A 57,061-nucleotide genomic window follows, 5' to 3' on the forward strand; every position below is an offset into this window, starting at 1 on the left:
GAGCGCCGAGGCCAGCGACCGCACCGTGTGCGGCTGGGGCCGGGTCCGCCGCCCCCGTTCCAACGCGCTGACCGCCTCGACGGAGAGTCCCGCGGCGGAGGCCAGCTCCTGCTGGGTCAGCGACCGGGCTTCCCGCAGGCCGCGCAGCATGGCCGCGAAGCTGGTCGTCTTCGGCCCCGGCCAGTCGTTCATGACTTCGATTATGCCTGTCAGGGCCGGGACGCCGTCCGGGCAGTGTCCGGGCGGTGTCAGGTCGCCCGGCGGCACCCCGGACCTCCATGCTCGACGGTGACAGAGCGAACCAGAACTAGGAGATCGCCGCATGCTCCCCCAGGCCCTCCACGCACTACGCGAAGCGATCAACTCCCACGTGCCGGAGCGGATCGCCGACTGCTTCACCGACGACTACGTGGCCGAACGACCGCTGCGACCGGCCGAGGGATTCGTCGGCTCCGACCAGGTCGCCGCGAACTGGACGAAGATCCTGGCCGGCTTGCCCGACATACGGGCCGAGGTCCTGCGCCATGCGCAGAACGGCGACGAATCGTGGTCGGAATGGGAGATGCGGGGCACCGCCCCGACCGGGGCGACGGTCGTACTGCGCGGCCCGGTAATCCTCACCGTCCGCGACGGACGGATCGCATGGGCCCGGTTCTACCCGGACCCGGTCACCACGGACGGCGGTCCGACCCACACCACCGTCTCCCGCGTGCTGCACGCCCCGGCCGAACAGATCTTCGCGGTGCTGCGCGACCCCCGGCGCCACGTCGAATTCGACGCCACCGGCCGCCTCAGGCACGCCGAAACCTCCCGCCCGGTGGACGCCGTCGGTGACACTTTCGTCATGGCCATGCACAGCGAGCTCGGTGACTACCGGACCGAGAACCACGTCGTGGCCTTCACCGAGGACCGTGTCATCGCCTGGGCGCCCGGCCACCCGGGGCAGCGCCCGCAAGGTCACCGCTTCACCTGGAAGCTCGCCCCGACCGGCGAGGGCCACACCGAGGTGACCCAGACCTACGACTGGGCAGCGGTCACCGACCCGGCAGTGGTGCCCCGCCTGCCGATGGTCTCCGCCGACGAGCTCGAGGGGTCGTTGACCCGCCTGGCCGCGGTCGTCCCACCCGCGCGCGACGTCGCGTCATAGCCGTATTCCGAGACCCGCGACTCAGTCTCGACGGCGACGTCATCACAGCGGCCATCGGACCCGCGGATCACCCCGCCGACCTGCCGTTCCTCGGTGGTTCGTGATCCGCGGGGTCCGATGGCCAGGTGGCGGGATCTCACGTGCCCGAGAAGGCGCGATCGCCAGTCTCAGGACGGAAAGCGAAGGCCAAACATGACATCTCATCGGTTGGCCCTGCCGGTCTTGTTGACCGGAACCTTCATGGGATTCCTGGACTCTTTCATCGTGATCGTCGGTGTTCCGTCGATCGCCGAGGACCTGAAAGCCTCGATTGCCGACACGCAGCTCGTTCTCTCGATCTACGTCGTGACCTACGGAGCCGCGCTGGTGATCGGCGGACGGCTGGGAGACCGGTTCGGCCGGCGCCTGATGTTCGGCATCGGGATGGCGGCCTTCACGCTCTTCTCCCTGGGCTGCGCACTCGCTCCCAGCCTCCTGGTGCTCGTCGCCATGCGCGCGTTTCAAGGCTTCGCGGCCGCGGTGATGCTGGCCCAGGTGCTCGCCACGATCCAGGCGGTGTACGAGGGCGAGCCGCGTCGCCGTGCGGTGCTGGCCTATACGACGGTGCTCGGCGCTGCCGCGACGCTCGGTCAGCTGATCGGCGGCGGGCTGCTGGCCGTGGACATCGCCGGCGTGGGCTGGCGTGCGCTCTTCGCGATCAATGTGCCGATCGGCCTTGCCGCGCTGCTTCTCGTCACCAGGGCGATCCCGGAGACGCGCGCGCCCGAGCCTGTGCCGGTCGACGTGCTCGGCGGCGGCGTACTGGCCGGCGCATTGATCCCGTTGCTGCTGGGCCTCGGCCTCGGGCCCGACCACGGCTGGCCCTGGATCGCGTGGGTGCTGCTCGGCGCGGGTGCCGTGATCGCGACGGCGATGCCCGGAGTTGAGCGCCGGGCCGCCGCTCCGCTGCTGTCGAGGCGGCTCCTGCGACAGAGGTCGATCCGGCTCGGGCTCGTCGCCACCGTGGCGTTCTACGTGGGCAACAGCGCGACTTTGCTGGGAATGACCTTGTACCTGCAGGAGGGGCTCGGGATCGGCGCGCTCGGAGCGGGGCTGGCGTACCTTCCGCTCGGCGTGGCGTACATGGCGACGACTCTCGCGGCCCGTCGGCCCGGTGCCCCCACCGGTCCCCCGGCGATGCTGTGGGGCTCACTGGTCATGTTCGCCAGCCTCGTCGCCGCGATCTGCGCCGCGCTTGCCGGAGCGGGAGCGGTCGTCATCGCGCTGATGACGGCGGGCTTCGGCGCGGGGATGGGCTTCGCCTACCCGGCGATCATCGCCTCCGTACTCGCCCGTGTACGGGAAGGGGACGAGGGCGCCGCGTCGGGTGTCCTGCTCACCACCACGCAGGTGGCCAACGCGGTGGGTTTCGCGCTCGTCAGCGCCGCCTGGAAGGCCACCGGCTCCCTGGCCGCGTCCCTGTCCATCGCGGCCGTTCTCCTGACCGGTGTCGCCGCGGTCGGGCTCCGGCTGCGCTCCGGGGACACCGGCAAGCAGCCTTCGTCCCGCCTTGAGCCGAGCGAGACGTCGTGACCCCGCGAGGAACCGCAACATCCATCAGAGAAGGAGCAACGATGCTTTTCCCTTCGAACGAGACGAACCTCCTTCACCACACGTTCGCCCACCTGATCGACGGCGAGCTGGTGCCCGGAGCCGCCGCCTCGCAGATCATCGACCCCGGGAACGGGGAGGTGATCGCCACCGCCGCGGCCGCCGACGAGGACCAGCTCGAGCTCGCGGTCAAGGCCGCGAAGACCGCCTTCCCGGCCTGGCGCGCGACGCCGTTCGCCGAACGCGCCGAGGTCGTACGGAGGATCGCCGACGCGGTCGAGGAGCACTACGACGAATTCTTGCGCATCCTGGCGCTCGAACTGGGCAAGCCCCTGCCGATGCTGCGTGAGCTGGATCTGGACTGGACGCTCAGGTGGGTCCGTCACTTCGCCGAACTCGACCTCTCGCCCGACGTGGTGCACTCGGACGCGCAATGGAGGGTGGAGCGCCACTACCAGCCGATCGGTGTCGTCGCCGCGATCGTCCCGTGGAACATGCCGCTCTTCCAGAGCCTGTACAAGGTCGTGCCGGCCATCCTCGCGGGCAACACGGCCGTCCTCAAGACCGCGCCGACCTCGCCTCTGCACGCCCTGTACCTGGGCGAGTTGCTGCGGGAGATCGTGCCTGCGGGTGTCGTGAACATCCTCGGCGACAACAGCCCCGACAAGAGCGTCGGCCCCGCGCTGGCCAACCACCCGGACGTCGGCATGGTGTCGTTCACGGGCTCGACAGCGGCCGGGCGCAAGGTCCTGGAAGCCTCGGCCACGACGATCAAACGAGTGGTGCTGGAGCTCGGCGGAAACGACTCGGCGATCATCATGCCCGACTCCGACGTGGAGAAGGTGGCACCCGAGATCTTCACCTGGACGTTCTCCTACGCCGGGCAACTGTGCGTGGGCATCAAGCGGATCTTCGTCCCCGACGCGATGTACGAGCGGTTCGCCGAGATCTTCGCGGAGCTCGCGACGTCCAAGGAGCTGCGTCACAGCCTCGACCCCGAGGCCGATCCCGCGTTCGGTCCCGTGCAGAACGCCGCCCAGTTCGAGCGGGTCAAGGAATATCTCGAACTGGCCCACAAGGACGGCACGGTCATCGCCGGCGGGGCCGTGGACCCGCGCCCCGGCTACTTCGTCCCGCCGACCGTGGTCCGCGACATCAGCGATGACAGCCCCCTGGTGCGGGACGAGACCTTCGGCCCGGTGCGCGCGCTTCTGCGCTACGCCGATCTCGACGAGGCGGTGGCCCGGGCCAACGACACCGGCTACGGGCTCGGCAACTCCGTCTGGGGACCGGACATCGAGGCCGCGGCCGAGGTCGCCGCGAGGCTCGACAGCGGCACCGTGTGGATCAACACCCACGTCGGGGGCTTTCCCGACGTGCCCTTCGGCGGGATCAAGGAATCCGGTATCGGTGCGGAGTTCGGGATCGAGGGGCTGAAGGAGTTCGTCGAGAACAAGGTCGTCTACGTCCCCGTGTCGTGACGCGTGGGTCCGCCCAGCTGCCCCCGCGGCTGGGCGGACCGGCGTCGGCACGCCCGGCGACTGCGGCTGTTCGGTCGCGCACGTCACCCGCGACCGCGTCAGGCCCGTCGGGACGGCGGCGAACATCCGGTCCGGGACGCGTGTGACGACGAGGGCGGCGCGGTAGGTCAGCCGAAGCGGCCGTTGACGTAGTCGGCGGTGCGGGTGTCCTGGGGGTTGGCGAACATCGCCTCGGTGGGGCCGTGTTCGACGATGCCGCCGGGAGTGCCCTGTTCGGCGAGGAAGAAGGCGGTGTTCTGGGAGACGCGGGCGGCCTGCTGCATGTTGTGGGTGACGATGACGACGGTGACCTCATCGGCCAGTTCCCTGATGGTCTCCTCGACGCGGCGCGTGGACGTCGGGTCGAGGGCGGAGCAGGGCTCGTCCATCAGGAGCACGCGGGGGCGGATCGCCAGCGAGCGGGCGATGCACAGCCGTTGCTGCTGGCCGCCGGACAGGGCGCCGCCGGGCTGCCGCAGCCGGTCCCTGACCTCCTTCCACAGGCCCGCGCGCGACAGGCACTCCTCGACCAGCAGGTCCTTGGTCTGCCGCGAGGCGCGGGTGCCGGTCAGCCGCAGTCCGGCCAGCACGTTGTCGTAGATGCTCATGGCGGGGAACGGGTTCGGCTTCTGGAACACCATGCCGATGTGCCGCCGGGCCTCGGTGAGCGGGCGGCCCGCCGCGTAGATGTCGTCGCCGTCGAGCAGGACCTCGCCGCCCATGGCGGCGCCGGGGATCATCTCGTGCATCCGGTTCAGGGTCCGCAGGAAGGTGGACTTTCCGCAGCCGGACGGGCCGATCAGGGCGGTCACGCGGCCGGCGGGCATGGTCAGCGAGACCCGGTCGAGGACCTTGTGCGTGCCGAACCATGCGGAGATGCCCCGCGCGTCCAGGGTGGCGGCGCCCGGTCCGCGCGGCACGGCGGTCTCGGGCGGGACGGTCGCGGGCAGGGCGACGGTGGTCTCTTCGGGGGTGGCGATGTCGGTCACGGCGGGCACCTCGGGCAGTACGGGGCGGACGGTGGGCGGGTCAGAGGAGGTTGGGGAGCAGGCCGGTGACCTGGTCGGCGACCTGGAAGCCGACGACGGCGGTCAGCGGCAGGAAGACGATCCACGTCTGGTGGCGGCCCCAGCGGTGCCAGGCCCACACGGCCGCGACGGACGCCGCGAGCAGCGCCTGGAGCCACATCACGAGCTTCCACAACTCGCTGGTGGAGGTGCCCATCGGCTGCTCGTCGGCCGGGACGGAGCCGGGCCGGATGACGGCGTCGGGGGTGTCGGCGGTCTTCGACACCAGGTCGGCGTCCACGCGCAGCACACCGCTGGGCAGATACGCGGGGCCGTCGGCGGTGACCAGCACCAGCCGGCCGCCTCCCGCGGCGGGCTGCGCCGGGGCCGGGTCGCCCGCGCGGCGGGCGTCGAGCACCCGGAACCGGTGGCGGCCCTGTCCTGTGGTGACGGTGAAGGTGTCGCCCGGCCGCAGCCGGTCGAGCGCGCCGAACGGTCCGCCGTACGCCGCCGCCCTGCCCATCAGCACGCTGCTGCCGGACTGGCCGGGCAGCGGGGTGTCGCGGCGGTGGCCGACGCCGCCGGTGAGCACGTCGGCCGAGGTTCCCTCCGCCACCACCTCGCGCAGGTGCAGCCGGGGGATCTCCAGCAGCGCGAGCGGTGTGCCGGGCGCGAGCAGCCGGCCCCGCTCGTCGGTCTGGCCGACCGGCACGGTGCCTTCGGCGAGGCTGGCGCGCAGCGCGTCGAACCGGTCCTGCTGCGCGGACCTGTGCTGCAACCCGCTGAGTACGACGAGGTTGGCGGCCAGGCCGAGCAGCAGCACGGCGAGCGCGAGCAGCGCGCCTGCGGCGAGCTGACGGGCGGCGGGCCGCCGGGGCCGGGGGGCCGGGGCGGCGACCGCGGCGGGCTCCTCGGCGGGCGCGCCGCCGGGCGTCTCGGCCCGCGTCACCTCCTCGGGCTGCTCGGCCGGTGCCTCGGCGGAACGCGCCGCCCGCGGCGGAGTCTGGTCGGTGACCGTCACGGCGGCCTGCCTCCTCGGGATGTCCAGGGCTGGATGGGGGTGTACGGGGCTGGATGGGGGCGTGCGCAGCGGATGGGAGCGTGCGGGGCTGGACGGTGGTGTGCGGGGCGAAAGGTCCATGAGGTCACGGCGGTTCACGCGACAGGGGCGCACCGGGCGATACCGGAAGCGGGCGGCGGCCACCCGTGCGCGAGGCACCCGTGCGCGGGTCTCCCGCCCCGGCGGACGGGTGCCGTCCGCCGGGGCGGGAGCCGGGGTCACTTCGCGGTGACGGCGAACGACTTGCTGCCGGTGTTCACGGTGGCCGAACCCGAGTACCGCAGCGTCAGGACGTGCTTGCCCTTCTTGGTGAGCTTGGCCAGCGTGACGACGGCCTTGCCGTTCTTCAGGGTGGCGGTGCCGACGACCTTCTTGCCGTCGTAGATCCGGACGAAGCCGGTGGGGGTGACGCCGTTGGCGGTGACGGCGACGGTCACCTTGCCGCGGGCCGAGGTCTTGACGCCGGCCGGGGCCTTCGTCGCGATGCGCGGCGCGGCCTTGACGACCGTGACCTTGTAGGTGGCGGCGGCGGTGTTGAGGCGGCTGTCACCGCCGTAGGACAGGGACAGGGTGTGCGTGCCGACCTTCAGCGTCCTGGGCAGCGTCAGCCACGCGCGGCCGGTCTTGTCCAGGCCGACCGTGCCGAGCGTGGTCTTGCCGTCCTTGACGACGACCTTGCCGGTGGCGGTGGCCGGGCCGGTCACGGCGACGGAGAGCCGGCCGGAGGTGCCGTAGGCCGGCTTCGCCGGGGAGACGCCGACGGCGACGCGGGCGGCGGCCTTGGTCACGGTGACCTTGGCGGTGGCGGCGGAGGCGTTGAGCCTGCTGTCACCGGCGTAGGACAGGGACAGGGTGTGGGCGCCGACCGCGAGGGTCTTGGGGAGCGTCAGCGACGCCTTCCCCGCCGCGTCCAGGGTCAGCGTGCCGAGGGTGGCCGCGCCGTCCTTGACGGTGACCTTGCCGGTGGCGGCGGACGGGCCGCTGACGGCGACGGCGAGCTTGGCGGCGGTGCCGTACGGGACGCTCGCCGGGGAGACGGCGGGGGTGATCTTCGAGGCGCCCTTCGGGACCTCGCTGACCGTGCCGGCCACCGTCACGCTCGGGCCGTCGCCGACCAGGTTGGAGGCGTAGACCTCGGCGGTGTACGCGCCGGGGGCCAGGGTCGCGGTCACCGAGGTGGCCGGGGCCTTGAGGTCGGTGCTGAAGGCGACGTCGCCCGCGCTGTCGGTGATCCGCACGCGGTAGTCGGTGACCGGCAGCGCCGGGTCGGCGGGCGCGGTCCAGCTCAGCGTGAGCTGGCGCGGGGCCGGGGCGGTGGCGGCCAGCGCGCCGACCGCGGCGGGCTTGATCAGCGAGGAGCTGTTGGTCTCCAGGCCGCCCGCCTTGGCGTGGCCGCGGACGGAGGTGTCGATGCTGCCGTTGTAGGGCTCGTTCTGGAAGCCGAACGCGGCGATGGTCTTCTCGGCCACGTCGGACGCGATGGCCGCCTTGTGCGCGCCGGCGCTCACGAAGGTGTCGTACAGGCCCTTGTCGAAGAAGGCGCTGGAGGTGTCGATGGCGCGGGTGGGCACCACGTTGTAGACGTCGCGGCCGAAGGTCGGGTCGTCGTAGTAGCCGCCGAACGGGGACAGCTTGTCGTCCGCGCCCTTGACGACGGGGCTGACCGGGGTGCCCGCGCCGAGGTCGAGGGCGCCGATGAAGGCGCCGTTCTGCGCGGCGGCGGTGCTGCGGTCGGGGGCGGTGTGGTTGTTCTGCGCGATCCAGCTCGCGGCGGAGAAGGGGACGAGGTCGCCGTCCTTGAGGATGACGCCGTTGGCCTGGTTCTCCTCGACCGTCTTGCCGTTGTCGTCGGTGCCCTTGACGTTGCTGCCGAGGTTGACGACGCCGATGGCGCTCAGGAAGAACTTCCGCGTGCCGGAGCTCGACTGCGGGATGAACGGCCGCACGGGGTGTCCCGCGACCGTGGTGACCGTGCCGGAGTAGATCTCGTTGAGCTGGGTGCGCGTCAGGTTCTTCAGGAAGTCGCCCTTGGCGACGTAACCGACCGCGTCCCGGCCGAACGGGATGTACGTGAGGGTGGTGCCCGCGGTGGAGGGGGCGCCGGAGGAGCGCGCGAAGTCCACCTGGCCCGCGATGTTCACGGTGCCGCCCGGGTCGGTGTCCCCGATCAGCGAGGCGCTGAGCGCCTTCTGTCCCGCGCCCGAGCCGTTCGGACGGGTGAAGGTCACGCCGTTCGCACGGGTCTTGATGGTGGCCGAGCCCGTGGCGTCGTACGACGCGACGTCCGGCAGCGCCGTGCCGGCCAGCGCGTTCAGCACGTCCTGCGTCGTGTCGGAGCCGACGCCCACGTACGTGCCGAAGGTGCCGGGCGCGGGGTCGGCGAAGGCCGGTGCGGCGACCGTGAGGGTACCGGCCGCGATGGCCGCGGTCATGACCGCCGCGATCGTGGCGATGGGGCGCTTGGTGCGCATATCTCTGTCTCCTGATCGGGGACTCGTACTGCGTGACGGGTGGGGACCCGCCGGAGCCGGATGGCCGGTCTGGCAGGGTGGAGCCCGTCGTTCGCCCCGACTGAGACTCGGGGCGAACGACGTGTCTGGTGGGTGGCCCGGCGCGCGGGCCGGTTCAGCCGCCCGGTCGCCGACGTGGCGGGCGCAAGCCGCGCAGCCGGGCGGGGACGGTCGGCCGCGGGATGGTGAGGGAGCGTCCGCCGGGCAGGCTCAGCCGCAGCGGCAGCCGGGTACCGGCGGCGAAGGGCGCTCCCAGCGCGGCGAGCAGCCCGATGCCGGCCCCGATCGGCACCGCGAAGCGCAGCGCGGAACCGGGGTCGGAGGGCGTGATGCCGCCCGCGACCGGCACGGTCGCCGGGGAACCGGTCGCGGCGGTGGGGCTGGGCGACGCGCCGGGCTTGCCGCCGGGGGCGGTGTGGCCGCCGGTGCCGCCGTCCGCGCTCCCGCTCCCGCCGTCGGAGCCGCCGGCCGTACCGCTGCCGCCGCCGTCACCGCCCGTGCCGCCGCCGGAGCCGGTGCCGCCGTCCGCGGCGCCCGGTTCGGTCTGCGGGGCGCCGGAGCCGCCGGGGCCGGGGGCCGGCTTCCAGGTCTCCAGGGCGGTCGCGGCCGTGGCCGCCTCGGCCCGCAGCGCGGACGGCAGCGGCGCGTAGCCGACCGGCAGCGTGCCGGGGGCGGTGCCGGGCACCTGGCCGCCGCCCGAGGCGTACCGCAGCAGGTCCGCGTACTGCTTGCGGGCGGTGGGCGCCAGTTCGGCCGGGCGGACTGCGCCGTAGACCAGCATGCTCAGCGGGTAGACGCCCTTGGCGTTCGCGGTCGGGTCGATCCGCCGTACGCCGTCGGCGGCCTTCGCCTTGTCGGCGGCGGCCACCAGGGCGGCCCTGGTCGGTGCGGTGAACTCGCCCGCGGGGTTGCGCAGCCGGGCGGTCTGGAGGCCGAAGCGGGCGGCGGAGGCCGCGTCGGTGATGGTCAGCATGAAGCGCTGCCCGGCGACCTGCGGGCCCGGCGTCTTCCAGACCGGCGGGGTGGCCAGCGGGTCCCAGTTGGACTTCCAGAGCTGGTCGCCGCGGCGGGTGCGCAGCGCGCCGGTGTAGAGGTCGTCCACGTACGGGTGGAAGTCCGTCATCTTCTGCTTCTGGCTGTCCGGGGCGCCGCTGCCGGGCGGGACGGTCTCCCAGTTGTCGTTCTTGGGGAAGTCGTCGCGGTCGGCGGAGAAGGCGTAACCGGTGGGGTTGAGGTCGCCGTTGGAGCTGAAGAAGGGGTTGACGCGCATCCCCCAGTCGTCCGGCACTCCCGCGAGGAACTGCCGGGCCTGCCGGTCGGCCAGCACCCACGTCCACACCTGCCTGGCCAGGTCGCTGTGGCCGAAGGCGGTGATCAGGTCGGTGTCGGTACTCGGGTTGGAGGCGACCGACAGGTCCGCGAACTCCTTGTTGTACGCGAGGAATTCGGGGTCGGTGAGCAGTCCGCCCGGATTGTGCAGCGCCCAGTCGTAGCCCTTGGCCGCGGTCAGCCGGGGTCCGCCGTCGTCGTATGTCGTACGGACCGCGCCCCAGGGCGAGTTGCGGTACGACTCGGTGAGCAGTTTGGCGACCAGCCGCGGGGTGAGGTCGAGTGAGCCGACCCGGGTGCCCGCGCGTTTCCTGACGTCGGCGGGCGCGTCGGAGCGGGGCTGGCGCTCGATGCTGAAGCCGATCACGGCGGCGGACAGCGCGACCGGCGCGTAAGTGATGGTGTCGGCGGGCCGGGTCTCGCCGGTGACCGGCAGGGTGGTGAAGACCAGGCTGTCGCCGGAGTCGGTGAGCTGGCCGCGCGCCTCGGAGTCGCCGACGGTGGTGTAGCCGAAGACCGTGCCGGTGCCGCAGAGCTTGGCCTGCCAGCTCCCCATCGCGTCGGAGACCAACTCGCTGCCGGTGGTGTCGACTTCCCGCGCGCCCATCGCGCAGGTCGCGCCGACCGGCTGGAAGTCGAGCCGGACCGCGATGCGGTTGCGCCAGTTCGTGGAGGACACCGGGGAGCCCGCGTTGACCTGGGTGCGGTCCTGGTAGGGCTTGCCGTCCAGGTCCAGGTGGCCCTGCGGGACGATCACCAGCCAGCAGGAGCGGCCGGTGACGGTGCCGTCGGGGTGCTTGACCGGGGCGCCGCAGCCCAGGTGCGGTGCCTCCTCCTTGGTCTGCGCTTCGACGTACTCCTGCCCGGTGCCGTCGGCCCCGGTGCGGCCGAAGTCGATCTCGTTGGTGGTGTTGTAGCTGTAGAAGCGGTTGTTCTGGGTGTCGCTGGTGACGACGGTGCCGTCGATGGACTTGAACGGCACCTCGCCGCGGCCGAAGGGGCGGCCCGCGCCGTACTTGTCGTCCTCGCCGTAGCTGCCGGGGTCCGCGCTGTACGAGACCTGCCGGGTGTCGTCCGCCTGGTTGCCGGGCCAGGTGTTACGGCCGGTGGTGGGCGACGCGCCGAACTGGCACTGGGTGCGCGGCGGTCCGGGGTTGCCGGGGACGGCGCCGTCGTCCTCGCCCCAGCACTGCATGATCTGGACGAAGTCGGTGTTGAACTGGGTGCCGGCGAAGGTGGTGGGCACCCCCCCGGTCCAGGACACGCTGATCGCCTGGTTGGCGAGGTCGCGGGTCTGGCTGACGCGGAAGCGCATGTCGGCGAATTCGCCGCGGCCGGAGACGGTCACGGCGGACGACTGGGCGGAAGGGCTCGACTGGGCCGCCCGCACCGACGCGGCCGACTGCGCGGCGACCGGCCGCAGGTCGGTCAGCAGGGCGGGGGCCGCCTGGGCCGCCGCCGCGCCGAGGACGGCGCCGAGCAGGGCGCCGGTGAGCAGGCGCCGGACGAGCCGGCGGCCGAGGGACTGTCGCGGGGTCGTCACGGCGTGTCCTCCTTGCGGTCGGTCGAGGCGGTGCGGTCGGCCGGGGCCTTGCGGGCGCTCAGGGCGCGGGAGGTGGCGGCCGGTGCCAGGACCAGCCCGACGACGAGCAGCGCCGCGAGGAGCATCAGGGTCTGGGTGCCGCCCCAGCCGTTGTGGCCGCCGACGGCGACCGGCTGCGCGAGCACGACCTGATTGCCGCTGCCGCCGCCGTTCGCACCGCCGTCGCCTGAGCCGCCGCCGGACGAACCGCCGTTCGGGGAGCCGCCGTTGGACGCGTCGACGGGCAGGCCGGTGTCCGGGTCGACGGCGCCCGAGCTGTTGCCGCCGCCCCCACTGCCCGATCCGCCGGTGCCGCCGTTCCCCGTACCGCCGGAGCCGCCGCCCGAACCGCCGCCGCCCGTACCGCCGTTGCCCGAACCGCCCGTGCCGTTGCCCGAACCGCCGCTCGTACCGCCGCCGTTGGAGCCGCCGGACGATCCGCCGGAGCCGCCGGTGGACGCGCCGCCGCTGCCGGTGGTGCAGGGCGCGGCGCCCTGCTTGTCGCAGTCCTGCGGGAAGGGCGCCGACTTGGCGAGGGTGTTGGTGCCGTCGGTGCTGAAGGTCGGGTTGTGGCAGCCCTTGACGTTGATCGTCTGGGTCTGCGCGCCCGGGATGCGGCGGATCTGGTCGAAGCCCGCCTGCACCAGGTTGATCGGCAGCGGCGAGTAGCCGAGCTTGGGCGCGTACTGCTGGCCCTGGCACATGAAGTAGTACGAGAAGGCCGCCAGCGTGGTGCCCTTGGCCTGGGTGAACTGCCCCTGCACCTTGAGCGGCAGGATCATGTACGAGTAGCTGGACAGCGGATAGTTGCGCTTGTCGGTGTCGGTGTAGACGCCGCTGAGGTCCTGCGTGAGGTAGTCGGGCGAGTTCTTCTCGGTGTTGATCCGCGCCTTGACCAGCGACACCGCGACGTTGGCGGGCGTCGGCTCGGTGTAGTAGCCCGCGTGGTTGAGCACCTTCGCGACGGGGAAGTGCGCGTTCTTGGCGTAGGAGTAGTTGACGTAGCCGATCGCGCCGTCGCCGTAGTCCTGGGCGACGTAGCCCGCCACGCCGAGGTCGCCCGCCTGGGAGATCATGCCGGGCACCGGCGGGTAGTAGGACGTCGAGCCGCAGGCGCCCGCGCGGCCCACCTTGGCGCAGTAGGTGTTCCACAGCGCGGTGTGCTGCTTGGCCATCCACAGCGTGAACTGGGCGCTGGAGCCCGAGCCGTCGGAGCGGACCACCGGCACGATCTTCTTGGCGGGCAGTCGCAGGCCGGGGTTGTCGGCGGCGATGGCCGGGTCGGACCAGTTGGTGATGGCGCCGGTGAAGATCTTGGTGACGTTCTCGCCCGACAGCCGCAGATTGGTCAGCCGCTTCCCGTTGACCTTGAGGTTGTACATGAACACGGTGCCGCCGGCCACGATCGGCATGTACGCGTAACTGCCGTTGGTCGGGTGCTCGGGCGCGGAGCCGTCGGTGGGGTTGGTCTGGAAGGGGATGTCGGAGACCGCGAAGTCCACCGTCCCGTTGAGGAACTGGTGCCGGCCGTCGGAGGAGCCGGTCTGCGCGTACTGGATCTCCATGCCGTACTGCTTGACGTTGCGCCGCCACTGGTCGACGGCGTTAAACGCCCAGGTCGATCCGGCGCCGGACAGCGGGACGTAGCTGTCGGCCGCGGCGGCGCGCTGGACGCCGGGGCCGAACACCGAGGTGACCAGCAGGGCGAGCAGGGCCATGAGCAGGGCGGCCGGGGCTGAGGTGCGGCGGGGCATCAGGAGTTCTCTCCGGGAAGCGGGGATCCGGCCGGGTCTGCGGCGGGAGCGAACAGCGAGGGGCGGGGGGCGCGCAGGTCGTCGAAGCGCTCGACGTCGCGGCGGGAGGCGCGGGCGGCGCGGCGGCCCTGGCGCTTGGAGAGCTGGCCGGGGCCGCGCCCGCCGATCAGCCGGGCGATGGTGAAGAGCACCAGGACCAGCAGCATCAGCACGGCCGCCGCGCCGAATCCGCGGGCCACCATGGCCGGTTCCGGGGATTTGACGAAGGTGAACACGGCCAGCGGCAGCGACAGCATCGGGCCGTTGGTGGGGTCGGCGTTGACCGCGGTGGCGTATCCGGCGGTGAGCAGAACGGGCGAGGTCTCGCCGATGCCGCGCGCGGTGCCGAGGATGACGGCGGTGGCGAGCCCGGAGCGCGCGGTGGGCAGCACCACGTGCCAGACGGTGCGCCAGCGGGGGGCGCCGAGCGCTTCCGCGGCCTCGGTGAGATTGCCGGGGACCAGGCGCAGGACGACGTCCGAGGCCCGGATGATGATCGGCAGCATCATCACGCTGATCGCGAGTCCGGCCGCGAGACCGGACTTGGGGAAGTGCAGGATCAGGATCCAGGTGGCGTAGATGAACAGCCCCGCCACGATGGAGGGCAGGGCGGTCATCGCCTCGACGATGGTCCGCACGAAGCGCGCGAACCGGCCGCGTGTCTGGTTGAGGTAGACCGCGCAGGCGATGCCCAGCGGGATGGTGACGGCCAGGGCGATGGCGATCATGATCAGGCTGCCGAGCATCGCGTGGGTGATGCCGCCGACCGTGATCGGGTCGAGCGGGCCCGCGAGCTGCATGTCCTGCGTGAAGAAGTTGCCGTGCGGCAGCGCCTCGCGCCCCCGCCACAGCGTGAAGCCGACGACGAGGACCAGGGCCGAGAACAGCAGTCCCGCGGCGGACCAGAGCACGACGGTCATGAGCCGGTCGCGGACCGCGGGTCCGTCGTGCTCCAGCGAGCACAGCAGGGCGTACGCGGCGAGGAAGACCAGGTAGGTGACGGCCGCGAAGCCCAGCGGGCCGGAGAGCGGGGCCAGTCGGCCGAAGAGGAGGAGGGCGGTGCACAGGCCGGTGGCGGCGGCGCCGAGGACGTTGAGCACCGCGCCGCGGGCGACGCCGCCCAGGGCGCGCCGTCGCTGTGCGGCGTCCGGGGCGTCGGCCGGCTGCCGTACGACGACGGTGGTGGCGGCGGGCGGGTCGGCGGCGGCCGTTGTGGCGGCGGCTGCGGCGGCGTTCGTGGCGGCGGTGGCGGGCTCGGCCAGAAGGTCCGTCATGTCGTCACCCCTCGCTCAGCGAGCCGGAGCGGGACCGCGCGACGATCGTGGACGCGGTGAAGTTGACGACCAGGGTGAGCAGGAAGAGGGCCAGGCCCGCGGCCATCAGCGCCGACATGCCGAAGTCCGAGGAGTCGCCGTAGTGCAGGGCGATCAGCGAGGAGACGGAGTTCGAGCCGGTCTGGAGGATGTGGGGCTGGATCTGGAAGACCGGGGAGATGATCAGGTAGACCGCGATGGTCTCGCCCAGCGCCCGGCCGAGCCCCAGCATCGTGCCGCCGATCACGCCGCCCAGGCCGTACGGCAGCACCACCGAGCGGATCATGCCCCAGCGGGTGGAGCCGAGCGCGTAGGCGCCCTCCCGCTCACCGGCCGGGGCCTGCGCGAAGACCTCGCGCATGACCGAGCACATGATGGGGGCCACCATCATCGCGACGACGATTCCGGCGATGAAGGTGGAGGCGGTGTACACGCTGGCGGAGGAGAGGGGTTCGCCCGGCTCGACGCCGTCCACGCGCAGGAAGGGCACCCAGTGGAACCAGGTGGACAGCCAGCGGGACAGGCCGATCACATGGCCCTGGAAGAAGAACAGGCCCCACAGGCCGTAGACGACGGACGGCACGGCGGCCATCAGGTCGACCATCGCGACCAGGGTGCGGCGCACCCGGCGCGGCGCGATCTCCGAGATGAACAGCGCGGTGCCGACCGCGAGCGGCAGCGCGAAGCAGACGGCCACGGCGGCGATCAGCACGGTCCCGGTGAGGACGGCGGCGATGCCGAAGTTGTGGACGTCGGGCTGCCACTGCGCGGTGGTCAGGAACGCGAAGCCGCGTACCCGCAGCGCCTGGCTCGCCCGTAGCAGCAGGAACAGGCCGACCGCCGCCATGATCGCCAGTACGGCGACACCGGCGGCCGTGAGCTGCCCGCGGAATATCCGGTCCCCGATCCCCTTGGCCGCCCGCAGCCGCCGGGGGGCGTCGTCGCCCCCGACCGACTCGGGCGTGCGGGACACCACTTGTGTGGATGTCACGTGTCGTTCTCCCCCCAGCGCTCCCGCGCGCCGAATGGCGTCGCGTTGCGAGGAGTGAACGGGGCCTCAATGGCCGAATGACACTGTTCACCTGAGGAGAAAATGAACAACAGATAGTGAGAAGTTGTGAGTGGCCTGTGGAGGTTGTCCAATGTCCGACAAAACTACCCATCTCCCGCTCGGTTGCCTTATGCACCTAGCAACTTGCCTGCCCAGAAGGGGTGTTGAGAGGGCGCTCGGCGCGCGATACGGGCGGGACCGGTGGTGTTGGCGGGCGATGTGAGCACGGAGGGTGACGAGCGACAGGGGGCTCGATCCGGCCACATTGGGGCACGAGCCCACGGTTGCCGGGAGGCGCACGCCTGCTACCGGCAACGGGCACCGCGCGAGGCGCGGAGGATTCGGGGAGAGCCCTACGAGTTTGTAAAGGACCTGTGAGAGGGTGTCCGCCTGAACCCCGCCGATATTCGCCGCCCGACCGGGGCCGAAGGCTCCAGCGGTCGACCAGCGGACCGAATCGGGGGTTGGGGTAGTTTCATATCTCCGCGTGCTATCGATGCGAGGAACGTTGCGTATGGATTCCACACTGCCCGGAGCCGCGTCGACAATACGGCGGCGGAGGCGACTGAACACGAGGATCAAGGACGCGCTGCGCGATCTCTCCGTCCAAATGGCGTTGCTGAACCATCGGGTCGGCACTCATCTCGGCCTGCGCGACGCCGACTTGGAGTGCCTGGACCTGGTCAGCCGCTTCGGGCCGATCGGACCGACCGCGCTGTCGAGGCACGCGGGCCTGCACCCGGCCACGCTGACCGGCGTGCTCGACCGGCTGGAGCGCGGCGGCTGGGTGGTCCGTACGCCCAACCCCAGCGACCGGCGGGCGGTCCTCGTCCAGGTCATCAAGGAGCGCGAGACCGAGACGGCCGAGATGTTCGCCGGGCTCAACAAGTCGATGGACGTGATCTGCGCGGACTACGACGACGCCGAACTGGTGCTGATCGCCGACTTCCTGTCCCGCGCGGCGCGGGCGGGACGTGAGGCGACCGACGAACTCGCCGACCGCTGACGGGCCGACGGCCGGCCGCCGGTCGTCCTCACCTCACCCGACCTCACAGGCCGCCGGCCGTCCTCACCTCACCTGCCGCCGGCCGCGCGGCGCTCCGGGTGCCAGCGCGGCGCCGCGTCCAGGCAGCCGTCGTACGGGTCGCCGGGACCCGGCAGGTCCTGGCTGCCCCGCAGCGCCCGCAGCTTGCGCAGCACGCCGGGATCGTCGAGGCCGCCGGGCCTGCGACGGGCCGCCGCGGCGACCGCGCGCGGGCCTGAGCCCTCGGTGGGCGCCGCGCCCTCCCACCAGTGCTCGCCGCGCCCGCGCCACCACTCGGACGACGAGACGCCGACGGTCGTCGAGCCCAGCGAGATCAGGGCGCGCAGCAGCCGGTCCCCGCAGAACCGGGCGGCGGCCCGGCCGAAGGCGCGCCAATTCGGTGCGGGCATGCGCGATCACTCCTCCTCACGCGTCTTCACCGATCGTGCTCAGACGCGCTCGGCCGTGACCCCGGTCCCGGTCTGCGCCGTGGTCTCGACGATCTTCAGCGAGATGAACTCGTCGATGCGCAGCCGCTGGAGCGCCCAGCGCAGCACGGCGGGGATGTCGGGGTTGTCGTCGATGTACACCTGCGGCGCGACCACCGGGACGCGCTTGCCGCGGGTCTTGATCTCACAACCGCCCGCGGCCACCACGTTCTTGACCCAGTCGGACTCCGCGCCGTACGGGAGGGACAGGATGAAGTGGCCGTTCTTCTTGAAGACCTTGACCGGCGTGCGGTACTCCCGGCCGGACTTGCGGCCCTTGTGGTACACCGCGCCGAACCCCGGCATGGCGGGGAGGATCCGGCCGACGATCCGATTGCCGAAATACTTGTTCACGCGCGCCAGCCGCCGCTTAACGGACATGACTGTGCTCCTTCTTTGAGGGACTCGCACGGGGAAAAAGAACGGAGAAAAGAGAGAAGAAAAACGACAGCGGTCGGTAATAGCGCAACATCTTTACCGGCCGATGTCACACTCGGACGGGGGCCCTTCATCTCAGGTGACAGGAGCGCGCGTCACACTGGGAGGCCCACCATGTCCGACAACCCGGCGGAGCTGCCCGACGACACCGCCACACGGGTGTTCGTGGGTCATCGGGAGTTACTGTTCTCGGTGGTCTACAACCTGCTAGGCAGCGTCTCGGACACCGAGGACGTCCTTCAGGAGACCTGGCTGGCCTGGGCGCGGAGAGTCCGCCAGCCGCACGCCGAGGAGATCGACAACCCGCGCGCGTACCTGGTGCGGATCGCGGTCAACCAGGCGCTCGCCCGGCAGGCCACGATCAGCCGCCGCCGCGAGACGTACATCGGACCCTGGCTGCCCGAGCCGTTGATCACGCAGATTCCGGAAGCGCGGAACACCCCGCAGGCGGCGCAGGCGACGGACGCCGCGGAATCCGCGCTGCGCAACGAATCCGTGTCCATGGCACTGTTGGTCATTCTGGAGACGCTGACTCCGCTGGAACGCGCGGTGTTCGTGTTGCACGAGGTGTTCGGTTACGCGCATACCGAGATCTCCGAAATTCTCGGCCGCAGCCCGTCCGCGATTCGCCAACTCGCGCACCGGGCCCGCGAACACGTCCAGGCCAGGCGGCCCCGCTACCAGGCCGACCCGCACCTCCAGCAGCAGGTCACCGAGCGCTTCGTGGCCGCCGCGCTCGGCGGCGACATCGCCGACCTGATGAGCCTGCTCGCGCCGGACGTGACGATGTGGACCGACGGCGGCGGCAAGGTCCGCTCCGCGCTGCGCCCGGTCACCGGCCGCGACAAGGTCGCCCGGCTGCTGAACGGTTACGCCACCAGCCGGCTGCCGGAAGCCCTCGACATCCGCTACCGGCACGTCAACGGCGACCCGTCCGCCGTGGTCTTCTCCGGCGACTCCCCCTACGCGGTCATGGTCATGGACCTCAATCCGAGCAACGACCAGGTCACCGACATCTATCTGGTCACCAACCCGGACAAGCTCTCCCGCGTACGGCTGGACGGTCTGGACGACGGGGACGAGGACACGGCCGCCGGACAGATCGAGGCCGCCGAGCCGAGGAAGGCGATCGAGCCCGGCGACGACGGCCGCGACGGCCGCGACGAGTCCGGACCGCGGGCGGGCTGAGCCGAGCGGCTGTCCCGGCCCTCCCCACGTGGGGCATGTCACGTGGGGTGGACCGGGACGCCGCGTTCCTGGGTGACGGGGGTATCGGCGGCCGGATCGGATTCTCCGGCGTCCGCGAACCCGTCGGTCAGTCCGTCGGTCAGGCCGTCCGCGCGTGCGTCGGCGAGTTCGTCAGGCCGCCCGTCCGTACCCCCCTCGGGCACCCCTTGCAGGGCCAGTACCCGCTGCTCGCGCAGTTCCTCGTCCGCCGTGCTCTCGATCCGCTTCATCGCGACCCGCAGGATCGGCGGCGCCATCAGCGGGGTGAGGATCGCGATCAGCACGATGATGCTGTACATCGCGGTGGTCAGCAGGCCGAGCCGTACGCCGACCACGGCGATGACCACCTGGATGACCCCGCGCGCGTTGATCCCGGCGCCGAGCGCCAGGGCCTCCCAGCGGGTGAGGCGGCTGAAGGCGCTGCCGATGAAGGCGCCGAGGAATTTCCCGGCGACGGCGATCGCCAGCGCGGCCAGTCCCCACAGCGCGATCTTCGGACGCGTCAGCGACGTCAGGTCGATCCGCAGCCCGGCGAGCGCGAAGAACAGCGGGGACAGGAAGGACAGCACGGTGGCGTTCAGCGGCTCCAACTGCCGTGCCTGCGCGTCCGTACCGCGCGAGCCGATCAGGATGCCGCACAGGAAGGCGCCGAACACCGCCTCGAAACCGAGCGCCTGGGCGCCCGCGCCCGACAGGACGAGCAGGATGACGGTGGCGGAGATGGTCACGCCGCGCGAACCGGAGCGCTCGGCCCAGCGCAGCACCCAGCCGACCAGCCACCGGCCGCCGGTCAGCAGGACGACGATGACGACGGCGAGGTGCCACAGCGGGGTGGCGATCTCGCCCGCGCCGACCCCGGTGGTGGCCATCGCGGTGACGACGGAGACCAGCAGCCAGCCCACGGCGTCGTCGATGGTGCCGACGACCAGGATCATCTGGCCGACATTGCGGTGGATCAGCTTCATGTCGACCAGCACCCGGCCGATCACCGGGATCGAGCTGACGCACATGGCGACGCCGACGAACCAGGCGAAGACCGCCGGATCGGCGTCGCCCGGCCGCAGTTCGCCCGGCAGCGCGTAACCGAGCCACACGCCGAGCGCCAGGGGCAGCAGCAGGGCGGCGGCGCTGACGCCCGCCGCCTTGCCGCCCTGTCTGCGGACCACCTTCAGGTCCAGGTGCATGCCGGTGAAGCCGACGAGCAGCAGCACGCCGAGCTGCCCGACGGCGTCCAGCAGGTGCATCTGGGTGGGGTCGCGGGGGAAGAGCCAGCCGGACAGGCCCGGCGCCACGTGCAGCAGGAGCGAGGGCCCGAGTAAGACGCCCGAGGCCAGTTCTCCGACGACGGTCGGCATGCCGAGCCTGCTCGCCAGCCGTCCCAGCACGAGTGCCAGGACGAGCAGGGCGCCGATCTGGAGCAGGAACACCAGCAGTGTGTGCTGCGGAAGGGGATCGACGGTTTCCGCGGCGATGCTGATCGCACTCATCGAAGAGCTCCTCACTGATGCGCGGTGGCCGGGTCGGCGGACAGGCCCTAGGCCACGCAGATCCCCTGGACGGCGACCTTCTCCGCGATGAACGGCCGTGCGAGCAGACCGTCGGGGTAGGCGCCGGCCTTCTCCTGGAACTCGGCCGACATGAAGGCCGCGAGCAGCGAGGAGGTCGACTCCCAGATCGCGATGTTGACCAGGGTGTTGCTGCCCGCGGTGCCGCGGTGGAGCTGGGTGGAGATGCAGCCGTCACAGGACTTCATGTAGGCGGCGTCGAGCGCCCAGCTCTCCAGGGTCTTGTCCATCTGCCCCTCGGGCACGACAAGGGTGTTGATGAGTACGACGGTGCCCGAGTCCTCCTGCTGGAGCTGGGTCTCGAAGGAGACCTTCGGGTCGACGGCCTCGAATGCGAACGCCATGGTGTGTCCTCTCGTCGTCATGGGCGGTGCGTGACGTGACGTGGGCGGCTGACGTGCGGGTCCGCTCAGCCGTCGAAGATCGGGTGCGCTCCGCGCGGCTCCTCCTCCAGCGCGCCCAGGGAGCCGCGGAAGAAGATGAGCGGTTCCTGGTACTCGCGGGGCACGCCGAGTTCGACGACGCGGCCGACGAAGATGGTGTGGTCGCCGCCGTCGAACTCCTTGTCCAGGCGGCAGGCCAGGAAGGCCAGTGCCTCGCTGAGCACCGGCATGCCCTCGGCCGAGTGGTGGTGGGGCACGTCCTTGACCGCCGAGGTGTCCTTGCCCGCGAAGGCGCGGGCCAGCGGCTCCTGCGGCCCCGACAGGAAATTCACCACGAAGGAGCCGGCCTCGTCGATGACCGCGCGCAGCCGCGACTCCTTGTGCAGGCAGAACAGCACGAGCGGCGGGTCGAGCGAGACGGAGGTGAACGAGTTGACCGTCGTTCCCTCCGAACGCCCTTCCGCGCCGCTGGTGATGACGGTGACGCCGGTGACGAACAGGCCGCACACATTGCGCAGCAGCCTGCCCTCCACCGGCTCCGGCTGGTGCAGCACCTGATCGGAGGGCGCGCTCACGAGCGCCCCTTCTCGCCCGCGGCTGCGGCCCCGGCGCCGGCCCCCGCCTCGGCCTCGGCCTTGCCTGCCGCCTCCGCCTCGCCGACCTCGACGCCCACCGTCGAAGTGGCCATCAGCTCGCTGCTCTTGGGCAGCAGCGGACCTGCGAGCGCGGTCGTGACCAGCGCCATGATCACCATCATGGTGAACATCTGGCTGTCCAGGACGCCGAGTTGGACGGCGGTGTTGAGGATGATCAGCTCGGTCAGCCCTCGGGTGTTCATCAGCAGGCCGAGCGCCCTGGACTCCCGCCAGGACAGGCCGAACAGCCGGGCGGGCACCATCGCGCCGAGCAGCTTGCCCGCGCAGGCGACGACCAGGATCGCGGACAGTTCCAGGTACTGCCGGGCGTGCAGGCCGTTGATGTCGACGCCGAGGCCGGTGACGATGAAGAACACCGGCAGCAGGATCAGGCTGACGTGGTCGAGCGGCTTGCGCAGGTGCTCGGCGAGCTGGAGCGCGGGCTCGCGCGGCATGATGAAGCCGAAGAGGAAGGCGCCGAAGATGCCGTGGATGCCGATCCAGGTCGTCAGGTAGGACGACAGGAAGGTACCGGCCGCCATGACCACCAACAGGGCCCGCCACTGCTGGCGTTCGCTGAAGAACCTGACCACCGCGGCCAGCGCGGGCCGTACGAGGACGAACATGCCGAGCACGTAGGCCGCGCTCAGGCCGAGCACCTGGAAGAGGTCACCGGCGCCGCTGGAGGTGACCAGCGCGGAGACGTACGCCAGCATGCACCAGGCGAGGATGTCGTCCACGGCGGCGCTGGCCAGGGCGAGGGTGCCGACCCGCGAGTGGGTGAGCCGGTTGTCGGTGAGGATCCGGGCGAGTACGGGGAAGGCCGTCACCGACATGGCCGCGCCCATGAACGTGGAGAAGGTGACGAAGGAGATGTGGTGCCCGGCCACCGTGTTGTGGTGCGGGTAGAGCAGCGCGGCCACCGCGACGCCGAGTCCGAAGGCGCAGGCGACAGAGGAGAGCGAGACCGACGCGGCCAGACCGCGGTGCGGACGCAGCATCCGCTTCTCGAACTCCCAGCCCACCATGAACATGAAGAGCATCAGGCCGACGTTGGAGACCGCGGACAGCAGCGGCCGTACGTCGGCGGGGAACAGCTTGTGCGACAGGTCGCCGGGCAGCAGCCCGAGCAGGCTGGGGCCGAGCGCGATGCCGGCGAGGATCTCGCCGATCACCGCGGGCTGGCGGACCCGCTTGGCGAGAGTGCCGAGCAGCACTCCGACCAGCAGGACGAAGGCGATGCCCGCCAGCATGGTGGCGACCTGGAGGTCGTTGTGGGGCGCGAGGCTGTGCAGCGCGATGCTTGTCATCGCAGTCCTCCGGGGACGGGAGCGGCTGGGAGATGCGGACTCGAGCGGTACGCGCCCGGGCGGTGTCCGGACGCACGACAGCGGGGTGGCACGGAAGTCCGTGGCCACCCCGCTGTCGTGAGAGGGATGTCGCTGTGTCGCCGTCAGGCCCCTAGCGAATGCTCTGGGCGAACCTGAAGGCGCCGTGCGGGTCGTAGCGGTGCTTCACGGCGGACAGCCGCGGGTAGTTCTCGGCGTAGTACGCCTGCCGCCAGTCGGGCAGTTCCGGGTCGATGAAGTTCTGGTAGGTCTCACCGGAGGACTGCCGGTCGATGACGCGGAAGCCGCTGTCGACGAACGCCTGGCCCGCCGCCCTGCCCGCGGAGTCGGCGGCGTCGGGGGACCCGATGTCGACGAGGAAGTTCACCGTGAACAGCGCGTCGCGGTGGACGAACGCGGTGTCGGTGCGGCGTAAATCCCTCACCGCCCCGCCCAGCGGGAGCACTTCCATGAGGTGCGCCTGGCCGGGTACCCGCAGGGTCTCGAAGAGCGCCGCCGCGTTGTCCCACACGCTGCGCGACGGCAGCCGGTTGAAGAACCGGCTGCGCTGGAGGCCGAACGCCGACCGGGGAAGCGTGCCGCCGGGCGTGGTGTCGGCCCGGTGGCAGGCGGTCACATCGGCCGCGCACCGGAAGAAGCCCATCATCAGCGGCTGGTACGGCACGACGCTCGCGGGCGTCTGGCTGGCCGGTGCCCCGGTCAGCGCCACCAACCGGGCGACCTCACTGGTGAGTTCGGCCGTGGTGCCGGTGGAGGCGACGAAGACCATGACGTTGACCGGCGCGCCCGGCGAGGCGTCGAAGAGCTGGAGGAAGGCGCCGCCGCTGAGCGTGCGGGGCGCGTTGACGGACCAGCGCGCGTACCCGTCCAGGACGTCGGCGGCCTTGTCGAAGGTCCAGTTCAGATTGACCACGGCGAGCTGCGAGACGTTGACGGTGGTGATGTCGTACGAGGTGACGACGCCGAAGTTGCCGCCGCCACCGCCGCGTATGCCCCAGTAGAGGTCCCGGTTCTGGGTGGGTGAGGCGGTGACGACGTCGCCGTTGGCGAGCACCACCTTCGCCGAGGCGATCCGGTCGGAGCCGACGCCGTAGGAGCGGGTGAGCACGCCCAGGCCGCCGCCCTGGTAGAAGCCGCCGACGGCGACCGTCGGGCAGTAGCCGCCGATGATGGCCTTGCCGTGCGGCGCGAGCGCGTCGATGGCGTCGACGCCCTGGACGCCGGTGCCGACGGTCACCGTGTTCTGGCCGACGGATATGGAGTTGAGCCCGGAGACGTCGATCACCAGGCCGGTGCTCGTGGAGTACCCGCCGCCGCTGTGCCCTCCGCTGCGCACGGCGAAGGGTATGCAGTTGTCCTGCGCGAACTTCAGGGTCAGCGCCACATCGGCGGCGCTGACGCAGTAGGCGACGGCCTGCGGGTTGATCACGTCGAACTGTTGCAGGTCGAGTTGCTTCGCCGTCGTGTAACCGGAGTCGGTCGGCAGGACGAGCCGGCCCTGGAGGTGCGCGCGCAACTGACTCCAGGGTGCCCCGCTGCCGGCGAAACCGGCGGTGGCCCCAAGTCCTGACAGAGCCACCGCGGTCGCGCCCGCACCGAGGACTTTTCTGCGACTGATCATGGTGCTGTTCAACTTTCGGTCAGATGGAAATTGCCGGGCGGGGTCAGACGAACTTCTGCCCACGCAGACCGGACCGCACAATTCCGCTTACCATGTCGCGACCCAGTTCGCGCATCTCGCCCGGAGCCTTGAAGTTGGCCCAGTACATGAACTTAGCCATCATCGCGGTGGTCGGGTACACGAATTTGATTTCTGGGTCCTCCCATCCGAAAACGGGGTTGAGTTCATCCGAAGCACGGAGACTGTCCATGATCAGCTTGGCCGCCGCGTCGCCGTCGATGTCACCGGCCTCGTACTTCTCGCAGGCCTCCGCCATGATTTCGACGGTTTGCTTGAAATCCGGGCTGTTCGGCCACCAAAGACCCGGATTGGGGGTCTTCTCCAAATCGTCCAGCCATTTCACGTCACCGCTCTCCTCATACCGCGCCCGCGCCCGGATCAACCGCAGCGCGCCGGGCGTGAGATAGGAGCCCCAGACACGGAACACCGCGTTCCACAGCGGGAAGTGGCTGAAGGAGATGTAGGAGCTGTTCACCAGTTCGTCGTTGAAGTGCAGCAGGCCGCGCTCGACGTCCTCGACGTACTGGAATCGCTCGTTGGCGAAGTCGTCGTCGTCCAGGGCGGGCAGCAGCCGGGAGCACAGGGCGTAGACGACCTCGAAGGTGTTGGACAGACCGCGCGAGAACAGCGGGTCGAGGAAGCCCGCCGCGTGCGACATCAGGCACCAGCGGTAGCCGATCGACTTGCTGGAGCTGTACTGGAGCCGGTCGGTGGAGACCCACTCGCGGACCCGCGTCGCGCCCTCGAACTGCCGCTTCACCGCCGGGTACTGGTCGAGGAAGCCCTGGAACTCCTCCTCGGGGGTGCGGTCCTTCGGCTTGGGATACGTCCGCTCGTCCATGGTGAGCCCGATGCTGGTGATCGGGTTCTTGGAGTCCTTGTGGTTGTTGAACGGGATGATCCAGAACCAGCCGCGCTCGATCATGTGGTGCAGCGTGCCGCCGTGCCAGGGCGCGCTGGCCGGCGGGCGCAGGCTCTCCGGGTGGTGGCTGACCTCGTCGAACGGCTTGATGCCGATGTAGTGGGTGAACATCGACCGGGAGTGGTGCTTGAAGCGCGCGGGCTTCTCGCGCAGGTCGAACTTCTCAGCCAGCAAGGAGCGGAAGCCGCTCGCGTCGATCAGGTAACGGGCCCTGAAGACCTCGCCGTTCTGCCCCGTGACCGTCACTCCGAAGTCGTCGAAGTCCAGGTCGGCGACCCGCCAGTTCTGCCGCGTCGTGGTGCCGTACTTGGCCGCCACGTTGAAGAAGTACATATCGGTGTCCTGCCGGAACAGGTGACCGGCCTCGGTGAGCGCTTTGGGAATGACGAACATCGTGGCGTCGCGCGGGTCGGGCTCCTGGCCCTTCTCGTGCTTGATGAAACCGAAGCTCTGCTTCTTGCCGTGGGTCGGGCCGATGTTCTTGGTGACGGCCTTGACGTCCAGCAGGTGCTTGATCTCCGGTACGTCGAAGCGCACCGCCAGGATGTGCAGCCACTCGATGAGTTGCGGGGTCATCGACTCGCCGATCGCCATCCGGGGATGGGTCGCGGCATCCACCATGACCACGTTCTTGCCCTGCCGGGCGAGGATCGCCGCGCTCACCGAACCCGCGAGGCCCGACCCGATGATCAGGACGTCGCAGTTCTGCGTCTTGGAGGCGCTGTTCACCGGAACGGATTCCTTGGCTTTGCTGGGCACGGAGCGCCCCTCTCTCTCCGGCGCGGACGGCGCGGAGAATCAACGACGGGTGTGTGGCCGAATTCCCAGGGCACACGCGGGCATCTGAAAAAGGGCGTGCAAAACAATCGCCGGGCCGACCCCGATGGGTCGGCCCGGCGATCGAGAAGAGGTGACCAAGATGTGAGACGTGGCGGCGTCGCAGCGGTGGTCCGCCGGCGTCAAACCGCAATTGGGCATACTTCTACTGCCCAATAAAGCGTGACACGCGGCGACACTCGGTGTCAACCCCGGTAATGGTGTACCGGAAGTGACGCGAGTGCCGCCGGTGTTATTGTCCGGACTCTCCCGACCCCTCCCTAAAGGGCAACTCACCCCTCCCTAAAGGGCTACTCGGAGAACCGCGGGAGCTTGCCGATGGACGGCTTTACCGAGGGGCGGTCTACCGGTGGGCGGCTCCGGAATCGGCCGCCGAATCCGCCGCGGGAGACCCCGCGCCGTCCGTCTGACCGGGAACGGCCGCACCCGACTCCGGCGTGGCCGACTTCTTCGGCCCGACGATGATCAGGCAGGCGATCACACCGACGAACAGCACGGCCATCGGCACGTACATGGTCGGCTTCATGGCGTCGACGAAGCCGTGCCCGAAGACCGCCGCGGCGGTGTCCTGGATGCGGTGGGCGATGTCGGCGGGCACGTTCGACGGGAACTTCATGGCGCTGCTCGACTGGCCGCCGACCTCGAGGTGCTTGCCCGCGTTGTCGAAGTTCTTCAGGAAACCGGCGCGGTAGTCGGAGGGCACGGCGCCCGCGCGCTGCGCCGCCTGGTCCTTGAGGGAGGAGGCGAGCTGGTTCTGGAGCACCGCGCCGATGACGGCGCCTGCCATGACCGAACCGACCTGCCGCAGCGCGTTGTTGACGCCGGACGCGGCCCCGGTGAGCTTGGGCGGCACATTGCGCATGACCTCGGTGGCCATCGGCGTGAAGGTGCAGCCCATACCGGCGCCGACGATCACGACCGGCGCGATCAGCCCGGTCCAGCTCTGGCCGACCTCGACGGTCCGCACGATCCAGAAGACACCGCCGATGTACGCGAGCAGACCGCCCATCAGGATGTACTTGCCGCCGAACTTCTCGGCCAGCACACCGGAGGGCCCGGCGGTGAGCATCGAGCCGACCGCCATCGGCACCAGCACGCCACCGGCCTTCAGCGCGCTGAAGCCGAGCACCGACTGGAGGTAGATGGTCAGCGGCAGCAGCAGGCCGACGACGCCGAACGAGACGGCGATACCGACGAAGTTGACCACCGAGAAGTTACGGTCCTTGAACAGCACGAACGGCACCAGCGGCTCGTTGTCCTGCTGGCCGCGCTGGTAGACCAGGAAGATCGCCAGCACCACGACACCGGCCGCGATCGTGCCCCAGATCGCGCCGTTCCAACTGTATTTCTGGCCCTCGATCAGACCGAAGGCGAGCAGGAACAGGGCGATGGTGGTCAGGACGACGCCGGGGATGTCGAAGCGGTGCCGCACCGTACGCGCCGCGGACGGCATGAACATGAACGAGGCGATGATCGCCAGCACACCGATCGGCACGTTGACGTAGAAGATCCAGCGCCAGTTGAGCTTGGTGACCAGCAGGCCGCCCAGGCTCGGTCCCGCGACCGACGCCAGGCCCGCGACCGTGCCCCAGATGCCGAGCGCGACACCGCGCTTCTCGTCGGGGAACACGTCCGCGATCATGGACAGGGTCTGCGGCAGCAGCAGTGCCGCGCCGATGCCCTGGATCGCCCGGAAGATGATGAGCTGGGTCGGGGACTGGGAGAGTCCGCAGGCGAGACTCGCCAGGGTGAACAGCGCCACACCCGCGATGAACAGGTTCTTCTTGCCGACGAGGTCACCGAGCCGGCCGGCGGTGATCAGCAGGACGGCGAGCCCGAGGGTGTACGCGTTGACGACCCACAGGATCTGGTCGAGGGACGCGTCGAGGCTGTCCACCATGTCGGGGATCGCGATGTTCACGATCGTCAGGTCGAGCAGGGTCATGAAGAATCCGAAGGACAGGATCGCCAGAATGACCCACGGATTACCACGCCATTTGTTCACGGTTCCTCCTTGCCGCGCGCGTCGGGCCGCACGGCGTTGCACGACCCACAGCCCCTTGCCCCCCAAGAGGTGAGCGGGGGCCGTGGGTGTGACATCGGTGGGACGGTCGAGACGCAACCGTCAGCGAGGAGGTCCGCGAGTCCCGGCCGCGGGGGCCGGTCCGCCGGACGGGCCCTAGAGGGCCGCGGGCGCCAGACGCTCCCGCAGGAAGCTCACGACCCGCTCCCGCGCGGCGTACGCCGGGTGTCCGGGGATCTCGCGCATCTCCTCGGTCAGTACGGGGTGGGCTCCCTTGGGGAAGCCGCCCTCGTTGCCCTTCGAGGAGTCCAGTTCGATCACCTCGAAGGCGTCGCCCAGACTGCGCCGCAGGGTGTCGAACCTGGCCCGCGGGGACGCGCTGTCCCCGCTGAAGCGCATGCCCAGCACGCACAGTCCGCTGTTCTTGGTACGGCTCACCACCGTGTCCAGCTCGCCCCGCGAGAGGCCGGGGTCCGCGGACCGCTTGGCGCTGACCGGGAACGGCACCGCGGGCTGGGCGACGACCGGCGCGAGCACCACGTCCTCCACCGCGGCGGCCAGCGCGAACCCGCCGGTGAAGCACATGCCGACGATGCCGACACCGGGCCCGGGGGTTCGCGCGGCCAGATCCCGTACCAGCGCCCTGAGGTAGTCCGCGACCGGCCGCCGCGCGTCGACGGCGAAGGCCCGGAATTCGGCGGACACGCACAGCTTGGCGACGGTGGACAGCGTGTAGGGCGTGGAGTTCTTACGTCCGGGCCGTCCGAACAGCGACGGCATCGCCACGGTGAAGCCCTGGTCGACCAGGTGGTCGGCCAGGCCCAGCACCTCGGGCGTCATGCCCGGAATCTCCGGGACGAGCACCACTCCCGGCCCCGCGCCCTTCTCGTACACGTCGTGGGTGAGCCCGGCTCCCGTGAACGGGGCCGCACGCCAGCCGGTGAGATCAGAGGTCGGTGCGGTACCGGTCACGAGGGGTTCTCCTTCAGACGGTTCTTCGGCCCGGGCGGGCGGACGGGCGGTCAGCCGCCCCCGGACTCCCGTCCCTGCCGCGCCCGGACGGCGAGGACGACGAAGGTGGTGATGCTCGCGATCAGGTCGATGTGGTCGATGGCGTGCGGCGACCCGTTCGCCCTGCGGATCTTCTTGGTGACGGCGAGGAAGTTGGCGGCCAGCGTACCGACCGTGACCGCCGTGCGCAGCGGGCTCGCTCCCCGCGCGGCGGGCGGCCCGGACCGACCCGCCCGCGGCCCGGCGGCGCTCACCGTACGGCGTCCGTCTCGCCGTCCGACGGCGCCACCGCCGCCAGCATGTCCTTCGGGGTGAACTTCACCACCGGGAGCAGGCGGCTGGCCCGGTTCTGGAACTCGTTGATGAACGGCAGGACTTCGGAGTACTTCGCCCAGATCCGGTCCCGCTCGGGGCCCGACAGGGTCTCGGCGAGGGCGACGATCTGCTCGCGGCCGATGTTGATGGTCACCTCGGGCGTGGCCTTCAAGTTGAGGTACCAGGCCGGGTGCAGGCCCTTGGGGCCGCCGGGGATGTCGAAGTGGCCGGGCACGGCGACCGCGTAGAAAAAGCCGCGCTCGTAGATGTAACCGACCGGCACGACACGCTCCTTGCCGGTCTTGCGGCCCAGCGTGTGCAGCAGCAGCGCGTCGAGGTTGCCCATCTTGCCGCCGATGCGGCCGTTGGACCGCTCGTACAGCCAGATGTGCACATTGAGCGCGCCCTTGCTGAGCGACTTCTGCACCTTCTTCGGCGGCTTGGAGTAGATGTAGACGTTGACGCGCATGAAGGCCCGCGTGATCGGGCCCGCGTCCAGACCCTGGTCGGGACGCGTCGTCCTGAAGGACGACAGCGCCTCGGTGTCCTGGATCACCGAGGTGTCACCCATCGGCTCGGCCATCGAGTCCTCCATGGGCTTCGGGGTGGTCTGCATGTGTGGTGCCCTTTCGCGAGATCCGGTGTTCTCAGGACTTCTGTGTCGGAACGCGTCGCTTCGTCGCAAGGCCGTCTGCTCAGAGGACCTTCTTGCCCTTGACGCCCGCGCGGACCGTGCCGGACAGCAGGGCGGAGCCGAGGTCCCGCATCTGCGGCGGGGCCTTGCGCACGGCCCAGTACATGAACTTCGCCATCGTCGCCGTGGTCGGGGTGATCAGCCGGGTGTCCTCGGGGTCGCGCCAGCCGAAGGCCGGGTTCAGCAGCTCGCAGCGGCGGAGCCGGTCGAAGATGATGTCCGCGGCGCGGTCGCCGTCGATCTGCCCGGCCTCGTACTTCTCGCAGGTCTCCGCGGTGAGGTCGACGATCTCCCGGACGGCGGGCTCCGGCCACCACAGGCCCGGATACGGCGCGTCCTCCAGGGCGTCCAGGTGCGCGGGGTCGCCGGTGAGCGTGAAGTTGATCCGCGCGCGGGCCAGCCGCATCACGCCGGGAGTGGCGAAGCCGCCCCAGACCCGGAACACCGCGTTCCACAGCCGGAAGTGGCCGAAGGAGATGTACGCGCTGTTCACCAGCTCGTCGTTGTAGTGCAGCAGGCCGCGCTCCAACCGGTCGACGTAACCGAAGCGTTCGACCGCGAAGTCGTCGTCGTCCAGGGCGGGCAGCAGCCGGGTCATGAGCGAGTGGACGACCTCGAAGGTGTTGGACAGGCCGCGCGAGAACAGCGGATCGAGGAAGCCGGCCGCGTGCGACATCAGGCACCAGCGGTAGCCGATCGACTCCTTCGAGCTGTACTGGAGCCGGTCGGTGGAGACCCATTCGCGCACCCGCGTGGCGCCCTCGAACTGCCGCTTCACCGCCGGGTACTGGTCGAGGAAGCGGGTGAACTCCTGCTCGGGGCTGATGTCACGGGGCCGCGGGTAGACCCGCTCGTCCATGGTGAGGCCCACGCTGGTGACCGGATTGGCCGCGCCCTTGTGGTTGTTGAACGGGATGATCCAGAACCAGCCGCGTTCGATCAGGTGGTGGAGCGTACCGCCGCTCCAGGGCGCGTTCTTGGGCGGTCGCAGGCTCTCCGGGTGGTGGCTGACGTCGTCGAACGGCTTGACGCCGATGTAGTGCGTGAACAGCGACCGGGAGTGGTGCTTGAAGCGCGCGGGCTGCTCCCGCAGGCCGAACTTCTCGGCGAGCAGCGACCGGTGGCCGCTGGCGTCGATGAGGTAGCGGGCCCTGAAGACCTCGCCGTTCTGCCCGGTGACGGTGACACCGTCGTCGTCGAAGTCCAGGTCGGACAGCCGCCAGTGCTGCCGCGTCGTGGCGCCGTACTTGGCCGCGACGTGGAAGTAGTACGCGTCGGTGTCCTGCCGGAACAGGTGGCTGGCCTGGGTGAGCGCCTTGGGGATGACGAACATCGTCGTCTCCCGCGGGTCCGGTTCCTGGCCCTTGTCGTGCTTGACGAAGCCGAAGCTCTGCTTCTTGCCGTGGGTCGGGCCGATGTGCTCGGTGACCGACCGGTGGTCCAGCAGATGCAGCAGTTCGGGCAGGTCGAACCGTACGGCGAGGATGTGCAGCCACTCGATGAGCTGCGGGGTCATCGACTCGCCGATCGCCATCCGCGGATGCGTCTGGGAGTCGACCAGCACGACGCTCTTGCCCTGCCGGGCGAGGATCGCCGCGCTCACCGAACCGGCCAGACCCGCGCCGACGATCAGGACGTCACAGGTGCGGACGGGCGGCTTCGGGGCGGCCGGTTTCGGTGCGGCCGGTCTCGGTGCGGCTGCCTTTACGGCGCTCGCCTGGGGGGCGGTTGCCTGAGGGGCACTTGCCTGAGGGGCGGTTGCCTGAGGCGCCGCCGTCTCCGCGACGGCCGTCCGTGGAGCCGCGATCGGCGTGACGGGGACCCGGGGGACGTCCTCGGCGCCGAACCAGCGCCGCAGCGCCGGAGCCGGGTCGGCCGCGCGCGGCGCCGACCAGGCGATGTGTCCGTCGGGCCGCAGCAGTACGGTCTTCTGCCCGTCGAGGAGCGTGCCGGGCACCGGGCGCGCCGACACCACGTCGACCCGGCCCGCCCAGCCCTCGGCGGCCCTGCCCAGCGTGGCCCGGCGCCTGGTGTCGCCCGACAGGTCGAGCAGCACGCCGCGGCCGGGCCGCAGCAGCTCGGTGGTGCCGGTCGGCCCGTCCGCGGTCGTCAGCGCGATGTGGGGCACGCGGCGGCCGGTCAACTCACCGGCCGCGTCGGGGTGAGTGTCGGTGTCGGTGTCGCCGTAGCGGATGTCGAGGCCGCTGATCATGCCGGCGAGGTGGCCGCGGACGACCGAGGTGCGGGTGAGGAGTTCGGCGGCGGTGCCGCGGACCGCCCCGGTCTCGGGGCCGCCGAAGAGGATGACGGTCTGCGCCTCGATGTTGGCCAGCACCCGCCGCCCGACCGCGTGCCGCTCGGTGTGGTACGTGTCCAGCAGCCCGTCGGGCGCGCGCCCGGTGACCCGCGCGGCCAGCTTCCAGCCGAGGTTGGCCGCGTCCTGGAGCCCGAGGTTGAGCGCCTGGCCGCCGACCGGCATCTGCCGGTGGGCGGCGTCCCCGGCGAGCAGCACCCGGCCCCGGCGGTACGAGGCCGCCTGGCGGCTGGTGTTGCCGAAGGCGTTCAGCCACGTCGGGGTGCCGTGGGTGATGTCCTCACCGGTGACCCTGGCCCACACGGCCGCGATCTCGGCGTACTCGGGTTCCGCGGTCCTCGGCCGCACCTCGCGGCCGAACTCGTGCACCATGACGCGGGTGACGCCGTCGCGGGTGGCCGCGATGGCCACCCCGTTCGGGAGCCGCTGGAAGCGGCGGTTGGGGATGTCGAGCCCCAGCACGTCGCAGCGCAGCAGCTCCTTGGTGGCGTCGGAGCCGGGGAAGTCGAAGCCCGCCAGCCGCCGTACGGTGCTCTCCTCGCCGTCACAACCGACCAGATAGCCGGCGGTGAGACGGGTGACACCGTCCGGGGTGGCGACCTCGACCTCCACGCCTTCCGCGCCCACGTCACCTTCGTCGCCGCCGTCGCCCGGGGTCACGCCGAGCAGTTCGTGCTCGCGCCTGACCTCCGCGCCCAGCCCCGTGGCCCACTCCGCGAGCAGCTCCTCGACCCGGGCCTGCGGGACCTTCCACTGGCCGGGGTAGCGGGTGGTCGGCTCGCTCAGGTCGAGCGGCAGACCGCCGAAGTGGCCCATCGGCTCGTTGGGCGGCGTGCCCAGCGTCTCCAACAGGCCGCGCTGGTCGAGGAGTTCCATGGTGCGGGCGTGCAGGGTCGACGCCCGGGACTCGGTGGTGGGGGCGGCGAGCCGCTCCAGAACCGTCACCCGGGCTCCGCCGAGCCGGAGTTCACCGGCCAGCATCAGGCCGACAGGCCCCGCGCCGACGATGATGACGTCGGTGTCCATCTCAGCGCCGGCCCTCGGCGTAGTCCTTGGCGTGGCCCAGGGTGGCCCGGCTGTTGGTGCTCAGCGCGTTCTGCACGAAGGCGCGCGCCTCGGCGACCCCGGCGTCCGGGCCGAGGATCTTGGTGATGTTCGCGGTGTTGATCACCACGGTGTGCTGGGAGGTGGCGGCGACGCCGTCGCCCTCTTCCTCGAACAGCCAGTAGCCGGTGTGCAGCGTCATCAGCGCGGGCAGGGTGATCTGCTTGTAGACGATCCTGCTGTGCGGGAAGGTCACGCGCACCGACTTGGTGGTGTGCGAGGAGCCGTCCTTGGTGAGGGTGTCCATCTCCAGGATCTGCAGTCCCGGCGTCTCCTCCTCCAGCGAGACCCGCGCCACGTGCGGCAGCCGCTCCTTCCAGAGCTGCGCCTCGTTGATGAAGTCGTAGACGTCCTTGGCCGATCCGTCGATGTGGACGGTGTCGGCGAAGGACAGCAGGAGTTCGTCCGCGGAGCCGACGACCAGTTCGACGTTGGTCTTGAGCGCGGCCAGTTCGGAGCGGCTGTTGCGGTCCACGGCCTCGTCGATCCAGGCGAGATCGTCCGGCTTGTCGTCGATGGCGCGGTAGTCGTGCAGCAGCCGCACCCGCGACTCGGTGTCGGACACGGGCTCGATCACCCAGGTGCCGCCCATCGCCGCGACCGGCGGCGCCGAGACCTCCTGGCGGAATTCGATCCGCAGCGCCCGCGGGTCCAGGACGCGGCGCGACGTCCAGTTCTTGGCCGCGCCGTTGGCGGTGGCCCAGATGCGGATGCGCTCCTCGTTCTCCGAGCGCTCCACATGGTCGACGAAAACGGTCGGCGGGAAGATCCGCGGCCAGTTCTCCACCTCGGCGATCAGCCGGTACACCGCGGCGGCCGGGGCGTTCACCGTGATCTCGTGCTCCACCTCGCGGTGGCCAGTCTGCGTCATTCTCGTTCCCCTCACGCGAGTCGGACGTCGTAGGACGGGGTCGGTGGCGGCGGATCAGAAGTTGCCGAGGCCGCCGCACACGTTGATGGCCTGCGCGGTGATCGACGCCGCGGTGTCGGTGGCCAGGTAGCCGACCAGGCCCGCGACCTCCTCGGGCGTGGAGTAGCGGCCGAGCGGGATCTTCGACTGGAACTTCTGGAGGATCTCGCCCTCGGTGGTCGAGTAGGCCGCCGCGTAGCCCTGCCGGACCCGCGCGGCCATCGGCGTCTCGACGTAGCCGGGGCAGACCGCGTTGACCGTGATCCCGGTCGGCGCCAGCTCGTTGCCCAGGGCCTTGGTGAAGCCGACGACGCCGTGCTTGGAGGCGGAGTACGGGGCGCCGAGCACCACGCCCTGCTTGCCCGCGGTGGAGGCGATGTTGATGATCCGGCCGCGGTCGCGGTACCGCATGCCGCCGGTGTTGAGCACCTCGCGCGTCATCAGGAAGACGCTGTTGAGGTTGGTGTTGACGACGTCGAACCACAGCTCGTCGTCGATGTCGGCGGTGACGCCGCCGCCGCTGCGGCCCGCGTTGTTGACCAGGACGTCGACCGGCCCGTACCGCTCCACGGCGGCGAGCACGAACGCCTTGATGTCGTCGCCCGACTTGACGTCGCAGGCGGTGCCGTCGACGTCCAGGCCCTCGTCCCGTAGTTCCTTGACGGTCACTTCCACGCTCTCGGGCGTCCGCGCGCAGATGAACACCTGGTGTCCCTGTGCGGCCAGCGCCCTGGTGACGGCGAGCCCGATTCCGCTGGTGGCCCCGGTGACGAGAGCGACCCGCTGTCCCTCTGCCGACATGACTGCTCCTCCGACTCGGTACCGCTCGGCTGCGTACATGTGCTGCGTTCACGTGCGCTCTTCAAGTGCTGCGTTCATGTGCGCTGTACGTGTGGTCTGGGCGTGTGGCTGGACGGGTGCGCTGTACGTGGGGGCTGTACGTGGGGGCTGGCCGGTGCCGCCGCCGCGCCTTTGGAGCACGGCGGCGGCACCGGGTGGGGGGAGCGTCAGGCCGCGTGTTCCGCGGCGAGTTGCTCGTTGACGACGGCGAGCAGCGCCCGCGGCGTCTCGACGACGGTGATGGAGGTGTCCTCCAGCTCGATCCCGTGCTCGCGCTCGATCCGGCTGCCGGTCTCCAGCAGCGCCAGCGAGTCGTAGCCGAGGTCCTCGAAGGTCTGGTCGAGGATGTCGCCGTCCAGGTCGATGCCCTCGCTCTCGCCCGCGGCTTCCCGGAGGATGCGCTTGAGGTCTTCGATCGTGAGTTCCGGTCCGGCCATCTCGGTCCCTTCCTGAGGTGTGGCGACGGCGGTGCGCGGGCCCGTCACCGGGCTGCTCCGCGCACGACCATCGCCGAGTTGAAGCCGCCGTAGCCCCTGGCCAGCACCAGCGCGGCGTTCACCGGCGCGGTCCTGGGCCGGTCGACCACCAGGTCGAGGTCGTACTCGGGGGCGGGGGCGACATGGATGGTGGGCGGGATGACCCCGTCCCTGATCGACAGCAGCGCGGCGGCCGTGTCGAGCGACGCGGCTCCTGAGTAGAGCCGTCCGGTCATCGTCTTGGGCGCGGTGACCGGCACGCCGCGCGGTCCGAAGACCGCGGTGATCGCGTCGGCCTCCGCGCGGTCCAGTTCGGGGACGGCCGCCGCGTCGGCGAAGACGACGTCGATGTCGCCCGCCGTCAGGCCCGCGTCGGCCAGCGCCGCCTCGACGGCCCGCCGCAGACCGGGCTCCCGGCCGCTGCCGGGCCTGGGGTCGAAGGTCGAGGCGTATCCGGCGATCTCCCCGTAGACCTTGGCGCCGCGCTCCCGCGCGGACCCGGCGTCCTCCAGGATCAGCAGCGCGCCGCCCTCGCCGGGCACATAGCCGTCGGCGTCCGCGGCGAAGGGCCGGTACGCCTTGTCCGGGTCGTCGCTGTCGGTGAGCCGTCCTGCGGCGACCTGCGCGATCCATCCCCAGGGGCAGATCGAGCCGTCGACGCCGCCGGAGACGATCAGCCGGGTGCCCTTGCGGATCTGCCGCCTGGCCTGCGCGAGCGCGTCGAGGCCGCCCGCCTGGTCGGAGACGACGACCCCGCTGGGGCCCTGCATGCCGTTGCGGATGGAGATCTGGCCGGTGTTGACCGCGTAGAACCAGGCGAAGGACTGGTACGCGCTGACGTGCTGGCCGCCCTTGGACCACAGCTTCTGGAGTTCGTTCTGGCCGAATTCGAAACCGCCGGAGGAGCTGGCGGTGATGACGCCCATGTCGAACTGTTTCCACTCGTCGAGCTTCACGCCCGCGTCGGCCAGCGCCCAGTCGGCCGCGACCAGGGCGAGCCTGGTCATGTGGTCGGTCTGCGGGATCAGCCGGCTCGGCAGGTAGTCCGTGGCGACGAAGCCCGGTACCTCGCCTGCGAGTTTGGCGGGGTAGCCGGTGGCGTCGAACCGCTGGACGGGTCCGATGCCGTTCTTCCCCGCGAGCGTCGCGGCCCAGAACTCCTCGGTGCCCAGGCCGTTGGGCGCGGTGACGCCGATACCGGTGACGACGACGGAACTGGCGGCGCCAGAGGAGGCGGCCGTGCTTTCGGAAGCGGCCGGGCCCGTGGAAGCGGTCGTGTCCGCGGAAGCGGCCGTGCCTTCGGAAGTGGTCATGCCGCCCTCCGCAGCACCATCGCGCTCTGGAAGCCGCCGAAGCCGCTGCCGACGCTGAGCACGGCGTCGGTGGTCCACTCCCTGGCCTTGAGCGGTACGTAGTCCAGGTCGCACTGCGGGTCCGGCTCGTGCAGATTGGCCGTCGGCGGGACCAGGTTGTTCTCGATGGCCAGCGCGGACGCGGCGATCTCGATCGAGCCGATCGCGCCGAGCGAGTGCCCGACCATCGACTTGATGGAGCTCATCGGCGTCCGGTACGCGTGGTCGCCCAGCGTGCGCTTGACGGCGGCGGTCTCGTGGCGGTCGTTCTGCTTGGTGCCCGAGCCGTGCGCGTTGACGTAGTCGATCTCGTCGGGGTTCATCCGCGCCTCGTCCAGGGCCGTCCTGATGGCCTCGGCCATCTCCAGGCCCTCGGGCCGCAGACCCGTCATGTGGAAGGCGTTGGAGCGGGTGGCGTACCCGGCGATCTCGCAGTAGATGTGCGCGCCGCGCGCCTTGGCCGCCTCGTACTCCTCCAGCACGAACATCGCGGAACCCTCGCCGAGGACGAAGCCGTTGCGGGAGTTGTCGAACGGCCGCGAGGCGTGCTCGGGGTCGTCGTTGCGCGAGGTGGTGGCCTTGATGGCGTCGAAGCAGGCCACGGTGATCGGGGAGATCGGGGCGTCGGTGGCGCCCGCGATCATCACGTCGACGCTGCCCTCGCGGATCAGCTCGGTCGCGTAGCCCACCGAGTCCAGGCCGGAGGTGCAGCCGGTGGAGACCACCGTCGCCGGGCCCTCGGCCCCGGTGGACCAGGCCACTTCGCTGGCGAAGGAGCTGGGCACGAAGAAGTCGTACAGATGCGGTACCGCGTACCGGTGGTCGTTGAGGTCGAGACGCCCGCCGTCACTGGTGACGCGGTACTCCTGGTCCAGGCCCATCGTCGCGCCGACGGCGCTGCCGACGGTCACCCCGGTCCGGTACGGGTCCAGGTCGGACATCTCCAGTCCGCTGCCCGCGAGCGCCTCCGCGGCCGTGACCACCGCGAACTGCGCGGCGCGGTCCATGCGGCGGATCTCCTGCGGGCTCAGTCCCAGTGCCTCCGGGTCGAAATCGACCTCGGCCGCGACGCGGGAACGGAACGGGGCGGGATCGAAAAACGTGATGCCTCTGGTCGCGGTTCGGCCGTCGCTCAGCAGACTCCAGAAGTCCTTCACGCCGACACCCCCCGGCGCCACGACCCCAATGCCGGTTATCACCACTCGCCGTCCCATGTGGACGCCGCTCCCTTCGGAATTTCGTGAATTCTTGAGGACAGGCTTGAGATCAGGTCCGTCACTCGGACTTGGCCCAGTGATAGAAACGCGTGGCCATCGCGTCCTTCGGCGACCGCCAGGTCGCCGGGTTGTAGGCCTCGATGTGCGGCTTCAGGTCGGCGCTGACCTGCACAAAGAGCGGGTGGTCCTTGGTCTGTTCGATGGTCGTGTTACCGGCCTCCGTGTCGAAGTCCTGGAGGTGGAAGTAGAGGCCGTTGTAGGAGAAGAGCTCCCGTCGACGGGTGCCCATCAGGTCGGGCATCCCGGTCTGGTCGAATTCCCCGAAGATCCGGGCCACGTCCTCCGCGGACTGCGGCAGCATGCGCGCGACTATCAACGTGCTGTGCATCGTTCGCTCCTGGTGATGGGAGTGATGGAGGGGTCGTCCGCTGGTCGTCGAAACAGGCCGTCCTAGCGGGATCGTTCGGCAGATCGCTCGGCGCGGCGGCTGAAGCACGCGTGTGCGTCGGCCTCCGAGTAGTAGGTGCGGCCCGAGCCGTGCCTGCGGCGCCAGCTCTGCTCGCTGGCCAGCCGGTAGACCGTGCCGACCGGGGTGCTCCACAGCCGCGAGATGTCGGCGGCGGTGAGCCAGCGCTCGGCGACGGCGGGGGTGACGGCGGCGGGACCGGCGGAGGTGCCGGCGGAGGTGTCGGCCGCTGTGCCCGGGGCCGTGTCCTCGGCGGGCATCAGGCGGCGCAGATGGGTGAGTTGGTGCCCGGCCCAGGTGTGCCCGGCCTGGGCGTCGCACTGCACGGCCGGGTGCGCGGCCGTCGCCCCGACGCGTACGACGGCGGACAGCCGCCCCTCGCAGCCGGGTTCGACGCAGTCGCCCAGCGCGATCCGGCGGATCTGCTCGGGGTGGGCGACGCGGCGGGCCCTGCTGACCAGCCGGGCCACCTCGCGGGTGGCCTCGGCGACGGCCGGGTGCCCGGCCAGCCAGTCGGCGTGCCGCAGCAGGAACACCGACAGGGTGCCGACGGACCGCTCGGGCGGTACGAGCCCGCGCTGCTGGGCGATCAGGCCGCTCCAGGAGCCGAGCACCCCGAGGATCGCGGCGCGCGTCTCGGCCGCCGCCGGGTTGAACGGCATGCCGGGCAGCGGGCCGCCGCTGGTGCGTTCGCGCAGCCCCTTGGCCGCGGCGCCGCCCAGCACCCGCTCGCAGTCCCGGTACAGCTCGGGGAGCATGCCGATGCCGGTGGTCAGCCGACGGTGACAGGCGGCGCACAGCCGGTTCCCGCCGACCGGACGGCCGGGGTGCCGGCCCCCGTCGCGGGGCTCGGCCTGCCGCGTACCGCATTCGTGTCCTTCGCACCGCACGGCCGCGCGGCTCATGCGGAGGACCCGGACCGTTCGAGCCCCAGACCGAGCCGGAATCCGACACCGCGGACGGTGACGATCCACTCCTTGGCGCCCAGCTTCGTCCGGAGGCTGCTGACATGGGTGTCGACGGTCCGCCGGGACCACGAGTCACCCCACACCTGCTGCATGAGCCGCTTCCGGGTGATGACGATGTCCGGGTGCGAGGCCAGCAGGTAGAGCACGTCGAATTCCTTACGGGTCACATCTATATGCCGTCCGCCGAGCCGCACTTCGCGCGATCCGGCGTCGATCCGCAGCGGTCCGCAGGAGATGACCCGCGCGGAGGCGGGTTCCGGGCGGGCGCGGCGCATGACCGCGTCCATCCGGGCCATCAACTCGCGGAAGCCGTACGGCTTGACGAGGTAGTCGTCGGCGCCTGCCTGGAGGCCGAGCACCCGGTCGAGTTCGGTGCCGCGCGCGGTGACGGCGATGACCGCCACGTCGCAGACCGACCGGATGCTCCGGCAGACCTCGAGTCCGTCCAGGTCGGGCAGGTCGAGGTCGAGCAGGACCAGGTCCGCGTCCTCGTACGTCTGGAGTGCCGCGCCGCCCGTGCCGACCGACGCGACCTCGTGTCCGTGCCGCCGTAACCCCCTGACCAGGGATTCGGCGTCGTCTGCATGAGGTTCCACCACAAGTACCCGCCAGCTCACGGACGGCCCCGGCACTCCCCGTACCGGCGATGCGGTACGTATCTCGGTGCGATTGACGTTTGCGGACGCACGTGGGGCTGGTATATGAGGCTTCAGAAGGTCTATCCGGCTCATGGGTCCGCCCTTTGTGACGCTCAGGTCCGACTGCGACCTGGGCCTGATCGGTTCCTTGGACTGCTTGCGAGTCTCCGGTCAACCTCCGGCCGCGAATGCGAGCGCATCGAGAGTCGAGGCACACTGCCGTGAATCGAATGTCGCGAACACCCGTGCTGCCGGGGCGATCCGGCGGCACAGGCCGCCGAGTACCTTTCCGGGTCCGATCTCGATGAAGCGGTCCACGCCCGCGTCCGACATTCCGGCCACGGTTTCGGTCCAGCGGACCCGGCCGGTGAGCTGGCGTTTGAGCGCGGTACGCGCCTCGGCGGCGGTGGTGACCGGCGCCGCGGTGACGGACGAGATCGTCTCGACCACCGGATCGCGGAATTCCACCGCGTCCAGGGCCGCCGCGAATTCGTCCTCGATCTCGCTCATGAGACTGCAATGGAAAGGCGCGCCGACTTCGAGGGGGACCGCCCGGCGCGCGCCGGCGTCCTTGGCGGCGGCCATCACCCATTGGACGGCTTCGGCCTGGCCCGAGACGACCGCCTGCGCCGGTTCGTTGTCGTTGGCGATCTCGACGATCTGGCCGGTGCCGGTGGCGGCCTGTGCGCAGATGGCCTCGACGTCCTCGAGCGGCAGGCCGAGTACGGCCGCCATGGCGCCGGGCACGCGTGCGTTGACCGCGGCCATCAACTGGCCGCGCAGCCGTACGAGTCGGAGGGCGTCGGTCCATTCGAGGACGCCCGCGGCGACCAGCGCGGTGTATTCGCCGAGGCTGTGGCCCGCGACGATGTCGGGGGCGAGACCGCGCGGACGCAGGCTCTGCCAGGTGCACAGGCTGGTCAGGAAGATCGCGGGCTGGGTGATCGAGGTGTCCCGGAGGACCTCGGCGGGTCCCTCCCAGCACAGCCGGGACAGTGGAAGGCCGAGAATCTCGTCCGCGGTGCGGTAGTAGGGGCCGACCAGATCCGGATGCTCTCCGGCGAGGTCGAGCCCCATTCCCACCTTCTGCGAACCCTGGCCGGGGAAGACAAAACCGATCCTGTCCATGCGCCGCAGGCTCCTTTCGGCCTTTCGCGGTGCCGGTGGCGGGCGGTCGGAGACGGCGTGGCCGCCCATGACGAAGCCCCGCGGCTGCACAGCGCACGCGGGGCTCGGTGATCTGAGTGTGATTGCGGCGTCCGGGGTCTCACTGCTGCCCGGATCCGGGCATACCTCGGCCGCCGGAAGTATCGTGACAGTCTCTTGCCGCCGATGTCAACTTCACTTGGTCAGCGGGCTGTTTGCGCAGTTCATCGACGGGTCGGGAGTATGCGGTCGGGAAAGATGGTTGCAGTGCCCCTCGAATTTGCGTGACACCGATGAAGTCCGATGATCCTCATAGCATCGCCTCAACATCGAGCATTTCGGAACACTCCGGACCCGAATGACCATGGAGTCTGACGCGCTGTCAGATGGTGATTGTTCGCGGGTTCACGACGGCGTCACGCTAGCGTGTAGTCACATTTTACGAGGCGGCATTCTCGTCAATGAGCCGCCGGTCAGGGCCGCGTGGAGCGTGATCGTCGCAGGTAGATCAGGTGTGGACGGCTCCTGCGTTTGCCTGTATCGTCGCCTGCCAAACGCGAACATCCGTATGCTGTAAGCCGTACATGACTCGGGAGCGGGGGTTCCGGATCGTTATGAACACGGATTTAACGCGACAGGCCCAACTGGACTCATCACGGCCACCACGGCGTTTCCGATCGCCGGTAACCTCGGTCTCGTGCCGGGGTGCTTCAGGCACGGTGGATGAGCCGGTCACCTCATGGCGCCACGGGAGCGTTTCTCCAGGTCACCCTCGGGCGACCGGCGGGGATCCAGCTTTACGAACGGTCCCGGGCGCGGCCCAGGGCACCGTCATCCGTCTCCGCCCGAGCCACTGCTCGGACGCGGAGGCCGGCCAGGTCCGCGCACGCTCCGGCGACTCGACGGTCGATTCGGCCGTTGATTCGACGGCGCGGCGGGCCCTGTCCCGCGTGGCACGGACGATGACGTCCCGCTTAGGCGACGCCACGGCACACGCGCGCCCCACATCATCCCGTACCGGTGCGATCCACTCACGACGCACACCTCCATGATCCGGCGTGCCCCATGGGCCCCACTGGTCTGTGGAGCCCGCGAGCACCGCTGCTCGCGGTATATCCGGTCGGCCCGGCCCTCGCCGACCGTTCTGCACTGCGTTCAGCACTGCGTTGAGATGGTCCAGGCGTTCCACTGAGTAGTTCCCTCGCGCCTGGAGTACGTCGACAGGTTCCGGATCCAGCGGTCGCCGCTGACGGTGCGCCATTCCGTCGGAGGCAGCCGATGCACGGCCATGTTCCGACGGGACGTCGCTCACCTGCACCGACGACGACTTTCGGCATGTCCTGAACAGGGCGCACTCCCCTCGGTCATCGAGTCGATCGACGAGTTCGCACTGCGACAGCCACCTTCCGACATCATGACCAACGGGTGACCAAATGAATTCATCTCCATGTGTGGGCCAAAAATGCGGCAACGTGCCGCACGGGTCGCGACCGCGCCGCACAGCGGCCCCGGGGCTGCGTCTGTGCACCTCGTGCTACCACGATCTCAAGGCGAATCTGATGGAGCTGCCGGAGATCTACGACGACTGCGAGTCGGTGCTCCATCCGCGCCGCAACCCGACTCTCCAACGGGTCAGCGGCAGCAGGCAGTCGACCGGAATACGGCTGGACGAGGCGGCGATCACCGCCCGGTCCGGCATCGTCGGGTTCCTGGCCTCGTGGGCGGCGATGGTCGCCGAGGAGCGCGCCGTCCGCAAGCCGGTCCGCAGGCAGCCGGAGGAGATGGCCGACTTCCTCGTCGTCCACCTCAACTGGCTGCTCGCGCACCCGACCGCCGCGGACTTCGCGGAGGAGATCTCCGAGATAACGCACCGCGCGCGCCGGTCCGCCTACACGCAGCCCGCGTTGCGCATGGATCTCGGCCAATGCATCCATTCCGGTTGCAGCGCGGCGATGACCACGGCGCCGTCGTCGCCCGACGGCCGGCGCACCCGAGACGTGAGCTGTACCGCAGGACACAGTTGGCAGCCCCACCAATGGCTTCTGCTATCCCGGCAGATTCAGCAGACGCGGCAGTTCGCGCGCGGCACTGCGGGAGCGGCAGCACAATCCCAGCGCCCGGAGGACGCCGCATGAATCCGCCACCGCGCAATAGAAGTCGGCTTGTTCCGACTCAACTCGCCGCACTCGCCGCCGGAGTCTCCGAGGCGACGATCAGGAAATGGGCCAGCCGCGGCAAGATCACCCGCTACGGCAGTCCCGGACGCGCGCAATACGATCTCGACGAGCTACTCGAACGTGTGGCCGCGAAAACGGAAGCGGCGGCTCTGAAGGAATCCACGTGAGCGCTTCGGGCCTCGCGTAAAGCAATTGACAGAGGACGAAGAGCCCTGCCTGTCGTGCGGAGCTTTATCTCGGGCAGGGTTTCCTCCTCGTTCTTCCCGTTCTCACCGTTCGGCCTTCGTCAAGTCCGGCCGCCGTTCACGCCCTCGTACCAGAGAGCCGGACCGCGCGACGGGATGTGACATCCGGTGCGGGAAGTGTGACGCGCGCCTCATTCGGCCGCCAACAGGAGGCGCGCCGCCCGCGTGCGCCCTTAGCGCAGTCCGGGACCTTCCGCCAGCCCTCTCCTCTGTGTACATTTATGCTCGATAGCTGCTCGTTTCGAGCAGGATCGCGCATCCGCACCGCGCGTCGCATCTCGCACGCCGTATCTCGCACACCGCACGAGGAGCCCCGATGTCCGCGTCCCTCACCACCACCGAGACCGCCTCCCAGCCCGAGTGCTGGCAGCGGGCGGCCGATCTCGCTCCCGCCGAGGCCGGAAAGCTGCCGCGCGACGGCGAGCGGGTGGCGGTGATCGGCTGCGGCACCTCCTGGTTCATGGCCCAGTCCTACGCCGCGCTGCGCGAACAGGGCGGCCACGGCGAGACCGACGCCTTCGCGGCCTCGGAGTTCCCGTTCGGCCGCGGCTACGACCGTGTGCTGACGATCACCCGCTCCGGCACCACCACCGAGGTGCTGCGGGCGAGCGAGCGACTGCGTACGGCGGGCGTCGCGGTCACGGCGATCACCGCCGACCCGCACACGCCGGTGATGGAGGCCGCCGACGAGGTCGTGGTGCTGGACTTCGCCGACGAACAGTCGGTGGTGCAGACCCGGTTCGCCACCACCGCGCTCGCGCTGCTGCGCGCCCACCTCGGCCACGACCTGACGGCGGCCGTCGCCGACGCGCGGCTGGCGCTCGCCCAGGAACTGCCCACCACCGTCACGGCCGCCGAGCAGTTCACCTTCCTCGGCACCGGCTGGACCTACGGCCTGGCGCAGGAGGCCGCGCTGAAGATGCGCGAGGCCGCGGGCGCCTGGACCGAGAGCTACCCGGCGATGGAGTACCGGCACGGCCCGATCAGCATCACCGGCCCCGGCCGCGTGGTGTGGGCCTTCGGCGCCCTGCCCGAGGGCCTGGCGGACAACGTCGCGGGCGTGGGCGGCCTTCTCGAGGCCGGTTCCGCCGCGCCCGCCGACGGCGGTACGAGCGCGGTCGGCGGTACGGGCGCGCCCGTGCTCGACCCGCTGGCCGACCTGGTGCGGGTCCAGCGGCTCGCGGTGGCCATCGCGGAGAACAAGGGGTACGACCCGGACCGGCCGCGCAACCTGACGCGTTCCGTCGTCCTGGCCTGACGACAGCCCCCGCGCGGCGCTCCGCTGTTCGGCGGACCGCCGCCCGTACCCCCGCCCGCACCCGTGAAACCGGCACCGCCGTACGTACCCCGAGGAATCCCATGCCTGCCGTCGCCACCGCAGAACTCGTCACCGCAGCCCGGGCCGCGGGCCACGGGGTCGCCGCGTTCAATGTGATCACGCTGGAGCACGCGGAGGCGATCACCTCCGCCGCGCAGGCCGCCGGGCTGCCGGTGATCCTCCAGATCAGCGAGAACGCGGTGGCCTTCCACGGCGGCCGGGTCGAGCCGGTGCTGGCGGGGGCGGCGGCGGTCGCGCGGGGCGCGGCGGTGCCGGTCGCCCTGCACCTGGACCACGTGGAGAGCGAGGAGTTGCTGCGGGCGGGCGTGGCGGCCGGGGCGTCCTCGGTGATGTTCGACGCGTCGAAGCTGCCGTACGAGGAGAATCTGCGGGCCACCGCGCGGATGGTGGAGTGGGCGCACGGCCAGGGCGCCTGGGTCGAGGCCGAGTTGGGCGAGGTCGGGGGCAAGGACGGCGCGCACGCGCCCGGCGTGCGGACCGACCCCGCCGAGGCCGCCGCCTTCACCGCCGCGACCGGGGTGGACGCGCTCGCCGTCGCGGTCGGCAGCTCGCACGCGATGACCGACCGCTCCGCGCGCCTCGACCACGAACTGATAGCCGCGCTGCGCACGGCCGTACCCGTACCGCTGGTGCTGCACGGCTCGTCCGGTGTGCCGGACGACGAGCTGCGGCGGGCCGTCGCCGCCGGGATGGTGAAGGTCAACATCGGTACGGCGCTGAACATCGCCTTCACCGGGGCGGTACGGGAGCACCTGGCGGCGGACCCGGCCGTCGTCGACCCGCGGCGCTATCTGCGGCCGGCCCGCGACGCGATGTCCGCCGTGGCGGAACACCTGCTGCGCGTCGTCGCGGGCCGTCCGGAGTGATCCGTAACGCCTGGTCCCCAACGGCTACTTGGGCATCAGCACCGTGTCGATGATCTGCACGGTGGCGTTGGCGGTGGTGACGTTGCCGCAGACCACGTTCGCGGTGTCGTTGACCTTGTACGCCTCGCCGGAGCCCGAGGTCGTCAGGGTGCCCTTCTCCAGCGTGGTGTAGGTGCCCTTGGACAGGCCCTCGGGCGCCTTCACCGGCTCGCCGACCACGTGGTAGGTGAGGATCTTGGTGAGCATCGCCTTGTCGGCGAGGACCTTGTCGAGGTCGGCCTTCGGGATCTTCGCGAAGGCGTCGTTGGTCGGCGCGAAGACGGTGATGTTCTGGGCGTTGTTCAGGGTGTCGACGAGACCGGCCTTCTGGACGGCGGCGACCAGCGTCGACAGCGCCGGGTTGTGCGAGGCGGCGGTCGCCACCGGGTCCTTGGACATGCCGTCGAAGCTGCCCGCGCCGTTCTTGGGCACGGTGGCGCAGCCGGGCCCGAAGGGCGCGTCCTTCGTCGAGGCGTCACTCGGCGCGTCGCTGGTGGGCGCCATCGCCGGATCGCTCGCCGAGGTGGACGGGCTCGCCGCCGCCGAGTCGTCCTTCTTGTTGTCGTCGCTCGAACAGGCGCTGAGGGCCAGCGGCAGGACGGCGGCGGCCGTCACGGCGACGGCGATGCGGCGGGCGCGGAGGTTGAACATGGTTTTTCTCCTCTATATGTGCGGTCTATGCGACATGTGCGTGCGGAAAAGTCGTCTGTGGCGGGGAGTTGGGGAGGCGGATGGTCCGGGGGGGCGGATGGCCCGGCGGGGGCGGCGGGCCGCTCGAAGGCGAACAGGTCGTCGGATGGTCGGCGCGCCGACGGGTCAGTCGACGCTGACCACCACCGAGTGCCAGCCGGTCGCGCCGTTCGGGACGGTGCCGACGCGGTGGTCGGTCTGCGTGTAGCCGTCACGGTCCGTCGCGCGGACCTCCAGCGTGTGACTGCCGGGCGTGGCGTCCCACTCCCACAGCCACTGCCGCCAGGTGTCGGTGCTGTCCTCGTCCGCGAGCCGGGCGGTCTGCCACCGGCCGCCGTCGACCCGTACCTGCACCCGGTCGATGCCCCGGTGCTGCGCCCACGCCACCCCGGCCACCGGCACCCGGCCCGCCTTGGGACTGGCGAACGGCTTCGGGGTGTCGATCCGCGACTCGGTCTTGATCGGCGCCTCGCGCGACCAGCTGCGTTTGACCCAGTAGGCGTCGTAGGAGTCGAAGGTGGTCAGTTCGAGTTCGCGCAGCCACTTGCAGGCCGACACATAGCCGTACAGGCCGGGCACCAGCATGCGGACGGGGAAGCCGTGCGCGAAGGGCAGCGGCTCGCCGTTCATGCCGAGCGCGAGCATCGCGTCGCGGCCGTCGAGCACGGTCTCCACCGGTGAGCCGATGGCCATGCCGTCCACCGAGTGCGCCACCAACTGGTCCGCCGTGCCACCGCGCGACGGGGGCCGTACCCCCGCCTCGCGCAGCAGATCGGCCAGCCGGACGCCGATCCAGCGGGCGTTGCCGACGTACGGGCCGCCGACCTGGTTGGACACGCAGGTCAGCGTGATGTCCCGCTCGATCAGGTCACGGCGCAGCAGGTCGTCGTAGGAGAGCGTCAACTCCTTGCCCACGCCCATGCCGTGGATGCGCAGCCGCCAGGTGGTGGCGTCGATCTTCGGCACGACCAGGGCGGTGTCGACGCGGTAGAACTTCGCGTTCGGCGTGGTGAATGCGCTCAGCCCGGGGATTCCCAGGTCCGCCCCGCGCGGGACGGCCGCGGCGCGGGAGGCGGGGGCGGGCAGCGCGATGGCCTTCCGTGAGGCCACCGCGACGGCGCCGCGACGGTTGTTGAGGGTACGGCCCAGGGCTCCCGCACCCGCGGACGCGGCAGCCGTGGCGGCAGCGGCCAGCACGAAGCCACGGCGGTCGAACGCGGGGCGGGAGGTGGGCCCGGCCTGCGGGGCGGGCGTTTCCGTCCGTGGCAGAGGGGTCTCGGCGGTGTCCTCGTCGTCCTCCGCGGCGCGCTCCACGGCGGACGGAGCGGTCGGTGTCTCCGGCGCGGCGGCCTGTTCCGGCACGCGCGCGGCCGGTGCGGCGCGGAGCGTGAGCCGCTGCGTCAGCAGCCACAGCGCCGCCGCTCCGAGCAGCGCGCCGACGATCGACGGCAGCGCGTCCAGCCGGTGGTGGTCGGGACGGCTCCAGGCGGCGACCGCCCCGATGACGCCGAAGGCCAGCACGCCCGCGCAGCCCGTGCGCCGGAAGCGCAGCGCGAACACGCCGAGCACGAAGGCGAAGAGGGCCAGGATCGCGACGATGCCCAGTTGCAGCACCAGTTTGTCGTTGGTGCCGAAGTTCCGTACCGCGTAGTCCTTCAGGGACACCGGTGTGCGGTCGATGACCGCGCCGCCGACCGCCGTCACCGGACTGGCCTCGGGACGGGCGGCCACGGCGACGAGTTCGGCGAAACCGAGCGACGCGGCAGCGGCCAACAGGCCGCTCAGCGCGCCGAGTACGACCCTCAGCAGCCGGCCGGCGGCGCTCGGGCCATGTGGCTGATGAGGCTCCAGCACACTGCCGGGGCTGATGGTCTCCTGGTCGGTCACATCCCGCATTCGTGGCCACTCGCCCGGCGGATTGGTACGGGATTCCGCGTCCCCCGGACCGACGGGTTCCGCCGCAGGTGGGGGCCGTGAAGATCACCGCCGGAACGTTCCGCTCCCGCACCAATCCGCGGCGGCGGCGGCCACGAATGATCAGTGAGGGCGCACCGGTGCCAGTCGCCGTTCCGGCCGCGCCGGACACCGACCGGGCACGGGGCGCCACCGGGCACCACGGGGTGTCACCGGACATCGAGCACTGACCGAGGGGATCGCATGACGGCCGAACGACGTCGGATCGCGGTGATAGGCAGCGGAGTGGCGGGCCTTACCGCCGCCCATGTGCTGCACCGCGCGAGTGACGTGTCCCTGTACGAGGCGGACGACCGGCTCGGCGGGCACGCGGACACCCACGACGTGGCCGACCCCGACGGCCGGTCCCTGAGCGTCGACACCGGCTTCATCGTGCACAACGCCCGCACCTATCCGCATCTGCTGCGGCTGCTGCGCGAGCTGGACGTCGCCACGCAGGAGTCCGAGATGAGCATGTCGGTGCGGTGCGAGGGCTGCGGCCTGGAGTACGCCGGGGCCCGCGGGCCGCGCGGGCTCTTCGCGCAGCCGCGCAACGCGCTGCGGGGCCGCTATCTGCGGATGCTGACCGAGGTCACGGCCTTCCACCGCGGGGCGCGGCGGCTGCTCGCGGAGAGCGGCGACGCGGGTCCGGGTTCTTCCGCGGATACGGGCTCGGATACGGATACGGGTGCGCGCGCTGCCGCCACCGACCGCACGCTGCGGGAATTCCTCGCCGACGGCCGCTACTCCCCCTACTTCGTCCAGCACTTCATGACCCCGCTGGTCTCCGCCGTCTGGTCCTGCTCCCCCGCGACCGCGCTGGACTTCCCGGCCCGCTACCTCTTCCGCTTCCTCGACCACCACGGCCTGCTCAGCGTCGGCGACTCCCCCACCTGGCGCACGATCACCGGCGGCTCCCGTACGTACGTCGAGCGGGTGGGCAAGGAAGTGTCCGCCGTGCACACCTCCAGCCCGGTGACCGCGCTGCGCCGCGTCCCCGGCGGCGCCGAGGTCACCGTCGAGGACGGCACCACCGAGCGCTACGACGCGGTGGTCGTCGCCGTCCACCCGCACCAGGCGCTGAGCCTGCTCGCCGAGCCCACCGCGGCCGAGCGCGAGGTGCTGGGCGCGATCCCGTACACCGTCAACCCCGCACTGCTGCACACCGACACCGGCGTGCTGCCGCGCGCGGCCGGCGCCCGCGCGTCGTGGAACTACCTGATGCCGTCCTGCGCCTCGGACGCCGACGCCGTCCTGGTCAGCTACGACATGAACCGGCTCCAGCGGCTGGACGGCGCCGACACGTATGTGGTGACGCTCAACGGCGCCGACCGGATCGACCCCTCCGCCGTACGGGACCGGATGGCGTACGAACACCCGCAGTACACGCCGGAGTCGGTGGCCGCGCAGCGACGGCTGCCCCAACTGAACGGGCCGGTGGTCGCCTACGCGGGCGCCTACCACGGCTGGGGTTTCCACGAGGACGGCTGCGCCTCCGGGGTGGCGGCGGCGCGCGCGCTGGGGGTGGAGTGGTCATGACGGCTCCGGTGCATGACGGGACGGCGCACGACCCGGCGAAAGCAGAAGCGGAAGCGAAGCCGCAGGCGGTGGCGGTGGCGGTGGCGGTGGCGGTGGCGCCTTCGCTGTACGACTGTCGGATCGCCCATGCCCGTAACCGCCCCGTGCGGCACTCCTTCCGTATGCGCACCTATATGTGGCTGGTCGACGTGGACCACATGCCCCGACTGCCGCTGCCGCTGCGCCCGCTGGCCGGTTTCCGGGCGCGGGACCACTTCGGCGGTACGGCGCCCACGGTCAGGGCGGGGCTCGACCGGTTCCTCGCCGCGCAGGGGGCGGCCCCCGCGGACGGCCGCGTGCTGATGCTCACGCACGCCCGTGTCCTCGGCCATGTCTTCAACCCGCTGACCCTGTACTGGTGCCACGCGCGTGACGGCACGCCCCGCCATGTGGTCGCGGAGGTCCACAACACCTATGGCGAGCGGCACTGCTATCTGCTGGCGCCGGACGCCGAGGGCCGTGCCTCGACCGCCAAGGAGCTGTACGTCTCACCGTTCTTCCCGGTGGAGGGCGACTACCGCATGCGAGTGCCGGAGCCGGGAAACCGCCTTTCCGTGACGGTCCATCTGGAACTGGACGGAAAACGCCCCTTCACCGCGACCGTGAGCGGCGACCGCCGCCCGGCCACCACGGCCGGACTGCTCCGGGCCGCTGTACGCCATCCGTGGTCGACGCTCCTCGTCTCCGCGGGGATCAGATTCCACGGTGTTCTGCTGTATCTGCGCGGCCTGCCCGTACGGCCGCGGCCAAGCCATCACGTTCAGGAGGGAATGCGGTGACCGTGTCATCCACTCCGGCCGCCCCGGTGACTGCCGGGGCCGCCGTCTCGCCCGTGTCGACGTCCAGGGTGCGCGCGGCGGTCGACGCCGAGCGCTGGCCGGACGTCGCGGCGGCGCCCCGCTGTTCGGCCGCGCGCGCGGCCGTCGCGGCCTTCCTCGTCCGCAGGGCGCTGGAGCGGCTGCCGCTGCGGGTGCGGCTGGCGGGCGCGGACGGCGACGACGCGGGCGAGGGCGCCCGCACGCTGGGGCTCGGCGGCCCGCTGATGCGGGTGCACGACCCGCGGTCCTTCTTCCGCCGGATCGGCGCCGAGGGCCTGATCGGCTTCGGCGAGTCGTACATGGCCGGGGAGTGGGACGCGGACGACCTGACCGGTGTGCTCACGGTCTTCGCCGACAACGTCGCCACCCTCGTACCGCCGTCCCTGCAACGGCTGCGCGGCGCGTGGGCCAGGCGGCGGCCGGAGGCGCAGCGCAACACCCGCGAGGGCGCGCGCGACAACATCCACCGGCACTACGACCTGTCCAACGACCTCTTCTCGCTCTTCCTCGACGAGACGATGACGTACTCCTCCGCGGTCTTCCGCGGCTTCCCTGCGGACGAGCACCTGCTGCCCGCCGCCCAGCACCGCAAGATCGACCTGCTGCTGGACGCGGCCGGGGTCGGTCCCGGCACCCGGCTGCTGGAGATCGGCACCGGCTGGGGCGAGCTGGCGGTGCGCGCGGCATCGCGCGGCGCCCGTGTGGTGAGCGTGACGCTCTCGCGCGAGCAGCGTGGACTGGCGCTGGAACGGGTCCGCGCCGCCGGGCTCCAGGACCGTGTCGAGGTGCTGCTGCGCGACTACCGCGAGGTCGAGGGCGAGTACGACGCGGTGGTCAGCGTCGAGATGATCGAGGCGGTCGGCCACGAGTTCTGGCCGGAGTATTTCCGCACCCTGGAGCGGCGGCTCGCGCCCGGCGGCCGGATCGCGCTCCAGGCGATCACCATGCCGCACGACCGGATGCTGGTGAGCCTTCCCACCTTCACCTGGATCCACAAGTACGTCTTCCCCGGCGGCATGATCCCCTCCGCCGAGGCCATCTCCGAGGTGAGCGGCGAGGCCACCGGGCTGCGGATCGTCAGCGCCGAGGCGTTCGGACCGCACTACGCGGAGACGCTGCGGCTGTGGCGCGAGCGGTTCGCGCGGTGCGCGGACGAGGTGGCGGCGCTCGGCTTCGACGCGGTCTTCCGGCGGCTGTGGACGTTCTATCTGGCCTACTCGGAGGCCGGTTTCCGCTCCGGGTACCTGGATGTGCGGCAGTTCGTGCTGGAGGGGGCGGCGGGGGCCGCCGGGGCATCGGGGCCGACTGGTGCCGTGCACGCGGAAGACTCGGCGGCAGGCCGGTGAACGGCTTTCCGTGGGGCGCATTCTGCGTGAATCTCGCGGCGGCGGCGGGCGCGGCGCTCGCCGTGATGCTGGTGACCTTCGCGGTCGCGGTGGCCAAGGGCATGCACCGGGTGGTCGACGTGGCGTGGGGCGCCGCCTTCGCGGCGGTCGCCGTCGTGTCGTACGGGTTGTCCTCGGGGCACGGTGACGACGGGCGGCGGCTGCTGGTCCTGGTCCTGACCGTGGTGTGGGGGCTGCGGCTGGCCGGGCACATCGCCTGGCGCGGCCGTGGCCACGGCGAGGATCCGCGGTACGAGAAGATGCTGTCCAAGGTCCCGGCCGACCGCCGCAACGGGTACGCCTTCCGGATCGTCTACCTGCTCCAGGGTCTGCTGGTGTGCGTGGTGTCGCTGCCGGTGCAGGTCGCCTGCTATCTGCCGGGGTCCGTCGGCCCGGCGGCGGCGGTCGGCGCGGCGCTGTGCCTGGTCGGGCTGGTCTTCGAGGCGGTCGGCGACCACCAGCTCGCCCGCTTCAAGGCCGATCCCGCGCACCGCGGTCAGGTGATGGACCGCGGCCTGTGGGGCTGGACCCGGCACCCCAACTACTTCGGCGACTTCTGCGTCTGGTGGGGGCTGTACGTGCTGGCGTGCGACGGCGCCCGCTGGTCGTCGGCGGCGGGCGCCGTCGTGCTGGCCGTGCTCGGCCCGCTGACCATCAGCTTCCTGCTCCTGCGGGGCAGCGGGAAGCCGCTGCTGGAACGGCACATGGCGCAGCGGCCCGGCTACGCCGAATACGTCGCCCGGACGAGTGGTTTCTTCCCGTGGCCGCCGCGAAAGGGCGGTGTTGACGGGCGGGCGTAGTCGGCGGCAGCCGGGCCGCTGGGGGCACAGGTCGTGGTGAGCGGGTCGGTTCCGCTCGGTTCGGCGGTTTCGGTGGGTTCGGTCGCTTCGCGGGTTCGCGGTCAGTCGTCCAGGCCGCGGGCCCGCGAGAAGCGGGCGTGACCCTCGCTCAGCGCCACGATCGGGTCCGGGTAGTCGAACCGCTCCCGTTCCGGACCCGACAGCTTCCACGGCTGGTGCACCGCCGCCCCCTCCAACTCGGCCAGTTCCGGAACCCAGCGCCGCACATAGTCGCCGTCCGGGTCGAAACGGGCCGCCTGGAGCAGCGGGTTGAGCACCCGGTTGGGCCGGGTGTCGGTGCCGGTGCCCGCCGACCACTGCCAGTTGAGCTGGTTGTTGGGGATGTCGCCGTCGACCAGCAGGTCCAGGAAGTGGCGGGCGCCGATCCGCCAGTCCACGTACAGCGTCTTGGTCAGGAAGCTCGCCACGAGCAGCCTGCCCCTGTTGTGCATCCAGCCCTCGTGCAGCAGTTGGCGCATCGCGGCGTCCACGATGGGGTAGCCGGTGCGGCCCTCGCGCCAGGCCGTGACCTCCTCGGGCGCGGTGCGCCAACGGTCGTGCCGGGAGCGGTAGTCGCGGTGCGCCGCGTCCGGCCGCGCGGCGAGCACCTGATGGTGGAAGTCGCGCCAGGCGAGCTGCCGGATGAACGCCTCCGCGCCCCGGCCGCTCACCGACCTCGCCCGGTGGACGAGTTCGGTCGCGGACACGCACCCGAAGTGCAGATACGGCGAGAGCCGGGAGGTCGCGTCACCCGCCAGGTCGTCGTGCTGGTCCGCGTAACCCTCCAGGCCCGAACGCCACCAACTGCCCGCCAGCTTGCGACCAGCCGTCTCCCCGCCGGGCGGCAGGCCCGGCGACGGCTGCCCGCCGCCCGGCCCGGTCAGCTCGGCGGCGGAGGGCAGCGCGGCGGACTTCACGTCCTCGGGCACGGTGACCTTGCGCGGCGCGTCCAGCACGCGGCGCTGGGGCTCGGCGCCCCAGCGCCGGAAGTACGGTGTGAACACGGCGAAGTGGTCGCGGCCAACGGGGGTGACGGCGCCGGGCGGGGCCGCGGTGACCACGGCCTCGTGCACCACCACCTCGCAGCCCGCCTCCGCCAGGGCCTTGCGCAGCCGGTCCTCGCGGCGCAGGGCGTAACCGCTCACCCCGGCCGCGATGTGCACCTGCCGCGCCCCGCTGTCGCCGACGGCCCGGACGACCTCCTCGACGACGTCGCCGCGCCGCACGACCAGCCGCCCGCCACGGGCCCGCAGGCCCGCGTCCAGGTCGGCCAGGCAATCGGCGAGGAACGCCGCCCTGTTCGGCACCGCGAATCCGGCCCGCGCGATGCCCTCGTCCACCACGAACAGCGGGACCACGCTCCCGGCCGCCGCCACCGCCCCGGCCAGCACGGGGTTGTCGTGCAACCGCAGGTCCGCGGTGAACAGCGCGATGGACGACCCGGTCCGCGACGTCTCAGGCACGGGCCGCCGCCGGGAACGTCACCAGCGCCAGCGGGGCACTCGTCGGCTGCTGCGAGCCGCCGGCCGGTTCGACCGTCACGCCCACCCCGGAGGCGTTGTCGATCCGCCCGTCCAGCACCACGGCCTGGTCGGTGGCTGACGGGTCCATCAGACCCGCCGGCCGCATCTTCCCGCCGTCGTCGAACCACAGCTCGTACGTCTTCCCGGCCGCCGGCGTCGGCATACCGGCGGCCAGGAAAGCGGCCTTGCCCAGGCTCCGGGAGACCACCACGGTCGCGGTCGTGCCGGTGCTGAGCTTCCGTGTGGTGCTCGCCGCGTCGGGCGCCGAGAGCACCTGGGAGAGCTCGCCCGCCCGCTGCTCGGCCTGATTCGCCCGCTGCCTCGCGTCGTCGGCGGCCTGGTGCTGCCAGACGGCCACCCCGCCGAGCCCGACCACTCCCGCCATGCACGCGGCCAGCGCGTAACGCGGCAGCCGCCGCGCCCCGGCCACCCATCCGGCGAGACCGCGCCGCTCCTGCCGCGTGACGACCGGCGGCTCCTGCCGCACGGCGGCGACCCGGCGCAGCACCTGCTCACGCATGTGCGGCGGCGGCACGACCGAGGCGGCCAGCGCCAGCCGGGTGGCCGTCGCGGACAGCTCGCGGACCTCCTGCGCACAGGCCGAGCAGTCGGCGATGTGCCGTTCGAATTCCTCCCGCTCACCGTCGGGCAGCGCGTGCACCGCGTACGCACCGGTGAGGGTATGCAGATCGGCGGTCGTCATGCGCTCACTCCCAAGCAGTCGCGCAGGCGGATGAGTCCGTCCCGCAGTCGGGTCTTGACGGTCCCCAGCGGAGCCGCGAGCAACTCGGCGACCTCCCGGTAGGTGAATCCCTGGTAGTAGGCGAGCGTCACCGACTGGCGCTGCAATTCGGTGAGCGTCCGCATACAGCGTCGCACCTGCTCGCGCTCCAGCCGTGACTCGACCTGTTCCGCGACTTCGTCGAAGGCGGGGGTGTGCTCAAGCAGCGCGGCCTTGTGCTCCCGGTCGGAGGACGCCTGCGCGGAACGCACCCGGTCCACCGCACGACGGTGGGCCAGCGTCATCACCCAGGTCATGGCGCTGCCACGGGATGCCTGGAAGCGGGTCGCGGTCTGCCAGACCTCGACCAGCACCTCCTGGGCGACCTCCTCCGACTGCGCGGGGTCGCGCAGCACCGAGCGCACCAGCCCCAGCACGGGCCCGGCCACCGCGTCGTAGACCCTGGCGAACGCCGCCTCGTCGCCGCGGGCGACCGCGACCAGCAGCTCCTGGAGGTCGGGGCCGGCGCCTGCGACGCCGTCCAGCCGTACGGCTTCCCTCATCTGCGATCCATCCCGTCCCGACTCACCCGCGCAAGTCTCCGACCGGTATTCGGAGCCGAGGGGTGGGCGGATTGCCCGCTCGCGGATTTCCTCCGGTCTCAGCCCGCCATCGTGCCCCCTTTCACCGCCACGGTCCGGACGACCTGCGCGGTCGTTACCCGTTCGCCACATTTGTCACCGTTACGCGGGTTCCGTGTCACAGAAGATCAACAAGCCCATGCGGTGACGCTCACCTGTCGTTGGCCGGACGAAGGTGCTGATCAACAGCAGCCCCGCCGTACGGAGGTACCTGGGATGACCGACCGGACCCTGTGGTCGTACGCCGAGATCGCCGCGCACATCCGCGTACAGGTCGACACCGTCCGCTCCTACCGGAAGCACGGGCATCTCCCGCCGCCCG

Annotated in this window: 49 protein-coding genes (2 of these 49 cut by a window edge); 14 read left to right on the top strand and 35 right to left on the bottom strand. The window is 71.0% G+C overall.

The genetic code is table 11. The features are described 5' to 3' along the window. On the bottom strand, positions 1 to 192 hold the beginning of the coding sequence (locus ACFY9V_RS09460; protein WP_391160434.1) for a helix-turn-helix domain-containing protein. The gene continues 1,998 nt to the left of window position 1, outside the view; 192 of the gene's 2,190 nt are visible here — the first part of the coding sequence; its start codon is at positions 190 to 192; its stop codon lies off the left edge, out of view. Positions 193 to 322: 130 nt separating this feature from the next. On the opposite strand from ACFY9V_RS09460, the gene ACFY9V_RS09465 reads away from it, so the two are divergent. The 3 genes from ACFY9V_RS09465 to ACFY9V_RS09475 all read left to right on the top strand — a co-directional run bounded on the left by ACFY9V_RS09465 (position 323) and on the right by ACFY9V_RS09475 (position 4,218). Continuing rightward, positions 323 to 1,147: a nuclear transport factor 2 family protein gene (locus ACFY9V_RS09465; protein WP_391160436.1), complete on the top strand. Its 825-nt coding sequence runs from the start codon at positions 323 to 325 to the stop codon at positions 1,145 to 1,147. A 192-nt stretch (positions 1,148 to 1,339) separates the two neighbouring features. Then, positions 1,340 to 2,719: an MFS transporter gene (locus ACFY9V_RS09470; RefSeq protein ID WP_391160438.1), complete on the top strand. Its 1,380-nt coding sequence runs from the start codon at positions 1,340 to 1,342 to the stop codon at positions 2,717 to 2,719. Positions 2,720 to 2,760: 41 nt separating this feature from the next. Then, positions 2,761 to 4,218: an aldehyde dehydrogenase family protein gene (locus ACFY9V_RS09475; RefSeq protein ID WP_391160441.1), complete on the top strand. Its 1,458-nt coding sequence runs from the start codon at positions 2,761 to 2,763 to the stop codon at positions 4,216 to 4,218. Between the two features lie 167 nt (positions 4,219 to 4,385). Here ACFY9V_RS09475 and ACFY9V_RS09480 read toward each other — a convergent pair whose 3' ends face one another. From ACFY9V_RS09480 to pstC, 7 genes are all read right to left on the bottom strand, one after another. Then, positions 4,386 to 5,177: an ATP-binding cassette domain-containing protein gene (locus tag ACFY9V_RS09480; protein ID WP_391047183.1), complete on the bottom strand. Its 792-nt coding sequence runs from the start codon at positions 5,175 to 5,177 to the stop codon at positions 4,386 to 4,388. 109 nt (positions 5,178 to 5,286) lie between these two features. Beyond that, a complete protein-coding gene (locus ACFY9V_RS09485; RefSeq protein WP_391160443.1) occupies positions 5,287 to 6,285 on the bottom strand; it encodes a sortase domain-bontaining protein in 999 nt (332 codons plus the stop codon). A 257-nt stretch (positions 6,286 to 6,542) separates the two neighbouring features. Continuing rightward, entirely contained in the window at positions 6,543 to 8,795 is a 2,253-nt protein-coding gene (locus tag ACFY9V_RS09490; RefSeq protein ID WP_391160445.1) for an Ig-like domain repeat protein, read from the bottom strand. Positions 8,796 to 8,949: 154 nt separating this feature from the next. Beyond that, positions 8,950 to 11,706 carry a hypothetical protein gene (locus tag ACFY9V_RS09495; RefSeq protein WP_391160448.1) on the bottom strand — a complete coding sequence of 919 codons (2,757 nt, stop codon included), beginning with the start codon at positions 11,704 to 11,706 and terminating at the stop codon, positions 8,950 to 8,952. Beyond that, positions 11,703 to 13,499 carry a substrate-binding domain-containing protein gene (locus ACFY9V_RS09500; RefSeq protein ID WP_391160450.1) on the bottom strand — a complete coding sequence of 599 codons (1,797 nt, stop codon included), beginning with the start codon at positions 13,497 to 13,499 and terminating at the stop codon, positions 11,703 to 11,705. Before ACFY9V_RS09500 ends, ACFY9V_RS09495 begins: the two co-directional genes overlap by 4 nt. Continuing rightward, entirely contained in the window at positions 13,499 to 14,812 is a 1,314-nt protein-coding gene (pstA, locus tag ACFY9V_RS09505) for a phosphate ABC transporter permease PstA (RefSeq protein ID WP_391160452.1), read from the bottom strand. The genes ACFY9V_RS09500 and pstA overlap by 1 nt, the downstream gene beginning before the upstream one ends. Before the next feature lie 4 nt (positions 14,813 to 14,816). After that, positions 14,817 to 15,842, bottom strand: coding sequence for a phosphate ABC transporter permease subunit PstC (pstC, locus tag ACFY9V_RS09510; RefSeq protein ID WP_355337106.1), 1,026 nt, complete (start codon positions 15,840 to 15,842; stop codon positions 14,817 to 14,819). 574 nt (positions 15,843 to 16,416) lie between these two features. Here pstC and ACFY9V_RS09515 point away from each other — a divergent pair. Then, the gene (locus tag ACFY9V_RS09515; RefSeq protein WP_391160454.1) at positions 16,417 to 16,908 is read left to right on the top strand and encodes a MarR family transcriptional regulator; all 492 of its coding nucleotides are present in this window, start codon (positions 16,417 to 16,419) and stop codon (positions 16,906 to 16,908) included. 68 nt (positions 16,909 to 16,976) lie between these two features. Here the strand turns inward: ACFY9V_RS09515 and ACFY9V_RS09520 are convergent, their stop codons facing one another. After that, the gene (locus ACFY9V_RS09520; protein ID WP_391046820.1) at positions 16,977 to 17,336 is read right to left on the bottom strand and encodes a hypothetical protein; all 360 of its coding nucleotides are present in this window, start codon (positions 17,334 to 17,336) and stop codon (positions 16,977 to 16,979) included. Positions 17,337 to 17,375: 39 nt separating this feature from the next. Continuing rightward, complete coding sequence (locus tag ACFY9V_RS09525; RefSeq protein WP_355337100.1) at positions 17,376 to 17,795, bottom strand: nitroreductase family deazaflavin-dependent oxidoreductase; 420 nt, start codon at positions 17,793 to 17,795, stop codon at positions 17,376 to 17,378. Positions 17,796 to 17,966: 171 nt separating this feature from the next. Here ACFY9V_RS09525 and sigJ point away from each other — a divergent pair, with 171 nt between their 5' ends. Continuing rightward, on the top strand, positions 17,967 to 19,040 hold the full coding sequence (gene sigJ, locus ACFY9V_RS09530) for an RNA polymerase sigma factor SigJ (RefSeq protein ID WP_355337098.1): 1,074 nt from the start codon (positions 17,967 to 17,969) through the stop codon (positions 19,038 to 19,040). A 38-nt stretch (positions 19,041 to 19,078) separates the two neighbouring features. Here the strand turns inward: sigJ and ACFY9V_RS09535 are convergent, their stop codons facing one another. The 20 genes from ACFY9V_RS09535 to fabD form a co-directional block, all read right to left on the bottom strand. After that, positions 19,079 to 20,566, bottom strand: a complete 1,488-nt coding sequence (locus tag ACFY9V_RS09535; RefSeq protein ID WP_391046824.1) for a cation:proton antiporter — start codon at positions 20,564 to 20,566, stop codon at positions 19,079 to 19,081. 47 nt (positions 20,567 to 20,613) lie between these two features. Further along, entirely contained in the window at positions 20,614 to 20,988 is a 375-nt protein-coding gene (locus tag ACFY9V_RS09540) for an antibiotic biosynthesis monooxygenase family protein (RefSeq protein ID WP_355337094.1), read from the bottom strand. 65 nt (positions 20,989 to 21,053) lie between these two features. Continuing rightward, entirely contained in the window at positions 21,054 to 21,602 is a 549-nt protein-coding gene (locus ACFY9V_RS09545; protein ID WP_391046827.1) for a flavin reductase, read from the bottom strand. Further along, entirely contained in the window at positions 21,599 to 22,972 is a 1,374-nt protein-coding gene (locus tag ACFY9V_RS09550; protein WP_391160456.1) for a cation:proton antiporter, read from the bottom strand. Before ACFY9V_RS09550 ends, ACFY9V_RS09545 begins: the two co-directional genes overlap by 4 nt. Positions 22,973 to 23,123: 151 nt before the next feature. Next, positions 23,124 to 24,632 (bottom strand): FAD-binding protein, encoded by a 1,509-nt coding sequence (locus ACFY9V_RS09555; protein WP_355337088.1) that lies wholly within the window; start codon positions 24,630 to 24,632, stop codon positions 23,124 to 23,126. Positions 24,633 to 24,675: 43 nt separating this feature from the next. Continuing rightward, positions 24,676 to 26,373, bottom strand: a complete 1,698-nt coding sequence (locus ACFY9V_RS09560; RefSeq protein ID WP_391046834.1) for a tryptophan 7-halogenase — start codon at positions 26,371 to 26,373, stop codon at positions 24,676 to 24,678. A 421-nt stretch (positions 26,374 to 26,794) separates the two neighbouring features. Then, the gene (locus tag ACFY9V_RS09565; RefSeq protein ID WP_391046837.1) at positions 26,795 to 28,456 is read right to left on the bottom strand and encodes a DHA2 family efflux MFS transporter permease subunit; all 1,662 of its coding nucleotides are present in this window, start codon (positions 28,454 to 28,456) and stop codon (positions 26,795 to 26,797) included. Positions 28,457 to 28,630: 174 nt separating this feature from the next. Further along, complete coding sequence (locus ACFY9V_RS09570; protein ID WP_355337082.1) at positions 28,631 to 29,446, bottom strand: dienelactone hydrolase family protein; 816 nt, start codon at positions 29,444 to 29,446, stop codon at positions 28,631 to 28,633. A gap of 50 nt (positions 29,447 to 29,496) precedes the next feature. Further along, positions 29,497 to 29,739 carry a hypothetical protein gene (locus tag ACFY9V_RS09575; RefSeq protein ID WP_355337080.1) on the bottom strand — a complete coding sequence of 81 codons (243 nt, stop codon included), beginning with the start codon at positions 29,737 to 29,739 and terminating at the stop codon, positions 29,497 to 29,499. After that, positions 29,736 to 30,416, bottom strand: coding sequence for a nitroreductase/quinone reductase family protein (locus ACFY9V_RS09580; protein ID WP_355337078.1), 681 nt, complete (start codon positions 30,414 to 30,416; stop codon positions 29,736 to 29,738). The genes ACFY9V_RS09575 and ACFY9V_RS09580 overlap by 4 nt, the downstream gene beginning before the upstream one ends. Positions 30,417 to 30,495: 79 nt before the next feature. Then, on the bottom strand, positions 30,496 to 33,834 hold the full coding sequence (locus ACFY9V_RS09585; RefSeq protein ID WP_391160458.1) for an FAD-dependent monooxygenase: 3,339 nt from the start codon (positions 33,832 to 33,834) through the stop codon (positions 30,496 to 30,498). Position 33,835: 1 nt separating this feature from the next. Further along, complete coding sequence (locus ACFY9V_RS09590; RefSeq protein WP_355337074.1) at positions 33,836 to 34,783, bottom strand: aromatase/cyclase; 948 nt, start codon at positions 34,781 to 34,783, stop codon at positions 33,836 to 33,838. A gap of 54 nt (positions 34,784 to 34,837) precedes the next feature. Beyond that, the gene (gene fabG / locus ACFY9V_RS09595) at positions 34,838 to 35,623 is read right to left on the bottom strand and encodes a 3-oxoacyl-ACP reductase FabG (protein ID WP_188280345.1); all 786 of its coding nucleotides are present in this window, start codon (positions 35,621 to 35,623) and stop codon (positions 34,838 to 34,840) included. Between the two features lie 206 nt (positions 35,624 to 35,829). Continuing rightward, positions 35,830 to 36,099 (bottom strand): acyl carrier protein, encoded by a 270-nt coding sequence (locus tag ACFY9V_RS09600; RefSeq protein WP_355337071.1) that lies wholly within the window; start codon positions 36,097 to 36,099, stop codon positions 35,830 to 35,832. Positions 36,100 to 36,143: 44 nt separating this feature from the next. After that, complete coding sequence (locus ACFY9V_RS09605) at positions 36,144 to 37,451, bottom strand: beta-ketoacyl synthase N-terminal-like domain-containing protein (RefSeq protein WP_391160460.1); 1,308 nt, start codon at positions 37,449 to 37,451, stop codon at positions 36,144 to 36,146. Beyond that, on the bottom strand, positions 37,448 to 38,704 hold the full coding sequence (locus ACFY9V_RS09610) for a beta-ketoacyl synthase (RefSeq protein WP_188280342.1): 1,257 nt from the start codon (positions 38,702 to 38,704) through the stop codon (positions 37,448 to 37,450). Before ACFY9V_RS09610 ends, ACFY9V_RS09605 begins: the two co-directional genes overlap by 4 nt. A gap of 61 nt (positions 38,705 to 38,765) precedes the next feature. Further along, positions 38,766 to 39,095, bottom strand: coding sequence for a TcmI family type II polyketide cyclase (locus tag ACFY9V_RS09615; RefSeq protein ID WP_355337067.1), 330 nt, complete (start codon positions 39,093 to 39,095; stop codon positions 38,766 to 38,768). 62 nt (positions 39,096 to 39,157) lie between these two features. After that, positions 39,158 to 40,078, bottom strand: a complete 921-nt coding sequence (locus tag ACFY9V_RS09620) for a hypothetical protein (RefSeq protein ID WP_391160462.1) — start codon at positions 40,076 to 40,078, stop codon at positions 39,158 to 39,160. After that, the gene (locus ACFY9V_RS09625; RefSeq protein ID WP_355337063.1) at positions 40,075 to 40,872 is read right to left on the bottom strand and encodes a response regulator transcription factor; all 798 of its coding nucleotides are present in this window, start codon (positions 40,870 to 40,872) and stop codon (positions 40,075 to 40,077) included. Before ACFY9V_RS09625 ends, ACFY9V_RS09620 begins: the two co-directional genes overlap by 4 nt. A 78-nt stretch (positions 40,873 to 40,950) precedes the next feature. Continuing rightward, on the bottom strand, positions 40,951 to 41,907 hold the full coding sequence (gene fabD / locus ACFY9V_RS09630; protein ID WP_391046853.1) for an ACP S-malonyltransferase: 957 nt from the start codon (positions 41,905 to 41,907) through the stop codon (positions 40,951 to 40,953). Positions 41,908 to 43,484: 1,577 nt separating this feature from the next. Between fabD and ACFY9V_RS09635 the strand changes: the two genes are divergently transcribed. The 4 genes from ACFY9V_RS09635 (at position 43,485) to ACFY9V_RS09650 (ending at position 46,552) form a co-directional block, all read left to right on the top strand. Continuing rightward, positions 43,485 to 44,060 (top strand): hypothetical protein, encoded by a 576-nt coding sequence (locus ACFY9V_RS09635; RefSeq protein ID WP_391160463.1) that lies wholly within the window; start codon positions 43,485 to 43,487, stop codon positions 44,058 to 44,060. Further along, positions 44,057 to 44,269 (top strand): MerR family transcriptional regulator, encoded by a 213-nt coding sequence (locus ACFY9V_RS09640; protein WP_188280336.1) that lies wholly within the window; start codon positions 44,057 to 44,059, stop codon positions 44,267 to 44,269. The genes ACFY9V_RS09635 and ACFY9V_RS09640 overlap by 4 nt, the downstream gene beginning before the upstream one ends. A 394-nt stretch (positions 44,270 to 44,663) precedes the next feature. Next, positions 44,664 to 45,605 (top strand): SIS domain-containing protein, encoded by a 942-nt coding sequence (locus tag ACFY9V_RS09645; protein ID WP_355337057.1) that lies wholly within the window; start codon positions 44,664 to 44,666, stop codon positions 45,603 to 45,605. A 101-nt stretch (positions 45,606 to 45,706) separates the two neighbouring features. Next, a complete protein-coding gene (locus tag ACFY9V_RS09650; protein WP_355337055.1) occupies positions 45,707 to 46,552 on the top strand; it encodes a class II fructose-bisphosphate aldolase in 846 nt (281 codons plus the stop codon). Between the two features lie 24 nt (positions 46,553 to 46,576). Here ACFY9V_RS09650 and ACFY9V_RS09655 read toward each other — a convergent pair whose 3' ends face one another. Beyond that, positions 46,577 to 47,242, bottom strand: coding sequence for a fasciclin domain-containing protein (locus ACFY9V_RS09655; RefSeq protein ID WP_391046862.1), 666 nt, complete (start codon positions 47,240 to 47,242; stop codon positions 46,577 to 46,579). Between the two features lie 165 nt (positions 47,243 to 47,407). After that, positions 47,408 to 49,177 carry a molybdopterin-dependent oxidoreductase gene (locus tag ACFY9V_RS09660; RefSeq protein ID WP_391160465.1) on the bottom strand — a complete coding sequence of 590 codons (1,770 nt, stop codon included), beginning with the start codon at positions 49,175 to 49,177 and terminating at the stop codon, positions 47,408 to 47,410. A 261-nt stretch (positions 49,178 to 49,438) separates the two neighbouring features. Between ACFY9V_RS09660 and ACFY9V_RS09665 the strand changes: the two genes are divergently transcribed. From ACFY9V_RS09665 to ACFY9V_RS09680, 4 genes are all read left to right on the top strand, one after another. After that, a complete protein-coding gene (locus tag ACFY9V_RS09665; protein ID WP_391160467.1) occupies positions 49,439 to 50,773 on the top strand; it encodes an FAD-dependent oxidoreductase in 1,335 nt (444 codons plus the stop codon). Positions 50,774 to 50,865: 92 nt separating this feature from the next. Further along, a complete protein-coding gene (locus ACFY9V_RS09670; protein WP_355337236.1) occupies positions 50,866 to 51,591 on the top strand; it encodes a DUF1365 domain-containing protein in 726 nt (241 codons plus the stop codon). Then, positions 51,588 to 52,976: a class I SAM-dependent methyltransferase gene (locus tag ACFY9V_RS09675; RefSeq protein ID WP_391160469.1), complete on the top strand. Its 1,389-nt coding sequence runs from the start codon at positions 51,588 to 51,590 to the stop codon at positions 52,974 to 52,976. Before ACFY9V_RS09670 ends, ACFY9V_RS09675 begins: the two co-directional genes overlap by 4 nt. After that, positions 52,973 to 53,815, top strand: coding sequence for a DUF1295 domain-containing protein (locus tag ACFY9V_RS09680; RefSeq protein WP_391160471.1), 843 nt, complete (start codon positions 52,973 to 52,975; stop codon positions 53,813 to 53,815). Before ACFY9V_RS09675 ends, ACFY9V_RS09680 begins: the two co-directional genes overlap by 4 nt. Positions 53,816 to 53,916: 101 nt before the next feature. Here ACFY9V_RS09680 and ACFY9V_RS09685 read toward each other — a convergent pair whose 3' ends face one another. Genes ACFY9V_RS09685 through ACFY9V_RS09695 form a run of 3 tightly spaced genes read right to left on the bottom strand, consistent with a single transcriptional unit; the run spans position 53,917 to position 56,661 of the window. Beyond that, positions 53,917 to 55,317: an FAD-binding domain-containing protein gene (locus ACFY9V_RS09685; protein ID WP_391160475.1), complete on the bottom strand. Its 1,401-nt coding sequence runs from the start codon at positions 55,315 to 55,317 to the stop codon at positions 53,917 to 53,919. Then, a complete protein-coding gene (locus ACFY9V_RS09690; protein WP_391160477.1) occupies positions 55,310 to 56,080 on the bottom strand; it encodes an anti-sigma factor domain-containing protein in 771 nt (256 codons plus the stop codon). Before ACFY9V_RS09690 ends, ACFY9V_RS09685 begins: the two co-directional genes overlap by 8 nt. Continuing rightward, a complete protein-coding gene (locus ACFY9V_RS09695) occupies positions 56,077 to 56,661 on the bottom strand; it encodes a sigma-70 family RNA polymerase sigma factor (RefSeq protein ID WP_188280325.1) in 585 nt (194 codons plus the stop codon). Before ACFY9V_RS09695 ends, ACFY9V_RS09690 begins: the two co-directional genes overlap by 4 nt. A gap of 294 nt (positions 56,662 to 56,955) precedes the next feature. Between ACFY9V_RS09695 and ACFY9V_RS09700 the strand changes: the two genes are divergently transcribed. After that, positions 56,956 to 57,061, top strand: the 5' portion of a protein-coding gene (locus tag ACFY9V_RS09700) for an AlpA family transcriptional regulator (protein ID WP_188280324.1). 98 nt of this gene lie beyond the right edge of the window; the window shows 106 of its 204 coding nt (coding positions 1-106); the start codon lies at positions 56,956 to 56,958; its stop codon lies off the right edge, out of view.

Origin of the sequence: Streptomyces sp. NPDC008317 (genome assembly GCF_042955955.1) — a bacterium.
Taxonomy (GTDB): domain Bacteria; phylum Actinomycetota; class Actinomycetes; order Streptomycetales; family Streptomycetaceae; genus Actinacidiphila.

Coding starts and splice junctions, on each gene's coding strand:
- ACFY9V_RS09465 (WP_391160436.1), top strand. CDS start 323: ATGCTCCCCCAGGCCCTCCACGCACTACGCGAAGCGATCAACTCCCAC.
- ACFY9V_RS09470 (WP_391160438.1), top strand. CDS start 1,340: ATGACATCTCATCGGTTGGCCCTGCCGGTCTTGTTGACCGGAACCTTC.
- ACFY9V_RS09475 (WP_391160441.1), top strand. CDS start 2,761: ATGCTTTTCCCTTCGAACGAGACGAACCTCCTTCACCACACGTTCGCC.
- ACFY9V_RS09490 (WP_391160445.1), bottom strand. CDS start 8,795: ATGCGCACCAAGCGCCCCATCGCCACGATCGCGGCGGTCATGACCGCG.
- ACFY9V_RS09500 (WP_391160450.1), bottom strand. CDS start 13,499: ATGCCCCGCCGCACCTCAGCCCCGGCCGCCCTGCTCATGGCCCTGCTC.
- pstA (WP_391160452.1), bottom strand. CDS start 14,812: ATGACGGACCTTCTGGCCGAGCCCGCCACCGCCGCCACGAACGCCGCC.
- ACFY9V_RS09515 (WP_391160454.1), top strand. CDS start 16,417: ATGGATTCCACACTGCCCGGAGCCGCGTCGACAATACGGCGGCGGAGG.
- ACFY9V_RS09520 (WP_391046820.1), bottom strand. CDS start 17,336: ATGCCCGCACCGAATTGGCGCGCCTTCGGCCGGGCCGCCGCCCGGTTC.
- ACFY9V_RS09525 (WP_355337100.1), bottom strand. CDS start 17,795: ATGTCCGTTAAGCGGCGGCTGGCGCGCGTGAACAAGTATTTCGGCAAT.
- sigJ (WP_355337098.1), top strand. CDS start 17,967: ATGTCCGACAACCCGGCGGAGCTGCCCGACGACACCGCCACACGGGTG.
- ACFY9V_RS09535 (WP_391046824.1), bottom strand. CDS start 20,566: ATGAGTGCGATCAGCATCGCCGCGGAAACCGTCGATCCCCTTCCGCAG.
- ACFY9V_RS09540 (WP_355337094.1), bottom strand. CDS start 20,988: ATGGCGTTCGCATTCGAGGCCGTCGACCCGAAGGTCTCCTTCGAGACC.
- ACFY9V_RS09550 (WP_391160456.1), bottom strand. CDS start 22,972: ATGACAAGCATCGCGCTGCACAGCCTCGCGCCCCACAACGACCTCCAG.
- ACFY9V_RS09555 (WP_355337088.1), bottom strand. CDS start 24,632: ATGATCAGTCGCAGAAAAGTCCTCGGTGCGGGCGCGACCGCGGTGGCT.
- ACFY9V_RS09580 (WP_355337078.1), bottom strand. CDS start 30,416: ATGCAGACCACCCCGAAGCCCATGGAGGACTCGATGGCCGAGCCGATG.
- ACFY9V_RS09585 (WP_391160458.1), bottom strand. CDS start 33,834: ATGGACACCGACGTCATCATCGTCGGCGCGGGGCCTGTCGGCCTGATG.
- ACFY9V_RS09590 (WP_355337074.1), bottom strand. CDS start 34,783: ATGACGCAGACTGGCCACCGCGAGGTGGAGCACGAGATCACGGTGAAC.
- fabG (WP_188280345.1), bottom strand. CDS start 35,623: ATGTCGGCAGAGGGACAGCGGGTCGCTCTCGTCACCGGGGCCACCAGC.
- ACFY9V_RS09600 (WP_355337071.1), bottom strand. CDS start 36,099: ATGGCCGGACCGGAACTCACGATCGAAGACCTCAAGCGCATCCTCCGG.
- ACFY9V_RS09605 (WP_391160460.1), bottom strand. CDS start 37,451: ATGACCACTTCCGAAGGCACGGCCGCTTCCGCGGACACGACCGCTTCC.
- ACFY9V_RS09610 (WP_188280342.1), bottom strand. CDS start 38,704: ATGGGACGGCGAGTGGTGATAACCGGCATTGGGGTCGTGGCGCCGGGG.
- ACFY9V_RS09615 (WP_355337067.1), bottom strand. CDS start 39,095: ATGCACAGCACGTTGATAGTCGCGCGCATGCTGCCGCAGTCCGCGGAG.
- ACFY9V_RS09620 (WP_391160462.1), bottom strand. CDS start 40,078: ATGAGCCGCGCGGCCGTGCGGTGCGAAGGACACGAATGCGGTACGCGG.
- ACFY9V_RS09625 (WP_355337063.1), bottom strand. CDS start 40,872: ATGAGCCGGATAGACCTTCTGAAGCCTCATATACCAGCCCCACGTGCG.
- fabD (WP_391046853.1), bottom strand. CDS start 41,907: ATGGACAGGATCGGTTTTGTCTTCCCCGGCCAGGGTTCGCAGAAGGTG.
- ACFY9V_RS09635 (WP_391160463.1), top strand. CDS start 43,485: ATGGAGCTGCCGGAGATCTACGACGACTGCGAGTCGGTGCTCCATCCG.
- ACFY9V_RS09640 (WP_188280336.1), top strand. CDS start 44,057: ATGAATCCGCCACCGCGCAATAGAAGTCGGCTTGTTCCGACTCAACTC.
- ACFY9V_RS09645 (WP_355337057.1), top strand. CDS start 44,664: ATGTCCGCGTCCCTCACCACCACCGAGACCGCCTCCCAGCCCGAGTGC.
- ACFY9V_RS09650 (WP_355337055.1), top strand. CDS start 45,707: ATGCCTGCCGTCGCCACCGCAGAACTCGTCACCGCAGCCCGGGCCGCG.
- ACFY9V_RS09655 (WP_391046862.1), bottom strand. CDS start 47,242: ATGTTCAACCTCCGCGCCCGCCGCATCGCCGTCGCCGTGACGGCCGCC.
- ACFY9V_RS09660 (WP_391160465.1), bottom strand. CDS start 49,177: ATGCGGGATGTGACCGACCAGGAGACCATCAGCCCCGGCAGTGTGCTG.
- ACFY9V_RS09665 (WP_391160467.1), top strand. CDS start 49,439: ATGACGGCCGAACGACGTCGGATCGCGGTGATAGGCAGCGGAGTGGCG.
- ACFY9V_RS09690 (WP_391160477.1), bottom strand. CDS start 56,080: ATGACGACCGCCGATCTGCATACCCTCACCGGTGCGTACGCGGTGCAC.
- ACFY9V_RS09695 (WP_188280325.1), bottom strand. CDS start 56,661: ATGAGGGAAGCCGTACGGCTGGACGGCGTCGCAGGCGCCGGCCCCGAC.